Below are 57671 nucleotides of genomic sequence, written 5' to 3'. Positions count from 1 at the left end.
GGGTGAGGGGTTGTTTGTGGATTAGTGGTGTGAAGAGGTCTTCACGCCGCCTTCCGGTACGGGCACATACGGGGTCTCTTTATCCGTACGACCGTCGGCGTTACGCACTTTCATCCAGGTTTTAATGCCGTAGAAGATGATGCTGTAGACCACTACCAGGAACAGAATGCTCAGACCCGCGTTGGTGTAGTTGTTCACCACGATATGGTTCATGTTGGCAATCTGCTGCGCGGTCAGGTCACCGCCGCCTGCGGCAATCTTCTCTTTATACTGGTTAGCCATAAAGAAGAAGCCTTCCAGCTGCGGGTTGGTGCTGAACAGTTTCAGGCCCAGCGCCCAGGTGGTGCAGAGCAGCAGCCACAGGGCAGGCACCACGGTCACCCAGATGTATTTGGTGCGCTTCATCTTCACCAGCACCACGGTGCCGAGCACCAGGGCAACGGCCGCCAGCATCTGGTTAGAGATACCGAACAGCGGCCACAGGCTCTTCACGCCGCCCAGCGGATCGACCACGCCCTGATACAGCAGGTAGCCCCACAGACCGACGCAGCCCGCCGTACCCAGAATACCGGCCACCAGCGAGTCGGTTTTCTTCAGGAACGGCACGAAGTTACCCAGCAAGTCCTGCAGCATAAAGCGGCCTGCACGCGTACCGGCGTCCAGCGCGGTAAGAATGAACAGCGCTTCGAACAGAATACCGAAGTGGTACCAGAAGCCCATGTCTGCCCACGGCAGCACTTTGTGGAACACGTGGGCGATACCTACCGCCAGGGTTGGTGCGCCACCGGCACGGTTCAGAACCGACGGTTCGCCGATGTCTTTCGCGGTCTGCATGATCTGCTCAGGGGAGATCACAAAGCCCCAGGAGCTGACGGTTGCTGCCGCGTGGGCGCTGGCATCTTTCAACTGCGCCATGATCAGCGCCGCGTTATCACCGCCCATCTCATGCAGGTTTGGCATGGTAATGCCCAGGCCTGCTGGTGGGGTGTTCATCGCGAAATAGAGACCTGGCTCGATGATAGATGCCGCCACCAGCGCCATGATCGCCACGAAGGACTCCATCAGCATTGCGCCATAACCGATCAGACGGGCGTCGTTCTCGTTCGCCAGCAGCTTCGGTGTGGTACCGGACGCAATCAGGGCATGGAAGCCAGAGACCGCGCCACAGGCGATAGTAATAAACAGGAACGGGAACAGGGCGCCTTTCCACAGCGGACCGGTACCGTCAACGTACTGGGTCACCGCAGGCATTTTCAGCTCTGGGTTGATGATCACAATGCCGATCGCCAGCCCGACGATCACGCCGATTTTCAGGAAGGTAGCCAGGTAGTCACGTGGCGCCAGAATCAGCCATACCGGCAGCAGGGCAGAGACAAAGGCATAACCAACCAGCACGAAGGTGATGGTGGTGTCTTTGAAGGTCAGCGCCGGGCCCCAGTACGGGTCGTGAGCAATCACGCCGCCGAAGTAAATGGAGGCCACCAGCAGCACAATACCGATTACGGAGACTTCACCCACGCGGCCCGGACGCAGGAATCGCATGTAGATCCCCATGAACAGCGCAATCGGCACAGTGGAGCAGACGGTGAACACGCCCCACGGGCTTTCCGCCAGTGCTTTCACCACGATCAGGGCCAGCACCGCCAGGATGATGATCATAATCAGGAAGCAGCCGAACAGGGCGATGGTGCCTGGCACGCGGCCCATCTCTTCTTTGATCATCTCACCCAGAGACGCGCCGTTACGGCGGGAAGAGATAAACAGCACCATAAAGTCCTGCACCGCACCCGCCAGCACCACGCCCGCCAGCAGCCACAGCGTACCCGGCAGATAGCCCATCTGCGCCGCCAACACCGGGCCGACCAGCGGGCCAGCGCCTGCGATGGCGGCAAAGTGGTGACCAAACAGCACGTAGCGGTTGGTTGGCACGTAGTTCAGACCGTCATTGTTAATGACCGCCGGGGTGGCACGCGTCGGGTCGAGCTTCATGACCTTCTGCGCGATATAGAGACTGTAGTAGCGGTACGCCACCAGATAGACCGACACCGAGGCCACGACGATCCACAGGGCACTGATGTGCTCGCCGCGGCGCAGGGCGACCACGGCAAGACAACAGGCACCGAGGATCCCGAGCAGCAGCCAGGGAACGTGCTTAAGTAGTTTTTTAATGTCCATAATAAAACCTGGTTTTTTAGATGAAAAAGGATCAGGGTTCGCTGTGAGAGAAAGTGAGTAATGCTGAGGCGATCTTGCCAGAGCCTTACGCGCGTAAAGGACAGTAAATCGGTGAGTGGTTATATGGCGGGATGAGCGGTCAAAGAAGCGGGCGAGTGGTTGAGGCTCGCCAGCAGGGGGTAAAATTGTGTGAAGGGGATCACGCTGTCAGGTGCGAGTCACTCCGCGCTCGCCAGATAGTTTTCTAACGTGCCGACAAATCTCTGCTTAATCCAGTCCGGTTCCAGCACCTGAATATTGGGCAGCCAGTAGAAGAGCAGCGGCAGGATTTGGTTCTCATGGGCGGCATGGCAGCGCAGGGTGATGCCCTGCTTATCTTCCGCCAGAATTTCCTGGCCGGGCAGCAGATCGCGGCGTTTGAAATAGTGCGCAATGTGGGTGGGAATAAATACCTCGACTTCGAACGTCTCTTCGCTAACCCAGGGATCGCGATTTTTTTCCAGCAGTTCGAGGATGTCATTATCCGGCGTGAAGGTTTCGCTGCGAATATCCAGCCACTGCACCAGGCTTAAAGAAAACGATTTCAAACGCTTTTCTTCGGTGGCTTGTAAATACCATATGTTCTTTTTGTTAATTACTTTATAGGGGTTAATCTGTCGCGATTTTCCTTTATACAGGATATGGCAAACCTGCTGGCCCTTAATCGCCTTTTCAAAGCCTGCTAACAGGCTGTGAATATCTTTTGGCCCTGTACGCTCGGCATCGTTGCCGAAGATCATGATATGGTTATCTTCGACCCGCGACTCCAGCTTGTCCCAGAAGTCGCGGCCTGTTGCCGGGAAAAAGTCGTCCACATTCAAAAAGTTAGCAATGACATGATGTAACCCCGGTTCTGCATGGCCCGGGCGGGCATGGATAAGCCGGTACTGCCCGTCTCCGCAGCGCTCCACAATGGGCGAAAGTGCATTAAGATCGCGATAAACCGTGCGCTCAGTAATATTAAATTTATGCATCAATGCCTGGCGGCTCACCACGCCGTGTAAATGAAGCTCCAGCAGAATATCTACCAACCTTTCAGCCGAGCGACTCCTGGTCGGAATTGTCATATTAGCTTTCCTGTTATTTTAGCCAGTGCTGTGAATTATGCCGGTGCGACTGACAAAATATGTCAGTGCAAAATTCGGCATCAAAATTTGTCTTAGGTTATAACGGCCAGGAAGGGGATAAACATTAGTGATTTTTACAACGGAGGGATAAAAGCGCGGTGTGGATCGGATCCGCCGGGGTAATTTCCCCGGCGTGGGGATGAATTAACGTTCGAGTTCGGAATCGGCAAGCGGTGTCGGCAGAGGGACTTCGGTCGGGATGTTGAGCCAGTCAGACTTGCCGTAAAAGACGGCGTTGATCTGCGTTTGATAGAGCAGGTGGGTACGAAAACGCTGGAACAGCTTTTTATCGGGCGCGAAATCCGCCTGCCAGAACTGGTTCAGCGGCCCCTGCCAGGTTAATCCTTCGATGTCGTACAGCGCTTTGCCCATCACCTTGAGCGGCTTGTTATGGATCAGCGCCGATAGCCCTGCGGTGCTGTTAACGGTGATCACCCCGCGGGTGTGGGTCAGCAGGGCGGGCAGGGAGAGATCGTGGATATAAATCACCCGGCCAGGAATGCCGTACTTTTCAGTCAGCGTGTTAATCAGGGTGCCGTAATAGCGGTGACCACGATCCATCGGGTGATGCTTGAACACCAGATGGTGCTCTTTTGACGCATGGCGGGCAAAGGAGCGGATCACGGTTTCGATATAGTCACGCACGTCTTTATACGGGCTGTGGTGGATAATCTGGCTGTCGTTATAGACCTGCAAAATCGCCAGGTAGTATTCGTTATCCAGCGTGCCGGTGATATGGCTCAGCATGTGGCGCTGCTTCCAGCGATACCACAGCTTACGGCGACCGGCGCGGAACCAGCAGCGCATCTCGTACCACGGCGAGAACGACTTGTGGTGGCGATAGCCCCGGTAGCGATGGCGGCCAAACCAGCCTGCCGCGTAGTAGAGCATGGCATGGGAGGCGCGGTTAAAGGCGCTGGGTTTCCACGGCGTCGGGGTTTTCACCTCCGGCAGCGGTTGCTCGCGATAATACTTCGCATCGATGGGCATCGAAGAGAAGGCGTTCACCCCCCCTTTTTCCAGGGTGATGTAGTACGGGCGGAAATAGCCCTCTTCAAACGCGAGGAAATCGATGGATTTGCTGCGCGCCCACTTCTTCGCTTCGATGTGCATCGGGCGGCAATCGCCAAAACAGACGATGGTGTCGAAGGCGTAGGTTTTATGTAGTTCGCGCAGCCAGAAGGCAAAATTCTTCACGGAGCCGGTGTAGTGCAGCGCGGTCTCTTTCGCGGCATACCAGGCGTCTCCGGCATTAAAGCAGACCTGCTTCACTTCGCGGTGGCTGCTCTGCAACCAGCTCGCCAGACGTGAAAAGCAGGGACCCATCGGTCCTTGCAGTAAAAGATACCGACGGCCATTCAGCAGGTGGCGGATAGCTTGCTCTTCCATTGTTTTTCCCAGATCGGTTCCGTTGATGAGACATGTTTGTTAGCGACTTGATGACCGCTTTTCTTTAATAAATCGGGATAACTAGTTTTCTAGCGAAGCGTCTGAGCCAGATAGCTCAGTTTGAGTTGCCAGCGCTGCCAGCGGCTGGCCTTCTGCGAGGATGAGTTTCCCTGTACCGCCAGCTGGCGGATCAGCTGTTCAGGGCTCATCCACAGGCCGCTCTGCCAGTCGATGTAGCGCGGATAGGCGACCAGCGTCAGATAGACCAGCGCGGCCAGCGGCAGGGTGCGCTGACGGCGTTCAGCAGGATGGATATCTTCGGTCAGCCCCCAGCCGCTGTAGAACGGCTGGCCCCAGGTGGTGACCTTCACCCCCTGAACCAGCGCTTCAAACCCGCTGAGGGAGGTCATGGTGTGCAGCTCATCGACATGGGGATAGAGACTGGTCAGGCCGAGATCCAGCACCTGGCTGTCAACGCAGCGTGCCAGACATTCGGCTGAGATAGCCCCGGCCCGGTTGCCCGCCACCACGTCGGGGTGCGGTTTAAACAGGATATGCGCGTCCGGCCGGGCGGTGCGCACCGCCCACAGCAGCTGCTCGTTGCTGCGGATCACCGGGCTGCCGGTCAGGATCGAGGCATCGCCATCCACCTGGCCCACCACCAGCACCAGCGCACGCCCGTCGCCTGGCGGCGTGAAGGGCTGCACCGTACCAACGTTATATTTGCTGACCCCATGCTGGCGGAGCAGATCCACCAGCGCGGCACCGCGTTCCAGCTCCTGCTCGCTGAGCGGCTGGTGATTAAGCAATTGTTCCAGCCCGCTCGGACGGCGGCTGTCAAAATAGATCCCCACCGGGTCGATGGAGAGCGAGGAAGGACGGCACAGATTCGAACCCAGCCCGCGGGAGCGGATAAAACCATCTTCCACGCGGATCGGGTTCGCCAGTTCAGGGTAGCGGCTGCCCCAGACCAGCACCTGCTCGTCGTCTGCCAACTGGGCAGGCGGGGTGCGCACAAAGTGCAGCTCCGTGGCCAGCGGCTGGCAGAAGGCGCGCATAAAGGCGCGTTTCCACAGCGAGAAGCCCACCATATAGAGACGGCGATAGCGCGGGGCGGGGGTCAACTGACCCGCAATAATCTGCAGCACCTGCTCCACTTCGCAGCGCTGGCCCAGAACCGGGTCCAGATAGCGGGGATAGAGGATCAGCGCCGCTGCCACCAGCTGCGGCAGGCTCACCTGCGCCTGGCGGCGTTCACAGGTTTTGCTGTCGTGGGTCAGCCCCCAGCCAGCGTAAAACGGCATGCCGAAGCAGTGGACCGCTTTGCCCAGCAGCAGGGCTTCAAACCCCATCTGCGAGGAGACGGTATAGACCGCCTCCACTTCATTCAGCAGGGCGTGGGGATGGCAGTGATCGGTGACCCGCTCCACGTCGTCCAGCTGCATCTGCGCCAGCACGCCGCGCTTCTTGCCCAACCGGGTGTCCGGGTGGGTGCGCAGCAGCAGGCGGGCGCCAGGGTGGTTACGCCGCGCCGCCGCGACCATCGCCTCAAAATCCTCAGTGGCTGCGAGCGCGCCGGGAATGGAGAGATCTCCCGCCACCTGGTCAATCAGCAGCACCTTAGGGCGAGGATCGTTGTGCAGGCGGGCTGCCAGCGCATCGGGTAACCCGCTGTCTGCGGCGTAACAGTTGTACTTGGTGATGCCCAGGCGCAGCAGTTCGCGGGTCAGCGCTTCCGCCCGCGCCACCATTCTGGCATCGCAGGGCGTAGCGATCAGCTGCTCAAGGCGGCTGGGCTGGCGAGCGTCATAGTAAATTCCCACAGGATCGGCGATCAGGGAGACGGCCTTGCCCCCTCTGGCGGGGTGGCCAATATACCCGATAAAGCCATCTTCCAGCTGCCAGTACGGCAGCCCACGTTCATGGGCTTTCTGTTTGATCTGTCGGGTATTGGCTTTCTGGCCCCAGCCGACCAGGACATCGTCCTGCGCCAGCTGCATGCTGGCCTTGAAGGCGTGTAACGGGCGACCAAGCATCGGCTCGATCTGTGCTTTTCGGGCCAGGATCCCGGCTGAACCTGTGTAAAATTTCATTCGCGCTCTGTGCATCAGAAAACGCCCCGCTTCACTGCGGGGCGTGGGACTCAGAAGTACTCTGCGTCAGGGAAGGATTTGGCAACGCTGTCTTTGGCAGAGGTGAGGATTTCGGTATCGATGGTAGGCCAGGTAATGCCGATGGTCTCATCGTTCCAGCGGATACCGCGGTCGCTCTCTGGCGCATAGTAGTTGGTGGTTTTGTACAGGAATTCTGCGGTGTCGCTCAGGGTCATAAAGCCGTGGGCGAAACCTTCCGGGATCCACAGCTGGCGCTTGTTTTCGCCAGACAGGTGCACGCCCACCCACTGACCAAAGGTCGGGGAGCTTTTACGGATATCCACCGCCACATCGAACACTTCACCGGCCACGCAACGCACCAGTTTGCCCTGTGCATGCGGTGCCAGCTGGTAGTGCAGGCCACGTAATACGCCCTTAGAGGACTTGGAGTGGTTGTCCTGGACGAAGTTTACGCTGCGGCCAATAGCCGCTTCGAACTGCTGGTGGTTGAAGCTTTCGAAGAAGAAACCACGGTCATCGCCAAACACTTTTGGCTCAAAGATGAAGACGTCGGGAATGGCGGTCTGAATTACGTTCATGATTACGGCCTGATTCATAAATGGGGCTTAACGCCCCAGGAGTTAATGATGACTACTTGAGCATTTTCAGCAGATATTGCCCGTAAGCATTCTTCGCCAGCGGCGCGGCTAATTTGCGCACCTGGTCGGCATCGATAAACTTCAGACGGTAGGCAATCTCTTCAGGACAGGCCACTTTCAGCCCCTGACGGGTTTCGATGGTCTGGATGAAGTTGCTGGCCTCAATCAGGCTCTCATGGGTGCCGGTATCAAGCCAGGCATAACCACGGCCCATCATGGCGACGGACAGATCGCCTTGCTCAAGGTAGATACGGTTCACGTCGGTGATTTCCAGCTCGCCGCGCGGCGACGGCTTCAGGCTTTTGGCAATCTCAACCACGCGGTTGTCATAGAAGTAGAGGCCGGTTACCGCATAGTTGCTCTTCGGTTCCAGTGGCTTCTCTTCCAGAGAGATTGCGGTGCCTTCATGGTCAAACTCCACCACGCCATAACGCTCAGGATCGTGTACATGATAGGCAAAGACGGTGGCGCCCGCAGGTTTGGCTGCGGCGGCTTCCAGTTGTTTCTGCAGATCGTGGCCGTAGAAGATGTTATCGCCCAGCACCAGCGCACAATCGTCGCCGCCGATAAACTCTTCGCCGAGGATAAAGGCCTGGGCCAGACCGTCCGGGCTTGGCTGCACTTTATACTGCAGATTCAGGCCCCACTGGCTGCCGTCACCCAGCAGTTGCTCGAAGCGCGGCGTATCCTGCGGGGTGCTGATGATCAGGATATCGCGGATACCAGCCAGCATCAGGGTGCTCAGCGGGTAGTAGATCATCGGTTTGTCGTAGATTGGCAGCAGCTGTTTGCTCACCGCCATGGTGACCGGATAGAGACGAGTCCCTGACCCACCGGCCAGAATAATACCTTTACGCTTGTTCATAATCCTTCAATTCTTCTGTTTTGCTGTAGAGGGGCGCAACGCCCTCACTACCATCTGTTTGATTGCTGTAAAGGGAAGCTAAAAAAGCCGCTCCCTGACAAAGGTCCGTGTCGCTAAAACAAGGCACGCATAGCATACCTTGATGTGTTTACTTTCCAAGAATTTCAGCCAGCATGCGATCAACGCCGATCGTCCAGTCCGGCAGCGTCATCCCGAAGGTGCGCTGGAACTTGCTGGTATCGAGGCGTGAGTTATGTGGACGCTTAGCCGGTGTCGGGAAGGCGCTGGTCGGAACCGCATTCACCTGAGTGACAGCCAGCTCAACGCCCGCCGCGCGAGCGGTCGCGAATACCCGCTGGGCATAGTCGAACCAGGTGGTGGTGCCTGAGGCGATCAGGTGATAAAGCCCGGCAACGTCGGGTTTATCCTGCGCGATACGGATCGCATGGGCTGTGCAGTCGGCCAGCAGCTCTGCGCCGGTCGGTGCACCAAACTGATCGTTGATGACCGACATTTCGCTACGCTCTTTACCAAAACGCAGCATGGTTTTGGCGAAGTTGGCGCCACGGGCAGCATAGACCCAGCTGGTGCGGAAGATCAGATGACGGGAGCAGAGCGCGGCAGCCTGTTCGCCCGCGAGCTTGGTTTCGCCGTAGACGTTCAGCGGCGCGGTCTGGTCTGTCTCTACCCAGGGTTTTTCACCGCTGCCGTTGAAGACGTAGTCGGTGGAGTAGTGCACCAGCCAGGCGCCCAGCGCCTCGGCTTCTTTGGCGATGGCGGCAACGCTGGTGGCGTTGAGCAGCTCGGCGAAGTCGCGTTCGCTCTCGGCTTTATCCACCGCGGTATGCGCGGCGGCGTTGACGATCACGTCCGGCTTTAGCAGACGCACGGTCTCGGCCACGCCTTCCGGGTTGCTGAAGTCACCGCAGTAATCGGTAGAGTCAAAATCCACCGCCGTGATACGACCCAGCGGCAGCAGCGCGCGCTGCAGTTCCCAGCCTACCTGGCCATTTTTGCCGAACAGCAGAATATGCATCAGTTACGCTCCTGATAGTTCTTCGCGATCCAGTCCTGATAGCTGCCGCTTTTCACGTTGTTGACCCACTGCTGGTTATCCAGATACCACTGCACGGTTTTACGGATGCCGGACTCGAAGGTCTCCTGCGGCTGCCAGTTCAGCTCGTGGCTCATTTTGCTGGCATCGATGGCGTAGCGGCGGTCGTGGCCCGGGCGGTCAGTCACGTAGGTGATCTGGTCGCGGTAAGAACCGGTTTTCGGCACCATCTCGTCGAGCAGGTCGCAGATGGTGTGTACCACGTCCAGGTTCTGCTTCTCGTTGTGGCCGCCGATGTTGTAGGTCTCGCCCACCACGCCGGTGGTCACTACGGTGTAGAGCGCACGGGCATGATCTTCAACGTAGAGCCAGTCGCGGATCTGATCGCCTTTGCCGTAAATCGGCAGCGCTTTGCCATCCAGCGCATTGAGGATCACCAGCGGGATCAGCTTCTCAGGGAAGTGATACGGGCCGTAGTTGTTAGAGCAGTTGGTGACGATGGTCGGCAGGCCATAGGTACGACGCCATGCGCGCACCAGGTGATCGCTGGAGGCTTTTGACGCGGAGTACGGGCTGCTTGGCGCGTACGGGGTGGTTTCGGTAAACAGCGGTAACGCTGTACCTGCGCTCACTTCATCCGGGTGTGGCAGATCGCCATACACTTCGTCGGTGGAGATGTGATGGAAACGGAACGCCTGCTTGCGGGCTTCATCCAGCTCGCTCCAGTATGCGCGGGCCGCTTCGAGCAGCGTATAGGTGCCGACGATATTGGTTTCGATAAAATCGGCCGGGCCGGTAATGGAGCGATCCACGTGGCTTTCAGCGGCCAGATGCATCACCGCATCCGGCTGGTGGGTGGCGAAGACCCGATCCAGTTCCGCGCGATTACAGATATCCACCTGCTCAAAGGCGTAGCGGTCACTTGCGGCTACGTCAGCCAGCGATTCGAGGTTGCCCGCATAGGTGAGCTTATCAAGGTTGATCACCGCATCCTGGGTATCACGGATGATATGGCGAACAACAGCAGAACCGATAAAACCGGCTCCACCGGTTACAAGGATTTTCATAAGCGTTTTTACTTTTTCTATTGGATGAAATGTTCACCAGAACACAGCCTCTGCTATCCGTTCAGGCCGTGTTTTAGCGGCAGGCACATGGGGAAACAAGGCCTGATGCAGGTTGGGAATACGGTATTCCCGTGCTGTTCTGTTTTAACTCATTAACGAGTACGTGTATTCCTTCGCATTATTCGCCAGCGTTTGACGTTTTTGCCCGGAATTTACCAGCAGCGATAAAGTGTCGATCCATTTTTGCGGATCGTTGTTCAGCAGCACGCCATTGATATTTTGCTCGATAAAGTCGCTGTACGGGGCGCAATTACTGTAGACCCCCACCGCGCCCATGCGCACGAAATCATAAAATTTTACCGGCCCGCGCGCCATATTAAATTCTGATTCCAGTAACGGGGCCAGGCCAATATCAACCCGGTGATGTTGCGTGTAGTCCAGATAGTTCTGCCAGCTCATCGGGTGTAATACCGTCACGCGCGGCAGGTCGCGGTACAGTTTATAGATTTCGTGCTCGCCAAAAATTTCGAAACTGGCCTGCGGGCACTGGTTCAACACGCCTTCGACCACTTCCCGCAGCCAGTACTTTTCTGCCTGGTGCGAGCTGGAGCCGTGATAGGCAATCTTGACCGGTCGGGTTACGGCCAGCAGCCGCGGTGTCGGCTGGGCGGGCACCACATCAGGGTTAAGGTGCGCATATTTATTGGCCAGATAGGGCGTCGAGACCCAGATGGTATCGCAATGGGTGGTGATCCAGCGGTGCTGGGCCGCAGAACGTCGGATGATTTTCGTCCGGTAGGCTTTGGGTAACGCCGTTAAGGCTGACGGATCGAACAGATCGTCATCCATAAAATAGACCACCTGGGAGAGGTCATCCATGTTGCGCGCAATTTCGCGTTGCCACTGCGAGGAGATAAAACGAATGACCACGATGGCGGCCCCTTTATCCACTTCGATAGCCGACGTGGTTAAGGTATCCACCAGCTGACAGACAGCGCCGGGAAAACGGCTTCTTATCGCCGCTTCAAAATAGGCCAGCGTCGGTGAGTTCCCCTCATGCAGGATCAGCAATGAACGGCACTCGGGCCAGCTGTCAGGCTGCGTCTCGCTGCTTTGCTTATTCAACTTCAGATACGGTTTAAAGAGTGCCTTTCTGATCAGTTCGTCCATGGCAGCACCACATTAGGAGTATGACTTAACGAGAAATCGGGACGGTCATAGCTCAGGTTGGGATTGTATGCGGGATCGTGCTGGAGCCGCTGCGCCCAGCGTTTTTTCATGTAGCGCAGTTCTCCCTGGGAACGCGCCAGCTGTTCTGGCGTGACATCTTTGCCGCGGGAGACCGACTCATGATGGTACAGCTCGGCAAAGGGGGTCCAGACGATCCGCCAGCCTGCCTCACCCACCCGCAGACAATAATCCACGTCGTTGAAGGCGACCGGCAGATTGACCTCATCTAAGCCGTTCAGAGATAAAAAGAGCTGGCGAGGAGTAAGCAGGCAGGCCGCCGTCACGGCCGACAGCTCCTGGGCGCTCACCGCCCTGCGCTGGTAGCCGGGTTCATCGGCGGCCAGCCCACTGTGAAAGTGATCGGCGCACCCACCCGGCCCGACGGCGTCGCCCGCATGCTGCACCCGGCCATCGCCATAAAAGAGCCTCGCCCCGACAATTCCCACGCCCGGACGCAGCAGGTGAGAGACCATCTCATCCAGCCACAGGGGGTTGATCACCTCGGTGTCGTTATTCAGCAGGCAGATAAGCTCGCCCGTGGCCTCGCGCACCCCGGCATTGTTGATGGCGGAGTAGTTGAACGGATGATCCCAGGCGATAACCCGGACCCCGTAATCACGGGTAATACGGGCAAAATAAGCCAGTGTCTCAGGATCGTCGCTCTGGTTATCCATCACCATGATTTCGATATTCGGATAACGGGTGTGCTGCACCAGGCTTTCAATGCACGGCCTGAGATGCGCCAGACCATTGCGGGTGGGAATAATCACCGACACCCGTGGCAGCTCTGCCGGAAGCGGCCAGCGCCAGCGGCAGATCCCGTGTGGGGCAGACTCCAGCGTTACCCCGACGGGCAGGTCCTGCAGCAGGCTTGCCAGCGTTTCGTAGCCATCCTGCTGCGGGAGCGTGTCCGGGACATGCATCAGCAGGGCAGGGATGTGGGCGATATCCTGCGGTGTAAGCTGGTGGGCCAGCTGCAACCATCCGCGGTAACTGTCTGCCCCATCCTGCGGGATAGCGGCGGTGCCCTGTTCCCGCCAGAGGCCGCACCAGCCGATATAGTTCTGACTGTGCAGCAGCGTTTCGTTCCAGTCTGGCTTGAAGGCTGGCGAGTGGCGCTTGCCTTTCTCATCCAGCAGATCGTGATCGCCATAGATCCATTTTGCATCCGGGGTCTGGCGCAGCTGGTGTGCCAGCCACACTAACGCAGCCGGGGCGAGTTCAGCGCCCACGGGAATGGCCCATTGCCATTCACCCGCAGGCCTGCCTGCGGCAGGGGGCTGTTCCAGCACGGTGATATGGGTTGTCGGATAACAGAGCGCCGCGATACTGGCCAGCGTGCGCTGGCGTGCCGCCTCATCGCCGCCGTTCACCAGATGCAGACAGACGCGGGGCAGATTGCCCCAGCGGGTCAGCAGACGATCAATCAACCTGCGCTCACCGGGCTGGACGATGTCAAAATTCGCCAGCCAGTGTTCGTAGGCGTGCAGCGGCCTGTCGTCGCGGATCTTGCCCACCAGGTCGTAAGCCTGCTGTAAATCGGTAAACCACAGATGCCATGACAGCCCCAGACGTTTGCGCTTTTGCGCATTCAGACGCTGATAAAAAGGCCACACCCGGCGTAAACGACGCCAGAGGCTCTTGCCCGCAGACACCTGCGCAAAGCGGGTAATGTTCAGCTCACACTCTGCCCCTTCACTACTGGCGAGCAGCCCCACCTGGCAGGCACCCACCGGCAGCCAGACCAGCTCCTGCAGGGTGCCGCGACGGGTAATGGGGAGAACCTGTTCATGCCAGGTCCCTTCGCTGCACTGCCAGCGCAGGCGGGTTTCACCCCGCGGCTGGCGGGCACGCAGGGTGCCCTGGATCAGGAACCAGCCCGCACGGGTTAAAGAGGTGTCTGGCAGCAGCGCCAGAGGGTGCCAGTGATAATCGCTATGCATTAGAGGATTCACTACCCGGAAGTGGGGAAGGCCACTTCTGACTCCTGTCGAATAAGGGGAAAATGTCTTTTAGCCGATTAACTTTTTAACGCGGGTCGCCAACCAGGAGTCGCTCTTCTGGGGACTCTCTTCTTCTGGCAAGGCATCCAGCTGCGCCTGCAACGCTGCCATTTCTGCTTTGACTTTCGGGGCCAGCGCGGCCGCCAGAAGGCAGGTTTCGTCATTGCGATCGTGCGCTTTGAAATAGGCTTTGTGTTTTACGCGGTTTGCCGAGGCTGCACTGCCGCGCAAGTGTTTACCGAGTAAGAACTCTTCCAGCGATTTAACCGCGTAATGGTTGACCCGTACTCCGTTCCAGACCACTTCTGCACTGACACCAGGGCCATGTTTAGGGTGTAAAACAAGGTCGTTGCCCAGCGCATCGATATAGCGGCCATAGCGCAGGTTGGCATGATGTGGATTATGAAAATGGTTCACGCGCTCGGGCTTCACCACGCTTTTGAAGTTGTGGTGAACATTAAATTTTATAGGTGCATGGCGAGTGAAACGTTCGGTGACCAGACCATCCTCGGCAAAGAGTTCGCCACTGGAGCCAAAAATGGCCCAGTTAAGGGCAATGGCGCTGACGCTTTCATCAGTAAACTGTGAGGCGAAGAAATCTACGACATTTAAATCGGGCGATAAGGGCAATAAAAATTCATCGGCATCGATAAAGGCAAGCAGATCAATATCACGGGAACAGCTACGTAAAATACGTTCGTAGGCCGGGAGCTGCGGTTTTTGATTTACTAAATCCGGTTGATCGATAACCGTCACAATCCCCAGGCGCGCCAGGGAAGAGAGCAACTCGTGGCTTCCGTCACGACTGCCATTATCTGCAATTACAAATCCCTTCACGCCTAACACCCGGTGATACGCTATCCACTCAAGCAGGCCTGCAAATTCATCTTTAACGATGGCGGCAATATAGAGGTTCACATTTTTATCCAACCGATTATCGGAATGCTGTGCCAGCTACCAGCGAAACGCTGGTAGCTGGCGCAAAGGAAAACTTATCAGGCAGGGGAGAAGTTCAACTCCGTTAGCCATGTAATCAAGCCATCAGACTCCAGCCCGATGGAGATTTGAGACGAAAAAGGCACATTAACACTGAAGCCGCAGCTTAAGCGGGGATGATTATCCGCGGGTTCTTGCAGGATGGCAGCTATTACATCAGGGCGTTTGACATTGAACGGATAGCTATAGGTAGCGTAATCGTTCTTGATGGCAAGATGTGGAGAGCGTTCGCCCTCTGCCAGTAACCAGCCGCGAACTTCAATGCGGCCATGGTTCAGCGTTAAAGGCCCATGCTTGGACGTTTTATCAACGTTCCAGCGCAACTTCGCATTGGAGGTAATCAATGGTGTTGCAGAAAGCGTGTAACGGTTTGTCATTCGGTTTAAACACTCAAGTTATTATTAGTATTAGGTTGGATGAACTACTTACACAGTAAGCGACCAAATTATAGAAAACTTTAGTAATTCATAAGGCCGGATTAACGCTCCGTTACTCGCTTAATCATACGGAACAGCAGTCTGTGCTCCACTGGGCAAGGAAATGAATGCAACCCAGAGGTTGTAGGGACAGTGCATTTTTGAAATCTAACTATAGATCAGTCAGATCCAAAAAGATCCCTTGTGTAGACTTTATCCGCTACGTCACTTAACTCGCTCGCCATCCTGTTGCAAAGTATTACATCGCTAGTGGCTTTAAATTCTTCTAATTCGCGAATGACGCGGGAGTTAAAGAAACTCTCTGCTTTGATGGTGGGTTCAAAGACCACCACCTCGATCCCCTTCGCCTTAATGCGCTTCATGATCCCCTGAATGGCGGATGAGCGGAAGTTATCGGAACCCGCTTTCATGACCAGACGGTGGATCCCAACAACCTTAGGCTTGCGGGCGATCACGCTGTCGGCAATAAAATCCTTACGGGTCGTATTAGCATCGACAATTGCGCGAATCAGGTTGTTCGGCACTTCCTGATAGTTCGCCAGCAGCTGTTTGGTATCTTTCGGCAGGCAATAGCCGCCATAGCCAAACGAAGGGTTGTTGTAGTGCGTACCAATACGCGGATCCAGACCGATACCTTCGATAATCTGACGGCTGTCCAACCCATGAGACTGAGCATAGGTGTCCAGCTCGTTGAAATACGCAACACGCATAGCGAGATAGGTATTAGCAAACAGCTTTATGGCTTCGGCTTCGGTACTGCCGGTTAACAGCACCTGTACATCCTGTTTAATGGCACCTTCTTTCAGCAGATCGGCAAAACGCTGCGCCCGCTCGCTGCACTCACCCACGACGATACGTGACGGATGAAGATTGTCATACAGCGCACGGCCTTCACGCAGGAACTCGGGAGAGAAAATCAGATTATCCGTACCAAACTCCTGACGCATGCGCTCGGTAAAGCCCACCGGAATGGTGGACTTAATGACCATAACGGCATGCGGATTAATACTCATCACATCGCGGATAACGGCTTCGACGGTATTCGTGTTGAAGTAATTGGTCTCAGGATCGTAATCAGTCGGGGTAGCGATAATGACAAATTCTGCACTTTCATAGGCTTCGAATTTATCCAGCGTGGCCCGCAGATTAAGTGGCTTGTTGGCTAAGTAATCTTCAAGCTCTTTATCAGCAATAGGGGAAAGACGCTGGTTAATCTGCTCGACTTTTTCAGCTACGACGTCAAGGGCAATAACCTGATGATGCTGAGCCAGAAGAACGGCATTCGAAAGACCAACATAGCCGGTTCCGGCGATAGTAATATTCATTGCATACCGTTATTAAAATAGGTGATTTTTTTTAAAATTACTATGTAATTACTTGTTTTATCTGGATTTTAATAAATTTTTATAATTATAAACTTGGTCTTAATTACCAAATTTTAAGTATGAGGACGTTATTGTTGATAGTATAGGTACTTATGTATACCCCTATGTTTAATTAAATCTATCTATAAAATATTCTATGTCTGACTTATATTTTTCATTGGTTTTTTGCTCATCGAGAAATTCCCAAAATAAACTATAAATATTGTCATATCTTATTTTTGTTTCGTTTTTAACTTCTAGGTATGCATTGCATATATGTTCATTCTCTAACAATTTATTTATTAACGAATTTATGTCGATATTTTTGGGGAAATATGATGATGAATCTATGCTGTTTTTAGAATCTATAGCTGTTGAAAATTCTTTCAAAAAAGGTAGTAAAGATTCAGTAAATGCCGAATTATCAGTTACGTTAGGATGATCACCTCTATTACGTGAATATTTCCATATGAACTCAGGTATTGTTCTATTAAAGAAATGGAGTATAGCAGCATGCGTATTGCTTGGATTATCACTAATAGAAAGGCTGTCGTATTTCTTAGATTTTAAATGAGGCTGCCCACTTGCTGTTCTATAAGAAAAAGGAAAGTTATCAATAGTTATTGGATGGTGAGGGAGTGATGAGGAAAAGAAATGCGGCCTAATAACACTTTTTATATGACCATTTGTGCTCTTTTCAAATTTTTTGATACGTTGAGTAATTGCAGTGTTGATCCAGTCGCCATGATTAGTCGGGATGCTAAATATCCAGTTAAGAGCAATAGCATGAACATCTTTTTTCCTGTGCCAATCAAAAAAGTCATGAAGTGAAGAAAATATAGAATCATTAAATACGAGGTATTCATCAAGGTCAACAAAAAGGCTCCACTCATAATCAAGGATTTCTTTGTTAATGGTTAACGCATGCGTATAAGCTTTATTTTGTGCACTGCACCCTGCATTTACCTGATTCTCAATGTATCGAATTTCTTCAGCATTGTGGAGAGCTTTTAATAATTTATCTGAACCATCATCATTTCCATTAGAGTAGATGAAAATGGCGTCTGCTCCTAGATGTTTATAATATGCAATCCATTCCAGTAAATACACCCCTTCATTTTTGGCAGTTGCTACGACGCAGAATTTATTTTTAGGCTTAATTTGTTTTCTAATATAGCAATTCAAATGCATCCACTTATTTTTCGAAAGTGAAAATAAGTTTTTTCGATCAGCAATAAAATCCATTTCATTGCTTATAAAATACTTGCGCACTCCTTTGTTTGTTATTTGATTAACGGACTCAATGAAAAAAATGTCATTGGAAATTCCTGCAAGGATTTCGAGTTCATTCATATTCGCTAGATAATGCTGCGATAACAGGTCGAGATCACAAGTTGTCATTAGCTCTAAAATTTTCTCTAAAAGAGATTTTTTATCTTGAATGTTAGAAGCTATAACATTTTTAAAAAAATCACAGTTATTATCTATATTGAAATATACATCTTTAATGATTGTGATTTCATCAAGAAAATTATCACTTTCTTTAGCTATTTCGATGAGGTCAAAAGTTTCCCAACCAAGAGCTTTTATTCTATCAGCAATGATGACTTTTTCTTTACTGTCGCCTAATGGAGGCACGCTATATATAAGTCTATTTGATCGGCTTGTTAAATAACATTGATTGTTAGGCAACAAACTAACCTTGACAAAATCGATAAATGTATTCCCGGTATGAAGAAAGCCTTTGCCAGAAGTTTTGTCTATTACAAGTCGGACATTCCCTTCGAGTTCTTTTTGGGAGATAAGTTCATTATTATTATAAAGCAGGAAGGAGTTTTCATCTTTCCTGCCCAAAATATATATATCCATATTTATACTCATAAAAAAATATTAATGCCTGATATTTTAAATTATGTAATGCTTACGCATTTTTTATTTTAAAATTGCAAAAAAATTAGATTATTTAGCAAAGCTAAAATTAATAGAGCCGGAAGCAATAATGTAATTGCTTCCGTGATAGATTGTTAATGAGCTAATTTCAGTTTCGACATTAATATCACATAATAGAGTGAAGCCACATAACTCATCATTACACAAATCAATCTTGTTCAAAACATCTGGACGAGGTTTGAATTTTATATTTTTTACCTCAATCTCAATGCATTCATTAATTAACACTCTGAAGCAATTAGGTTTTTCCCCTCCTTCACTTAATGCCCAGCCATTAATTTCAATGAGGTTTTTATTATGATTTTGAATTGAGTCGATATTTCCAATATGATGATTGTTTGGGGTGTAATACAGAGAAGGATACCGGGTAAAGTTAGAGTCTTTAATATCATATTTATTTCGTAGATTTTCTTGATGGTATTCCATCAAATGTATCCATGATTTATTTATTGGAGAGTATTCGGCATTAATATCATGAGCATAAAAATATGATAAATCTAAATTCGCACTTGATGAAGCTCTACCCTTTTTCATTTTTTTAGAAACATACTCAGACTTGGATTTAATCATGTAATGATTAATTTTTATATTTTCCCAAGTAACAGATTCACTCATTCCCGATAATGGACTAATATGTTCTTGTCCAATAGTGTTTATATATTTATGAGAGCTTTTTATTCTAAACTCATGCGGCGTGTTGCCCGTTGAAACAAAAGCATCTAGTTTTAATAGTGACTTGTAATGTCTATTAATATTACTGTCTTTTTTAAATCTGAATTCGAAATTATCCAGGACGCTATGCTCAGGATTCATAATTATGTTTGATGAGCCGTACGTCGCCCAGTTTATTGTGATTCCACCTATTTCGGTATCATTTTTAATTATTTTCTCTAATGCAGCCTGTATAGATTTTAAGTCTTCATTTAAAGTGATAAATTCGTCTGCATCAATAAATAATGCCCATTCGACTCCATCATTCTTTGCTAACTCAGCCATTTTTTCATATGCTGGAAGTTGTGGTTTTATACCGGGTAATGTAGGCCATGATAAACGCGTTATTAACCCATCATGATGTAACGAGTTGAGAAGTTCTGAGGTTCCATCAGAGCTGATATTATCTGCTATGTAAAAATCAGTTATGCCAATCATTCTATGATGCGATAACCATTCTAATATATATGGTTTTTCATTTTTAAATATTGCACAGATTGCAACTCTAACACTATTTTCTGATGTTATAGGACTCATAAATATCTAGCCTCGAATTTTTTATTCTTTATATAAATTAAAAGAGCTAGAAGGAAAAATCTTCTCTGTCTTTTGTTAAATTAATACTATAGAAGGGGTCCTGATTTAAATAATCCCCCCATTTGGTCTGCATAAAATTAACTTCTTGAGCGAAGCGAGCAATTTTCTCTGGAGAATCTTCTGCCCCGCGGCTTATTGACTCATAATGATATAATTCTGCATATGGAGTCCATAGGTTACGATAACCAGCCTCACGTACCTTAAGGCAAAAATCCACATCGTTAAACGCAACCTTGAGATTTTCTTCATCAAGGCCAGCAACTAAGTCAAAGATCTCTTTACGAATTAGCAAACAAGCTGCAGTAACTGCGGAGAGTGATTGAGTAAGCACAAGTCGACTAAAATAACCGGGATGATGACGAGGGAAGTGTTTATGTGAATGCCCACCGACACCACCAATTCCAAGAATAACGCCGCCATGCTGTACAGTATCATTGCTGTAATAGAGCTTCGCACCAACACAACCAATTTCAGGTCGCAGGCATTGACTCACCATTTCAGTTAACCAATCAGGATTAATCACTTCAACATCATTATTGACAAGGCCAATAACAGTGCCTTTGGCATGACGCGCACCAAAGTTGTTAATTGCTGAGTAATTAAACGGGAAGTCATACGCGAGCACTTTAACGCGTCGATCTTCTTGCTGGATCTGGGCGAAAAACTCCAACGTGTCGGCTTCTACGCTGCCATTATCCAGGATCAGGATCTCGTAGTTGGTATAGGTGCTTTTCTCAAGAATACTGCGAACAGCGGTTTCGGTCAGTAACGTCGATCGCGGGTAGGGATCAGCAAGCTAACCAGTGGGGCGGGTTCCGGTATCGGATAACGTACCCGGTAAGTATTTGGCACCAATCCCGCATCAACTTCTACGCCCGGTTGCTGGGCTGCAAAATAGTCACGCAATGCTTTGATTCCCGCATCGGTAGTATAGCTTTTTTCGCCAGATGCCAGCGCAGTGGAGCCTTCGATGGTACGCCAGTGGTAGAGCACGCGAGGAATATGCACAATTTGCTCAGCTTGCACATGAGGCAAGCAGCGCAGCAGCAAATCTTGATCCTGGCTACCTTCTACACCCAGACGGAACCCACCGATTTGTTGAAGCAAATTGCGGCGATATACCCCGAGGTGAGAAACATAGTTTTGTGAGAAGAACAGATCCGGGTTCCAGTCGCTTTTGAAATGGGGATCAAAGCGCTCGCCACGACCGTTGAGCTTGTCTTCATCGCTGTAAAGAATCTGAGTTTCTGGCTGCGCACAAATGGCTTGCGCCATAAACAGCAGAGCATGTTCCGGCAGGGCATCATCGTGATCCAGTAAGGCCACAAAATCGCCTTTGGCAATTTCCAGTGCGCTGTTAGAGGCTGCCGAAATATGACCATTCTGTTGGCGGTAGACCACGTTAATACGAGGATCTTTAGCTTCATACTCACGCAGCACACGTTGAACATGTTCTTTTGGCGATTTGTCATCTGCGATGCACAGTTCCCAGTGCGGGTAGCTTTGCGCGATCACAGAGTCTAAACAGGCGCGTAAGTAGATTTCTGCCGGGTTATATACCGGCATCACTACCGAAATGACGGGAGGTTTAGCCATAGCCGCCATTATCGCGTTAACTTCCGTTTGGTTGGGCAGTGAAGGTGTTTCGACGGTTTCGATCCACTCTTCATAGTCTACGGAAGGCAAGGTAAAGCTAAAGGTCTCGTTATAGAGTGCGACCAGACGATCCATTGACAGAGTACCGCTTTCAGCGGCAATCGATTCCTTGATCTTCGCCAAATCCATTTGACGATAACTTTGGTGCTCCTGCTGAATACGTGCCAGTAATGCAGGTTCTATTTGGGTATCGTTGATAGATGTAATTTCGAACTGTCTAACAGAGAATAAATCTTCTTGTTCCAGTGGATCAAAACGCAGTGCAACCAGCGGAGATTCCAGATAAAAAAGACGGCTAGCCGTTACTGCTTTTTTATAGGGTAGGGTAACGGTTTCAAATTCATTGAATCCTTTCCCTGTATCCAGATAGAACTTGGCTAACCCTTGTTTTCCTGAACAGTCCAGAGTCAGGTTAAACTGATACCACCCTTTTTCTGTGTGTGGCAGATGCTTTAAATCAAGAATAAAGTACGGATCATTCCCTTCTGATTTCCATCCATGCAAACGGTTAGGGTCTACGGAAAGTTGGTTCAATGTGATCCAGGGTAAATTCACTGCTGATTCAACTGGGCTTAATACTGATGCTGTCGTCCAGTCAGCACAGGGTTTTCTTCCCAGTAGTGAGCCATAACGTTTGAAATGCTCTCTTGCCGATAATCCTGTCTGGCTGACATCCTGATAGGTCTGCAAATACCATTGCTCATCAAAATGCGTGAGCAGCGCTTCCTTGTTAAGTTCAACTGTCATGGTTATTTTCTCATGTTGTCTGGCAGGCAATGACGTTGTTCTGCCTTTCCGTGCAGGATGTAATGAAGTAATGGGTTGATAGCGCCTTGCGCCACGTCTGCGTAAGTTTGCAGATACCAGCGCGTATCAAATAATGCGCTTGGGCTATACCCCTTATTCGCGCCAATCTGGATAAAGTGCTCGATGGCCGACAGACCGCTGTCTGCAACTTCTGGGTAACGGTGCAAATACCATAATTCATCGAACAGGCCAGACGCAGCGATACGTTCTGCATTGCTCATTGAGACAGATGGTGTGGCTGTTGGGCTTTCTTTAAAGGTACGGCCCAGCGCACGCACAGGTGCGGTCAATTTCCATGAAACGGTCTGCTTCAAATTCTGCGCACGATCTTTTGCTTTCTGAAGTTGCAGCTCTTTTTGTTGGAGTTCATGAGTTAACTGCTCGGTATGGCGAGTCATAATTGCCAGTTCACGGAAACGCTCACCGATATTGGCTTCAAGTGCTTCGTTTTGTTTAACCAGTTCAGTTGCACGGTTCTCAAGTTGGGTTTGATCAGTGCGCCATGTTTGCTGTTGCAGGAGGTATTCTTCAGCCATTTTTGCCAGAGCTTGTTCACGCTCTTCCAGTTTTTGGGTAAGGACCGTGATTTCAATAACCTGCTTATTCAGCTTTTGATCCAGTGCATCTAACTGCTGTTGATGCTCTTCAGTCAGTTTCTTATGTTCGTTTGTGGATGTCTGTTCACGCTCTTCCAGCCATTGTGTCAGCGTGGCGATCTCAGTAAAACGTTCACTCAGGCTTTGATTCAACTGACTCAATTGTTGCTGAGATTCAGCTTGTTCTGCGTGATGCCGCTGAAGCAATACCGCGAGTTCATCACGGACCAACTCAAGTTCACTATTTTGTTTATCGATTGTCTGAGTGCTTTCTGCGAGGCTATGGCCCAAGTGAGTAATTTCACCAGCACGAGCATCTAAGGTGCTCACCAATTCCTGCTCACGCGTCTGCCAGATTTGCTGTTCCGCTTCAAACTGCTCCAGCAAAGTGCGACTTGCTGCGAGATCAGTAGTCAGGGCATCGCACTTAATTTGTAGCTCATCATGGGCTTCAGTCAGTGTTTGTTTCTGTTGTTGCCATTGATTGGTTTCGGTCTCCAGGGTTTTACTGAGTTCATCCCGTTGCTGATGTGCTGCAGTCAATGCGGTAGTTAGCTCATTAATCTTCTGTTGCCAGTGGTTAGCTTCGGTCGCCAGAGTCTGACTGAGTTCGTCCTGCAGCTGGTGCGCATTAGTCAACGCGGTGGTCAGCTCATCGATATGCTGCTGTAAAGCGCTGAGTTGTTGTGAATACTCATTAAGCACTACGTTGTTTTTATTGAGTGCGAGAGTCAACTGCGCGGCACGCTGGGTCTCTTCATTAAGCAGCAGTGATTGTTCATGCAGTTGCTGTTGCAGGGCACTCTGCTGTTCCTGCGCTTCTGTTTGTTGCTCCAGTAGTGACTGCTTTTCTTGCGCAATGAGGTCACGCTCTGCAGCCGTCTGGGTAAATCGCTCCTGAGTTTCTGCAAGCATAGTTTCCAGTTTTTGCTGGCTCGCCAGATTCTCGTCACGCTGTTGCTCGCATACGTTAAGGGTCGTTTGCAGTTCGACGGCGTGTTGAGAGGACTTCGCCAGCTCCGCAGTTAATGCACTCACCTGCTGCTTCTGGAGAACAAGCTCGGCGGATTGATCGGCGTGTTGTGCAAGTTTACTTTCCAGCTCTTTTATCGCGTGGTGCTGGGCCGTAATCTTTTCTGCAAGGCGACCCCTTTCCAGGGCTTGTTGCTCCATAACATCCTGAGCTTCTGCCTGCTGGTTTGCTTGCAACGCGACCATCTGGCGCTTTATTTCACCGTTTTCCCAGCTATAACCGCAGGCTTTACCCAGACGGGAGAAGACTTCCTGTACTTGTCGCGTTGCAGATGCATTCCCTGAAAGATCGTACAGGCTCATCATCTCTGATGATTGCTCGCTACCTACACCAATCACGCCCAAGCCGTGACCGTGTGCGAATTCAAAGTGAGGATACTGTTGCTTAAGTTCATCCAGCAGCTGGAATACTCCAAAGCCGCGTTCGCGCACGTTGGTGTCATGCATGATGACAACGGCTCTGTCAGACAGCTTTGGCAGCCAGCTTTCAAAATCATGACGCACCGCTTCAAGGGTATGCAGGCCATCAATATGCAATAAATCAATGCTGCCTTGCGGGAAGTGCTCTAACGCCTGATCGAATGTGCTGCGCACGAGGGTGGAAAAGTCAGAGTAATGTTGCTGGTTGTGTTCGGAAACCTGACGATAAACCTCTTCGCCATACTGGCCTGCATGCTCATCGCCACCCCAGGTATCTACTGCATAGCATTGGGTTTCGAGATCTAACTTCGTTATTGCCTGACAGAAAGAAAAATAGGAGCTGCCGTAATGGGTACCCAATTCAACAATTTTGCGAGGTCGCAGGGTATCGACCAACCAGAAAGCAAAAGGAATATGTTCTAACCAGGCGGATTGTGCAATGTAAGACGGACGCCAGAAAATAGGGCGTTTAAAAATGAAATCCAGCTCGGTATTGGTTTGTTTCACTGATGCTTGCTTGCGGTTTGCCTGTGAACGGCTGCTTTGCTGAGTGCCCATGGGGATATCTCTTCAATATAAAATTATTAATTAGCGTGATCGGTAGGGTGACCACTTTATGATTAGGTAGTGAGAGGCCAGAGTCGCATAGGGACTCTGGTCCTGGTTTTAGCGCATGAAATTATTAATCCTGATGCTCACGCAGGGTCGCAAGACCCATTACGATCAATCCGTATAACAGGCATAGCAGTACACCGATGGTGGCAAGGTTATAGAGGCGGCGTGGGTATTCAGCATCTTCGGCCAGGGTTGGCTGACTAATCACCAGCAGGTGCTTAAGTTTGCGGTAAGCCTCGATTCTGGCTTGTTCCAGGCTGATCAGACCGGTTTTGTAAAGGTCTGCCGCGAGCGTGGCCTGAGTTTGTACATCCATATAGCTGGCGGTCACTTCGTTCATCGAATTTTTATCCGCGCCGGTAAGTCTGGATTGTTCCTGAGCCAGTTGCTCGGTCAAAGCATCAACTCGGGCTTGAACAGAAACAACAGCAGGTGCGGTAGCTTTCATGTAGCTTTGCAGTTGTTTTAATTGTGCCTGTTGCTGGGCCAGTTGGCCTTCAATCTGGCTTACGACACCCATGCGGGCCGTGCTGGTCGATTCTGGACTAATAAGGTGATGGGTATTTTGAAACTCCAGTACTTTGGCTTTTTCGGCCTGTAATCGCTGGTAGGCGTGATCGACTTCTTTTTCTACAAAGGCCAGTTGTTCGAGCGCGACCTGGTGTCCCAGTTTATTGATAAATCCATCGGATTCTTTCAGCATCACACCTACCACTTTCTGACCATAGGCAGGATCAAACGCCTGTAATTCAATCGTCAGCACACCGGAAATATCATCCATGCGTAATGTAAGATGTTCGCGGTAATACTTCAGAAATTCCTCGCGGCTGACATTGCCAGGCAGGCGAGAGAAGTAATCGACTTTATGGCTCTGGTAATGGGCTTTCAGTCCCAGTTCTTTATCCAGCTTGTTAAGCAGATCAGCGGACTTGAGATAGTCTTGAATGAGAAGCATATCCTGATGATTATTTCCTCCTAGTCCCAGCATGGAAAGAGCATCGGGCAGCATTTTGATTTGATCTGCTTGCTTGACCACTAATTCTGCCCGGCTCACATAACGATCGGAGGCAATGAATCCGAAATAGATAACAGCGATAGCAAAGCAAGCCACTACCCACTGAAAACTGCCGAGTTTGAGACTTTTTTTCCATGAGCGGTGGGCAAGTCTATAACCGCTGGAATCAATAATAAAATGTTTTGGTTTGGTTTTTAATTTGTGCAGCTTGCGCATCAAACCGGAAGATTTGTTAGAGCGGGTTGGCTGGATCATGTTTTTTGGCTTGTTATAGTTTCTGATAAATACTGATGGCATCTTCGATATTGTCAAACATTTCAAGCGTGCTGTTTCGCAGCACAATTCCCATATCGCATTGTTGACGTAAATTCTTCATGTCGTGCGATACCATTATGAGACTGGCGGTCTCACGTTTTTGGCTAAAAACATCAATACATTTTTGCTTAAAACGCGCATCGCCTACAGATGTTATTTCATCAGTCAGATAGATTTCAAAATCAAAAGCCATGCTGACAGCAAATGAAAATTTGGATTTCATTCCGCTGGAATAAGCTTTAATCGGTAATTCGAAATGTTGGCCGATTTCCGAGAAATCCTTCACCCATTCTTCGATTGCACGAGTGTCGTGAACACCGTGAATACGGCAGACAAAGCGAGTATTTTCACGACCAGTCATACTGCCTTGGAATCCACCGCCAAGGGCGAGTGGCCAAGATACACGACAGTGGCGAGTAATTTTTCCCTTGCTCGGTGTATCCATTCCGCCCAACATGCGCAGCAGGGTTGACTTCCCCGCGCCGTTGGCTCCTAAAATACCGATATTTCGATCTCGTGGTAACGTGATGCTCACATCCCGTAGCACATAATTGCGACCAAATTTGGTGGGGTAATATTTCGATACGTTATCCAGAATAATCATAGTAATTCACTTAACTGGCAATCAATCGGCGATGGCTCAGACGATAGCAACTCATCGAGAAGGTGAGTAGCACCAAGGTTAAACTAGATAAATATGCCCAACTTGCATCTGGACTTACATAGCCTGCAATCCAGCCACACCGAATTAGCTCAACGGCATGCACTAAAGGATTCCATAAAAACCAATGTTGGTATTGTGATGGTATACTCGCAAGAGGGTACATTACACATGAGACAAACATTAGTGGCATCATTAACAAATCTAGGAATTTATTGGCTTCTTTAAATAGATTGCCTAATACACAAAAAACAATTCCTAATGAAAATGAAAAAGTCATTAATAAAGAATAGACAAGTATAACTTGCAGGGGATCATTGGGAATAGAATCAAAACCAAACCATAGTAATCCTAAAACCAGTATACAACCTACCACTAAGCCAATTATCGCTTCAAGAATAAATCGAGCAATAAAGGTTGCGAAGGGCGTGACTTGTCGGTAACAAAATAATCCCAAATTTGCATTGACTGCAGATTTCATTTGGCTGACCACTTTGTTGAAAAACATAAACGGCAAATAACCCGCAGTTATAAAAATCTGTACTGGAACGCCACCAAAACCACTCTGGCTACGCATCCCAAAAACAGCACTGAACAAACCAATCATCAACAACGGATCCAGCAGCGCCCAGGCATATCCCAGCCGGTAACTCCCAAATCGTGTTTTCAGTTCACGGATAAGCAGGCCAAACGTTACATCGCGCAGCACCTGGAACGAGCTGCGGGGCGTTTGATTGAGAACAGGTTTAAGCATGAGAAGGCCGATATAACAGAACGGGCCAGCTTTTCAGCAAGCCCGTTTTGAGGGTTAATTCAGGACCACGTTGGCCGCGACGGCAACCTGATAGATGACCTGGGTAATGTCTTTGATGGACTGCATCATTTTGCTGTCCACTTTCGGCATGACCAGAATCTGATCGCCCGGCATCACATCACCACCGTCTTTAAACTCCATCAGCCCGTTGGCATGTACCACCGCAATACGCTTGTCGTTTGCACGGTCGGTAAAGCCACCTGCCCAGGCCACATAGTCTTCCAGACTGGCGCTTTTGTTGAAGACCACCGCCTGCGGCATCATCACTTCGCCACCCACCTGAATCAGGTCGGTCTTGTTCGGGATCACAATCTGGTCGCCCTGTTCCAGCAGGATGTTGGCAATCACGCCTTTATCCGACACCACTACTTTACCCAGCGGCTGGATCTTGCGGGCTTTTTCCACGAAGCGCATCACCAGTTCGGCTTCTTTGGTGCGAATAGAGGCCTCACCGTCGGAACTGGCTGGCGCGGTGAACACGCTGCGCTCCAGGCGGTTGAGGGAGTCTTCCAGCATCTCTTTCTGCCGCGCGGCCACGCTCTTACGCATGATGTAGATCGAGCCGTAATCTGCCATGTTCGGGTCAATCGGAATATGGTTCAGCAGATCGTGCAGACGGGTCTCTTTACGCACGGTGAAGTAAGACGGGCCACGGTAGCTGCCCATCACCTGCACGTCGTAAACCTGAGCATGCATATCGTCGTTAAACAGCACTTTATCGCCGTCGCTCAGCTGAATGCGGTCGAAATCCTTGTACGGCATATAGACCGAGAATGGGCCGCTGGAACGATCGCCAATCACGCCCACGTGACTCACCTTGGCGAGCGGCAGGGCGTAATCGATAAGCTCAGAGCCGAGCGCGGTGCTGTTTTTCAACTCGAAGCGGAACGGGTTACGCACCTTACCAGCCACGTTGATCATCGGCCCCTGCGGTTCCACCAGGATCACATCCTGATCTTTCAGCGACAGCTTTGGCATTTTGCCCTGCTGCATAAACTCGTACAGGTCGATCTGCTGAATAACCCGGTTCTGACGTAAAACTTTAATATGACGGTAGCTGCCGCGATCGGAGTCGATGCCCCCTGCGCGTTTCAGAAAATATAAAACGCTATCGGAAGATTGTCCGGCATATTGCCCTGGACGGATCACCGGGCCAGTGACAAATACGCTGACCGGGGTCGCGGTAAGTAAATTTACGTAAACATTAACGTTGTTGGTAAATACTTCGCTGATGTGGCTGGTCACTAAGCTATTGACTTTACTTGCCGCCACATTTTTTACATTAATTGGTCCGACATCAGGGATAAAAATATTGCCCTGATTGTCAACCGTGACCACGTTGGAAAAATTGACAGCACCCCAGATCCAAATATTCAGCTTGTCGCCGGGAGCGATCAGATAATTATCGTTTAAGCCGTCGCTGCGCTCGGTTTCATAGCCACCGGCAAACAGGTTAGCGCCGTAAGGTGGGGGCAGGCCGGATTCGGACTGGGGCAGTAATTTACGCACATCGGACTCGCCCGGCAGGAGCATGCCCTGGCGGTTTTGCTGTGCAAAGGTCCCTGTGGTGGAGGAGGTGTTCGCCTGGCCGCTCATCGCTTGTTCACCGCCGAGCTGCAGTCGGCCATCACCGGTATCTGCGGGGGTGTTCATCCCAAATGCCTGCGCATCTTCTTTAGAAGGTGCAGCAAAGGCAGCGCAAGAGGCGCAGGCCAGCAACAGAATGGCACTCAATTGCCGAAGTTTCGTTATCTTCACAACTTTTCTCTTCTAAATTATTGCACGGCAAGCAGATTGCTGGCGGATGCCTGTTCCAGTTGCGGCACCAGATACCAGGTGTCACCGCTCTTGCAGGTCACGCCATGCTGCGATTGGTTGTAGTTACGATTACGCAGCAGTTCAATGCATTCCAGACCCAGGGCAGAGACATAACGTTGGCCCAGGATATAGGTATTGCCATTGGCGCTAAGTGCAGCGCCCTGCGGCAGGGTGTTCAGGGGTTGTTGCAGGTTGGCTGACATGGTCTGGAGTGTGGTAGAAGCGGCCGGATTGACAAGCGGTCGGGAGGCTTCAACCTGCTTCGGAGAATATGCACAGCCACTCAGCATGAGGGCGAGCGAAATCACCAGAAAGCGAGTTGCGTTCTTCATAGATCAATATTTTCCAACAATTTAGTAACTGGAATGCGATATAAGATGTCGACGGTGATCAGCTGTTTTTAATAAGAAAAACAGTTGAGATGTCATGCAAGTGCAGGAAAAGCAAAAAACGCAGAAGTAGAGCAAGGGATACCAAAAAAAGGGTAGGCTACCGCACGGAAAATGACCATTCCGGTTAAAATGTGAGCATGTTTAATTGTAATAACTCAAGGGTACTATTCAGCAAACAACTAGTTAGAACTTTATTATTCACGAAAATGTTTGCGCCCAGAAGGTTACATAATTAGGAGTAATCTGTCATTTGAAATTCATTCAAATTGGGCATCAAACACGGAAAAATAACAAAAGCCTATTAACTTTGGTGGGGGCGAGAAATTTCTTATTGGGCTATGTGAGCTTTTGTGAGTGACTATTTCTAAGGTAAACTAAATGGGCTAAAAAATAGCCAGTCGCGAATGCGGCTGGCTGGAGGAAGGGCATTAAACGGTTATTTCTTGTTCAATCAAAACCGGATGAAATCTGCGCTTAAAGTAAATCAGCCCGTGTCCCTCCTGGCTCAGGTGAATATGTTTGATCGCCACCAGGTAGACCAGATGGGTGCCGATGGTCTGCACCTGGCTTATCTCACCTTCCAGGCTGGCCAGCGCCTCTTTTAACACTGGCTGGGCCAACAGGCCTTTTTGCCAGCAGGAGAGGGTAAACCGCTCTTCCATGGCCATACCGGTCATGCCAGCAAAATGGCGCGCCATTAACTCCTGCTCGTGATTAAGCACGTTGATACACAGCTTGCCGTTGCCCTGGAAAACCGGGTTCATGGCGCTGTTGGCGTTCAGGCACACCATCACCGACGGTGGAGTATCAGTTACCGAGCAGACCGCAGTAGCGGTAATACCGCAGCGTCCGGCGTCGCCGTCGGTAGTGATCACATTGACCGCCGCAGAGAGGCTGGCCATCGCGTCGCGAAAACGCAGGCGTTGTTCATCAGGTTGCATTTTGACCTCCCGCTGCGTTATTTCAGCAGCTTGTCCAGCAGGTTGATATCGGTGTTGTTATGCAGATGTGGAACCGTCCAGCCGTTCTGGTCGTACTCAGACAGGCAGCGGTCAACCATCGCCATCATCTTATCCATGTTGCCGGAGGTCTGCGCCTGGCGCAGGCACTGCAGGCGGATTTCGTCCTGGCTACCGGAGTAGTTAATCTCATACAGCTCGTGACGGCCGCCGAACTCGCTGCCGATGGCATCCCACATCAGCTTCAGGATCTTGATGCGTTCCACGTGATCCATGCCGTTGGAGCCGCGCACGTATTTCGCCAGGTATTTGTCGATCTGCGGGTTGTTCAGATCCCGGGCGCTGGACGGCAGGTAGATCAGGCCGCTGGTGACGTTGCGCTCGATGATGTTTTTGATCTTCGCGTATGCCATCGGGGCCATCACACGGTAGGTCTGTAGCGCCGCGTGGTCCGGCAGGTACGCGCCATTTACCCATGGCGTCGCTTCCGAACACATCGAGTCGCTCAACGCCCAGAACATATTGCGCCAGGCCACCACTTCCCCGAGGTCGGCCTGCACCCCGCGAAACTCAGCGGTGCCGGTACATTCCAGCGATTTTTTCAGCAGGGCAGTGATGAAGTCGAGCTTCACCGCCAGACGCACGCACGCCTGCAGCGGATACATGCGGGCGAAACCGCCTTCCATGGTCCAGCGACGGCAGCGGTCGAAATCGCGGTAAATAAGGACGTTCTCCCACGGGATCAACACGTTATCCATTACCAGGATGGCATCGTTCTCGTCGAAGCGGCTGGTGAGCGGGTAGTCGTAAGGCGAGCCGGTCGCGCCTGCCACCAGTTCATAGGAGGCGCGGGAGATCAGCTTCACCCCTTCGGCATCCATCGGGGCGACAAACATCAGGGCGAAGTCCGGGTTATCGCCCATCACCTGCGCTGAACCAAAGCCAATCATGTTGTAGTGGGTTAGCGCCGAGTTGGTGGCGACCACTTTTGCGCCGCTGACGATGATCCCGGCGTCGGTCTCTTTTTCCAGCTTGATGTAGACATCTTTCACCTCATCGGCCGGTTTATGGCGGTCGATCGGTGGGTTGACGATGGCGTGGTTAAAGTACAGGCCGCTCTCCTGAATGCGGGTGTACCAGTTGCGGGCGTTCTGCTCGAACTGACCATAAAACGCCGGGTTGGCACCCAGCGCACAGCCAAAGGCCGCTTTGTAATCCGGGGTGCGCCCCATCCAGCCATAGCTCAGGCGTGACCACTCGGCGATGGCATCGCGCTGCTGACGCAGGTCATTGGCACTTTTCGCCACGCGGAAGAACTTATGGGTGTAGCCGCCGTTGCCGGTATCGGTGTTCCAGCACAGGGCATCCTGCATGTCCGGCTTGTGCAGCGCGTCGTACAGTTGCGCGACCGAGGCCGCCGCATTACGAAACGCCGGATGGGTGGTCACATCCTTCACGCGCTCGCCGTAGATGTAGATCTCCCGGCCATCCTGCAGGCTCTTCAGGTACTCTTCGCCGGTTAACGGGCGGGTAGTGCTAGCGCGGAAATCTTCAGGTTTCATAGGGACCTCGTATCGGAATGGTTTTGTTAAATTTATGTTTTGTTTTTGTTGTTTAATTGAAGCGTGAGAGAGGCGGGAGGTGAAGGGACGAATGGGTCAACGACGGGTACTTTTCAGGCGGGTGTGAGATTTGTGATCGGAGTGGGGTTTGTATAAAATGGCTGCACTATAACTGCTTATATTTTATGGATTATGGCAGGAGCATAACGATGGAACGTGTAATAAAAATACTGCCAGATATGATTGCGTTGGTGATCGGTGGTTTGCTCGCTATCGTTATCTGCGAGCTAATACAGAGGTTATTTAGATTTAAACGGTTTGCCACCGTCTGGATACTGACATTCGTTCCCTTTGGGCTGCTGACGCCGCCAGTTTTACGTGTATTGTTATTTCCATACACAGGGGTGATGAGTGGAATAAGCTATATCGCGACGGCCGTAGCGACCTTTGTGGCGATGATTTTTTATGTCGGCACGTTTTGCTGGGCTGCTCTGGTGGATACGCCAGACAAAAGGCGATTCATTTATTGCCTGATCGCCTTTTACATAGTAGGTGTAACGTTTCTGTTTTACATTACCAGTGATGTTAATGGCCCCATTATTGGGTAATTACGCTTCCCATGGTAGTTCGTAAGTGCCGCTTATTTTTTCCCAATTTACGTCTGAAAACACCACAAAGTCGCCACCTTTTCCAGTAGCTTCACGATATTTCAGGAAATCAGAATTGTGGACTGCTGATACCTTGCGTATCCGTTTTTTGAAGTAAATTTTTTGCCCCGCAATTGTTGAGATAGCCGAATCAGCCCGGCGTAATATCCCTTCATCAGTCCAGTATCCTAACGGCTGATCCCATGCTCCATTGTTATTGAAATCATAAAAATCTTTGACGTAAATACCTGCCCACTGGGCTTCGAGATAACGCTTACCATCGGTATGTTGGAATGCAGTACCAATGACCGCAACCTTTAATGAATATGTACCGAGAGCACCATATATGTCGTCCAGTGTATCGAACATATGTGTGACGAAATTTCCGCCTACTAATTCAAAGTTATTCTGATATTTCTGTTCCAGTTCTCGTGCAGACATTGATGGCCTGCCTATTAGATTCCGGCGGCCAAATGTATAAGCACCAGAGCCACTCCACCCAAGCGCTTTCAAACGATGTGCAGTTATTTTCATTGCGGCCGGTGAGCATGCTTTTGCCATCAGCGTACGCATGGAACTAACCGCAGACGGGTATTGCATTAACCATGTCATCGTAATTATGGAGTCGTCACAATGCTGATCGGGGATATAAAGGCCCTGTGGTAATTCGCTTCCCTCCTTCCTGGTGTCAGGGCATTTCCACCCTGGAGAATTAAGCCAACGGTCCATCATCTGAGCAGATTTTTTCCAGCCAATTTTCCGCATCACCTTGGGGATGTAGCTTATACGAATTGGCTGTAATTCGACCTCGCTTTGAGAGTTCATTCTGTTCGGTTTGGTTCTAGCATCCTCCATCAGAAAATAAAGATCTTTCTCCACACCCGATATGCGCATTGCCATAAATCATCCCTTTATTTTAGCAGTGGTTTTGGTGCTCGCATCGCCACATAAATCTTTTTACTATTTCCAGTAGTTACTTTTGTATTAGTACCGGAGCCGCAGTATTCTTTTTTTAAGGCCGTACCCATTTCCAGCACAGCGTCCTGTTTGAAAATGACATATCCGAGTGGCCCTTTTCCTGAATTGCAGATAGAGAATTGATGCGAATAGTCGCCATTGCTTTGCTGGTTTGCCAGTGCAGCTTTTTTTGCATCTTGGGACAGTAAATGATCATTATCCCCCGTATTGCGGAGATCGTAGCAGATAATAGAGATGTCGAGACGGTGAATGGCGAAAGCACCACACGAAGCCCTGTGACCTTCCAGAACTCGATACCTGCCGTCAACAGAGTAGCGGGGGATACCTTCAATGAATTTTGACCAGCACATACATTGTGGGCACCAGAATTTATGGCCTACCAGCACAGCCCGGTGAGTATTGTTATAGGTATCGTTCTTGCAACCATCATGAAGTGTGCCTCCGTGACTGGTGGTATCACCTGTCCATATGGTGCGTTTAGTTATCATACCGCTCATATGATAATCCCTTTCGCTTTTAGATCTTCATCTTCCTCTTCATCCATAACGCAGCACATACCTGTGTTATTTTCGAAGATGACTAAGGCCATCGAAGTTTGCCCAGCATTAGTAATGACATCACCATTACTTATTAACGTACCACTCGCGGCAGCGGACAGCATTTTTACGTTAACTTCCGTGGTCATTCGCGTGGTGGGGGCTGACATAACGAAGGCTGTAGTGTCATCAGGATAGGTAACAATGTCCTTTTGGAGCACGGTATTTTTGTCGTAACTGATAAGGCTTGATATGCCAGTGATGATGCCATTATTTGGGGTTTTAGCATCGGTCACGGCATATAAAAGGGCCTCTTTAGTACCTAATTTATTAATGTTTTCATTCATTAAACCTTTCCTTACTTTAAACCGGGAAAGTCATATTCCTTGGTGAACTGTATATCCATGCAATTTAAATGGGAATGAGTGCTCATTTTTTTCAGAATATAACTACAAATTGTTAGTAGGTATTCAAAATGAGGTTTGAGTGTGCATAAAAAACCAATTTTCTCGAAAGAGGTTTAGGGGAACAGATAGTACGTCCTGTAACGTTGCGCTTCTGGAAGCATGCTCGCAAAGTTTAAGTTAACATCATGAAAAACAAAGTTTTGTCTTCTTTTTACCTTCACCGAGTAGTAAGGTGCTTGTGTTACGGAGATAACCGCAGCCGGGCGTGAGAACCTGAAAAATATGAAAGAATGCGGTTTGAATACCGTATCAGTCTGCATGCCGTTAGAATTACGGCGACGCTGACTCAGGCACTACTGAACAATACGCTGCCACCACTGGTGGCGAAATCCATAACGGGGTTACTGCATGACGTGGTGTATCTGTTGCCGAACTTTGTGAAGGAACCGTACCTGATCGTGCATTGATTCTATGTGGTCTTTTTGCCGGGTGGCGCAGCGCTTACCCGGCTTACAATATTTCCCCTCTCCTTTAAGGGGAGAGGGTTAGGGTGAAGGAAAACTTACGACACCGGCACCTTCTGCGCCCGATACCTGCTCGGCGAGCACCCCACCAGTCGGTTAAAAAATCGGGCAAAATAGGCCGGATCTTTAAACCCCAGCTGCCAGGCAATTTCACTGACCGTGTTGTCGGAGAAGAGCAGCAGCCGCCTGGCCTCGCGAAGCTGGCGGTCGAAGATCAGCCGTTTTGGCGGGCGGTTGGCAAAGCGGCGGCAAATATCGGTCAGACGCGATTCGGTGAGGTGCAGCTCGCTGGCGTAATCCGGCACTGTCCAGTGCTGGTGGAAGTGGCCATCGACCATCTGGTTGAAGCGCTGGAACAGTTTCAGCTCGCCGCGCATGCCGTTCGCGGCGTGATCGTCAAGCCTGGCGTTACGCAGCAGCAGGGTAAACACGGCCTGCGCCAGCAGCACCAGAGTATGTTCCCGCCCGGCAAGCTGGGCGGTGGATTCACGTTCAATCAGCCGCCAGTAATAAGAGAGCGCCGCCAGCTCGTCCGGTTTGTCGGCGAGCGACAGGCAGATCCCCGGCAGCCCGAAGGTCTCCCGGGTGCCGGGGTAAAGTACCTCAAGCAGCGGCCAGATCAGATCCTCATGCACCGTCAGCACATGACCGTCGCTGTCCGATTCGGTAAAGAATGCGTGCGGCACCGACGGCGGGGTGAGAACAAACAGCGGCGCCTGCACTGAGTAGCGGTGATCGTCCAGCTGCAGTTCGATCTGCCCGGTATCGAGAAAGTGCATCTGAAAATAGTGGTCGTGGCGATGGGCCTGCATATCGCGGCCAAAAAAGGCCGCCATCCGGCCAAAGGACTGATAATGCACATCGTCCGTCCCCAGACTCTCGTCGTACTCTTTACTGATATCGATATTGGCAATCGGGCTCTGGCACATAACCGCTCCTCAGTGGATCTTCTGCGCCGCCATCCCCGGCGCACTTTCACGGCTCTCCTGCCGCGTCATCGGGATCCGCGTCAGCACCAGCGCACCCAATACCAGCAGCCCGGCCACAAACCACAGCCCGGAGCTGAAACTGCCGGTTGCGTCGCGCAGAATGCCGATCAACAGTGGGCTAACGGCGGATCCAACGTTACCGATGGCGTTGATCACCGCCAGCGCCACCGCCCGGGATTGCAGGCTAATAACCTGATCCGGCGTGGTCCAGAAGATCGCCATGGCGGTAAACGATCCGGTTGAGGCCATGATGATGCCAAGCAGCTGGATCAGACTGTGATCGGTCGCGGACGCCAGCAGCCATCCCGCCGCCGCAAACAGATACGGCAGGATGGTGTGCTTTTTTCGCTCTTTCAGCCTGTCCGAGCGGCGGCTCCACCACAGCATCCCGAGAATGGTGCAAAACTGCGGGATCGCCGCCAGCAGGCCAATCACGATATTGCTGCTGCCGGTGTTGAAGCTTTGCAGGATCTGCGGCGTCCAGATGTTAATGGCGCTCAGGGTGTTGGTCAGGCAGAAATAGGCCAGGGTATAGAGCAGCACCGCCGGGGTCAGCACTTCGCGTAGCGTCGAGCGCGGCGTAGCGGCGTGCGCCACGGCGTTCTCCTGCTCACGGGCGATCATCGATTTCAGGGTCTGCTTCTCTTCGTCGTCCAGCCAGGTGGCCTGATCCGGCGTGTCGTTCAGGAAGAACCAGGTCACCACGCCCAGTACTACCGACGGCAGCCCCTCCAGCAGGAACAGCCATTGCCAGCCCTTCAGGTTCCACAGCCCGTCCAGCGCCAGGATATAACCCGAGAGGATCGAGCCGAGCATCATGGTCACCGGCATGGCGATCATAAAGAGCGCGTTGGCGCGGGCGCGATGATAAGCGGGGAACCACCAGGTGAGATAGACCAGGATCCCCGGCAGGAAACCGGCTTCGGCAATACCCACCAACATGCGCAGGATGTAGAGCGTCTGCGGGCTGGTGGCAAACATGGTGCAGGTTGAGGCGATGCCCCACACCACCATGATCCCGGCGATCCAGCGCCGCGCGCCGATCTTCGCCAGCATGATGTTGCTGGGGATCCCGCACAGCACATAGGTGACGTAAAACAGCGTGGCGGCCAGGCCAAACATCGTCGAGGTGAGGCCCAGATCTTTGCCCATCGTCAGCCCGGCAAAGCCGATATTGATGCGGTCAAGAAACGAGAAGACAAACAGAATAAAGAGAAACACGATCAAACGACGAAACAGCTTATTAATAACGCGATGTTCAACGGCTTTATTATCTTGCAGGGTAGAGATCGTCATAGTGCGCTCCACATCATACGTTAGAGCCTGGCTCATCAGGCGAGTTAACTTGCCAGTTTGTACCTGGGCAGTGCTCGCAATCCTTTCGTACTGTGTGTACGTTCCGGTTGCTGCGCGCTGTTCGGGTTCAAACTGGCTGCGAAAATTTCGTCTGATAAGACAGTCTCTTAGTAGACGGATTTATTGTTGTCAGAGCTAACGGGTTTATCGATAAAACGTGCTGCCAGCGCCTCGGCGCCGCGGGCGAGCAGGGTGGTATCCACGCCGACGGCGACAAACAGCGCGCCGCGTTCCAGATAGCGTCGGGCCAGCTGTTCGTTCGCCATCAGGATGCCGGGGGCTTTCCCCGCGCTCAGGATCTGCGCGATGGCTTGTTCGATGGCGGCCTGCACCTCCGGGTGCTGGGGATTACCGGCAAAGCCCATGTCGGCGCTGAGATCCGCCGGACCGATAAACACGCCGTCCACCCCGTCCACATCCAGGATCTGCGGCAGGTTTTTCAGCGCCTCGCGGGTCTCAATCTGCACCAGCACGCACATGGCGTCGTTGGCCTGATGCAGGTAATCAGGAATACGGTTCCAGCGTGATGCCCGCGCCAGCGCGCTGCCGACGCCGCGAATACCCGCAGGCGGATAACGGGTCGAGCGTACTGCCAGCCGCGCTTCGTCGGCGTTTTGCACCATCGGGATCAGCAGGGTCTGTGCCCCCACATCCAGCAGCTGTTTGATCTGCACCGGATCGTTCCACGACGGACGAACCACCGGCTGGCTGGGGTAGGGGGCGATAGCCTGAAGCTGGGTTAATACTGTCTGCACACTGTTCGGCGCGTGCTCGCCATCGATCAGCAGCCAGTCGAAGCCTGCCCCGGCGAGCAGTTCGGCGCTGTAGCTGCTGGTCAGCCCCAGCCATAGGCCGATTTGCGGTGTGCCGGCTTTCAGCGCCGCTTTGAATGCATTTTGCATGGTGGTCTCCTAGACAAAGCGGCAGCTGATGCAGCCCATATTGCCGTAATCGACGTGGAAGGTGTCGCCCTTGCTGGCGGTTACCGGGCGGGTGAAGGAACCGCCGAGGATGATCTGTCCCGGCTCCAGCTGCACGTCATACGGTGCCAGCTTGTTCGCCAGCCACGCCACGCCGTTGGCCGGGTGGTTAAGAACGCCCGCGGCGACGCCGGTCTCTTCGATCACGCCGTTGCGGTAGAGCAGGGCGGAGATCCAGCGCAGATCCAGTTCGTCGGGGCGGATCGGGCGGCCACCGAGGATCACTCCGGCGTTGGCGGCGTTATCGGAGATGGTGTCGAACACTTTGCGCGGACGCTGGGTCTCGGGATCGATGTTGTGGCAGCGGGCGTCGATCAGCTCCAGGGCCGGGATCACGTAGTCCGTGGCGTTATAGACGTCGAACATCGTGCAGTTCGGGCCACGCAGCGGCTTCGCGAGCACAAAGGCCAGCTCCACTTCGATGCGCGGAACGATAAAACGGTCGGTCGGGATGTCGCTGCCGTCGTGGAAAAACATGTCGTCCAGCAGCGCGCCGTAGTCCGGCTCGCTGATCTGCGAGCTGGCCTGCATCGCTTTAGAGGTCAGGCCGATTTTGTGGCCTTTCAGGGTGCGGCCTTCGGCGATTTTCAGGCTCACCCATTCTCGCTGCACGGCGTAGGCATCGTCGAGGGTGATCGCCGGGTAATCGAGGGAGATCTGACGGATCTGCTCCCGGGTCTGTTCCGCCTGATGCAGGCGATGGGCAATCAGGGTATGGGTATGTTTATCGAGCATGGCGGTTTCCTGTTTTTGCCGGGTGAGGCGTCGTGTTTGTTTTCTCTCTCCTGGTGGGAGAGGGCCGGGGTGAGGGCATCCGGCAGCAGTGATTTCCCCTCACCCTAACCCTCTCCCCAGAGGGGAGAGGGGACAGACCGTGCGCGGTATGGTTTTCTCCTTATTCCCAAAGGAGGAGGGAGCAGACCGTGCTCGGTGTAGTTTTCTCCCTCTCTCTGTGGGAGAGGGCCGGGGTGAGGGCATCCGGCCGCAGCGATTTCCCCTCACCCTAACCCTCTCCCCAAAGGGGAGAGGGGACAGACCGTGCTCGGTGTGGTTTTCTCCCTCTCTCTGTGGGAGAGGGCCGGGGTGAGGGCATCCGGCCGCAGTGATTTCCCCTCACCCTAACCCTCTCCCCAAAGGGGAGAGGGGACAGACCGTGCGCGGTATGGTTTCTCCTTCTCCCCAAAAGGGAGAGGAGCTGACCGTACCGGTATTACTTAAACAAGGCGTGCACGTTGTTCTGTTTGTAATTGAGCGTCGGATGCAGCTCTTCAATTTCAAACGACAACGCCAGATAGCGCGCCGCCATCAGCCCGGCGAAATGGCTTTTGATCAACGTAAACAACATCTCACCCACCTGCTGGCGGCTCTCCAGGCTGCGCCCGGTGCCGATCTTCAGCGTCATATGCACAAAGGCGTAATCGTGCTTACCGTCGGCCATCTGCCAGGTGTCCACCCAGTGCGCGCGGCTGCGAATACCGCCCAGGGGGAAAATGCCGGTGGCGGCCAGCGCCTCGTTGACGGTGGCGAACAAACCCGGGAGATCGGCCTGCTCACGGATATTTTCGGTACATTCGACAATAAAGTGCGGCATGGGGCGTCCTTATGCGGGCAGAGGGAAGACGGCGTTAACCTGGCCGGTGCCGGAGCTGGGGAACAACTCGGTGAGAAACTCCACCTTGCCGTCGTATTTGTCCCAGCCGAGCACGCCCAGCAGCATCACCGTGTCGTGCATATTGCCTTCGCCGTAGCAGTAGTCGGCGTACTCCGGCAGCATGTTGCAAAACTCTTTGAACTGGCCTTCGCGCCACAGCTTCACTACCCGCTCGTCCATCTGGCGGTCGAACTCGCGGGTGTAGCTGTTCATCCCTTCTTCTGCCCGCTGGTCGTCAATGAAACGGTGCGACAGCGAACCGCTGGCCAGCACCGCCACGGTGCCGTCATATTTTTCGATGGCGCTGACAATGGCCTCTCCCAGCCTGCGGCTGTCGGCAAAGTCATGCACGGTGCAGAACGCCGAGATAGAGACCACTTTGAAATGCTTATCCGCATTCATGTAACGCATCGGCACCAGGGTGCCGTACTCCAGCTTCAGGCTCGGGATGTTGTGCGCTTTGGCGCGCACGCCCTTGGCCACGGCTTCGTCGGCGATCAACTGGCCCAGCTCGGGGTTGCCGTTGTAGTCATAGGTCATGTCGCGGATAAAGTGCGGCAGCTCGTTGCTGGTGTAGACCCCGGCAAAATGATCCGCGCAGTTGATGTGATAGGCGCTGTTCACCAGCCAGTGGGTGTCGAAGACAATAATGGTATCGACCCCCAGCTCACGGCAGCGTCTGCTGATCTCTTTATGCCCGTCGATGGCTCCCTGACGGCAGCCAAAGTTTTTGCCCGGTATCTCAGAGAGGTACATCGACGGCACGTGAGTAATTTTTGCGGCTAACGCTAGCTTGCCCATCTCACACCCCCCACTTCGGAATCGGGTGGTCGCCCATGGAGATACAGACGTTCTTCATCTCCGCGAACACCTCGAAGCTGTACTCGCCACCCTCGCGCCCGGTACCGGAAGCCTTCACGCCGCCAAACGGCTGGCGCAGGTCGCGCACGTTCTGGGTGTTGACGAACACCATGCCCGCTTCGATGTTGCGCGCCAGGCGCAGTACCTTACTGACGTCCTGGGTCCAGATATAAGACGCCAGGCCGTACTCCACATCGTTGGCCAGACGCAGCCCTTCCGCTTCGTCCTTGAACGGCAGCAGGCAGGCCACCGGCCCGAAGATCTCCTCCTGCGCCACGCGCATGCGGTTATCGACGTCCGCCAGCACGGTCGGGCGCAGGAAGTTGCCGCCGCGAAGGTGCGCAGGCAGATCGGTCGGTTTGTCCGGCCCGCCCGCCAGCAGGGTGGCGCCCTCTTCGATGCCGAGGCGGATATAGCCGGAGACTTTCTCCCAGTGCTGCTGGCTGATCAGCGCCCCGATCTGGGTGTTTGGATCGGTCGGGTCGCCTACACGCAGGCGGTTGGCGCGTTCGGCAAAACGTTTTACGAATTCCGGGTAGATGCTCTGCTGGATAAAGATGCGTGAGCCGGCGGTGCAGCGTTCGCCGTTGATCGAGAAAATGGTGAACAGGGCGGCATCCAGGGCGCGTTCGATGTCGGCGTCCTCAAACACCAGTACCGGCGATTTGCCGCCCAGCTCCATGGAGTATTTTTTCAGGCCAGCGGTCTGCATAATCCGGCGTCCGGTGGCGGTGCCGCCGGTAAAGGAGACGGCGCGCACGTCCTGATGGCGCACCAGCGCGTCACCTGCCGTGGCACCATAGCCCTGCACCACGTTCAGCACGCCTGCCGGAATACCCGCTTCCAGCGCCAGTTCGCCAAGACGATCGGCGGTCAGCGGCGACAGCTCAGACATCTTTAAGACCGCGGTGTTGCCCAGCGCCAGGCAGGGCGCGACCTTCCAGGTGGCGGTCATAAAGGGCACGTTCCACGGCGAGACCAGGGCACATACCCCTACCGGCTGCACCAGGGTGTAGTTGAGCATCTTGTCGTCGACCGGGTAGGTCTTGCCGTTCATCTGCTGGCACACTTCGGCGAAGAACTCGAAGTTGTGCGACGCACGCGGGATCAGCACGTTTTTGGTCTGGTGGATCGGCAGGCCGGTGTCGGCGGTCTCCATCGCGGCGATCTCCGGCACGTTCTGGTCGATCAGATCGCCCAGACGACGCATCAGGCGCGCGCGCTCTTTCATCGGCAGGTTGGCCCATTTCGGGAACGCCGCTTTCGCGGCCTCAACTGCCTGGCCGATCTCGGCTTCACCGCCCGAGGCTACTTCAGCCAGCACCTCACCAGTGGCGGGGTTAGTGGTGTGGAAGTACTCATTACCCGCCACGTTTTTGCCGTTGATCCAGTGGTTAATCTTTTTCATTTTGCCGTCTCCTCACTCACAATCCGGTTGACCAGACGGCCAACGCCTTCCACTTCCACGACTACTTCATCGCCCGGACGCACGTCAGCCAGCCCTTTTGGCGTGCCGGTGGCGATCATGTCGCCCGGCTGCAGGGTCATAAATTCACTCAAATACGCGATCAGGAACGGGATGCTGAAGATCAGATCGGCGGTGCTGCCCTGCTGGCGTAGCTCGCCATTTATCCAGGTGCGCAGAGTCAGGTTGTGCGGATCGGCAATCGCCGATTTATCCACGATCCACGGGCCAATCGGGGTCAGGCCATCACGGCTCTTCACCCGCAGGTTAGGGCGGTAGTAGTTTTCCAGGTAGTCGCGGATCGCGTAGTCATTACACACCGTGTAGCCCGCCACATACTCCATGGCGTCGGCTTCGGCGACGTTGCGCGCGGTTTTGCCGATCACCACCACCAGCTCGGCTTCGTAGTGCATGTATTCAACGTTGTCCGGGCGCACCGAGGACTGGTTATGTGCGTTAAAAGTGTTCGGCGCTTTGATAAACACCAGCGGCTCGGTGGGCGGTTTAAAGTCCAGCTCGCTGGCGTGATCGGCGTAGTTCAGCCCCAGGGCAAACAGCGTGCCACTGGTGGAGAGCGGCCAGGCGAAGGTGCGGTTCGTGGGTAGCTCGCGGGCGTTGATCACGCTGTTTTCCAGCGTCGGTAACCCTTCAGCCAGTACACGCACGCTGTCGCCCGGGTGCAGGGCCACGCGGGACTGCGGGGTGCCCAGCAGAATGGCGTCGCCCGGGTTGAGGGTGGCGAAGGCGCTCAGTTCGCTCAGCAGGGTGGCGGCGTTGCGTTGCAGGTCGGCGGTGTTCCAGCGATCCACTTCCTGGCCGTTGATCTCGGTGATGATGGTCAGGTTATCAATATTCGCGATCGACGCGCGCTCACCCACAGGGCAAAAACCGTCCCGGCATTTGGCTTTGATCGCCGGGCGGTAGAAGCTCTCTTCCGGCAGGCTTACCTCGTTCGCCAGCGCGTAACCGGCAATGTAGTCGGCGGCCTCTTCCGGGCTGACGTGAGTGGCGGTCTTGCCAACAATCAGCGCCACCGTCGCGCCGCTCATCACCTGTTCGCCTTCGGGATGCGGGATGGCATCGCCGGAGCGGATCAGGGTATTGCGCGGTTTGATAAACCAGACGGCGGTTTTTGGCGGCGTGTTGTAAGGGGGCTGATGAAATGCGTCGCGCCAGGCGTCGAGCTGGCTGCGGTGATTGAGTGCCACCGCGAAAACAGTACCTTTCATTCCTTTCTCCTCGGACCCGGCTGGCGGGTTTTGAGTTCATTAATATGTTAATGAATAGGTTTTAGACCCTCGCTGTGCGTTTGGCAAACAGAAGTAAATAATTTGTGATATCAATAACAATAAATTTACATGTATTTGTTTGTTTTTATATAAATCAATAAGTTAAAATTTTAATGTGATATCTGTTAGACTTTTTACCCGCGCCGCTGGCACCGTAAAGCCGCGTGAGGCATTGATTGTTTCGTTATTAATGATATTGAGGTGGGAGCGCCATGCACGATTCGTTAACTATCGCACTACTCCAGGCGCGGGAAACCGCGATGACCTTTTTTCGCCCGATTATCAAGCAGCACAATCTGACGGAGCAGCAGTGGCGGATCGTACGTGTGCTGGCAGAACATCCGTCGATGGATTTTCACGATCTGGCTTTTCGCACCTGCATTTTGCGCCCGAGCCTGACCGGGATCCTCACGCGCATGGAGCGCGACGGGCTGGTGCTGCGCTTAAAGCCGCTCAACGACCAGCGCAAGCTGTATGTGTCCCTCACCAAAGAGGGCAACGCGCTGTATGAGCTGGCTCAGGCGCAGGTGGAAGAGGCCTATCAGCGCATTGAAATGGAATATTCGCCCGAGAAGATGAAGCAGCTGACCGCGCTGCTGCAGGAGTTTATTGAACTTGGAAACCGGCACGTCATAACGCCGGAAGAAGAGGAGTAGCCACAAATTCCAGGATGATTTCCGTAAAGTTTTTGCTTCCCAGGCCGAAAATTCTGTACCTGTCTGGTGGAATGAGAAATCATGTTAAATCGTATCAAGATTGTTACCAGCTTATTGCTGGTTTTGGTTATTTTTGGCCTTTTACAACTCACATCCGGTGGTCTTTTCTTTAATGCCCTGAAGCATGACAAAGAAAACTTCACCGTCCTGCAAACCATTCGTCAGCAACAATCCACGCTTAACAGCAGCTGGGTAGCGTTGCTGCAAACCCGTAACACCCTGAACCGCGCGGGCATCCGCTACATGATGGATCAGAACAACATCGGTAGCGGCGCGACCGTGAACGATCTGATGCAGATTGCTTCTGCTTCCCTGAAGCAGGCGGAAAAAAGCTGGGCGGAATACGAAGCCCTGCCGCGTGACCCGCGTCAGAGCGAAGGTGCCGCGCTGGAAATCAAACGTAACTACGATATCTATCACGGTGCGCTGGCCGAGCTGATCCAACTGCTGGGTGCAGGCAAGATCAATGAATTCTTCGATCAGCCGACCCAGGGCTATCAGGACGGCTTTGAGAAGCAGTACGTTAACTATCTGCAGCAGAACGATCATCTGTATCAGACCGCCGTCGATGACAGCAACAGCTCCTACAGCCAGGCGATCTGGATCCTGTTAAGCGTGCTGATCCTGGTGCTGGTGGTGATTGTCGGCGTTTGGGTCGGTATCCGTCACGCCCTGATCTCCCCGCTGAACCGCCTGACTGACAGTATTCGCCATATCGCCAGCGGCGACCTGGTGAAGCGCATCGAGGTGGACGGTTCTAACGAGATGGGCCAGCTGGCCGATACGCTGCGTCATATGCAGGCTGAACTGATGCGTACCGTGGGTGACGTGCGTAATGGCGCCAATGCCATTTACAGCGGCGCGAGCGAAATCTCCATGGGCAACAACGATCTCTCCTCCCGTACCGAGCAGCAGGCGGCCTCGCTGGAAGAGACCGCAGCCAGCATGGAAGAGCTGACCGCGACCGTGAAGCAGAACGCCGAGAACGCCCGTCAGGCAAGCCATCTGGCGCTGAGCGCGTCCGAGACGGCGCAGAAGGGCGGCAAAGTGGTGGATAACGTGGTGCAGACCATGCGTGACATCGCCGGTAGCTCGCAGAAAATTGCTGACATCATCAGCGTGATCGACGGCATTGCCTTCCAGACCAACATCCTGGCACTGAACGCCGCGGTTGAAGCTGCACGTGCCGGTGAGCAGGGTCGTGGTTTTGCGGTTGTTGCCGGTGAAGTGCGTAACCTGGCACAGCGCAGCGCCCAGGCTGCACGCGAAATTAAGAGCCTGATTGAAGACTCCGTAGGTCGCGTTGAGCTGGGTTCTACTCTGGTAGAAAGCGCCGGTGAAACCATGGGCGAGATCGTCAGCGCGGTTACCCGCGTGACTGACATCATGGGCGAAATCGCTTCTGCTTCCGATGAGCAGAGCCGCGGTATCGACCAGGTGGGTCTGGCGGTCGCCGAGATGGATCGCGTAACGCAGCAGAACGCCTCCCTGGTGCAGGAATCTGCAGCCGCGGCGGCGGCACTGGAAGAGCAGGCGAGCCGCCTGACTCAGGCCGTGGCAGTGTTCCGTATTCAGCAGGATCAGCAGAAAGCCCGCGCAAACGCGGCGGTGAAAACCGCTGCAACGCCTGTGACGACGCGTAAAGCGGTCATTGCTGACAGCGGTGATAACTGGGAAACCTTCTGATGTAGCACAGCGCCCTGTTCAGGCAGGGCGCTGGAGATGGCCGGGTAGCGCTACGCTTACCCGGCCTTCAAAACCCTTCTCCATATGCCCGCATAAGCGCATCGCCGCTGGACAATTCTTGAGAACCTTACGAGTAGACCCGCGCGAACGTCGCGCCGCCTGACAATTTCTCAAAGCCTTACCAACAGTTCTCCGCAAGTGCAGCGTCGCCGGACAATTTTTGAGAACCTTACCAACATGCCCACGCGTATGCAGCGCCGCCGAATGATGCCGGGGAATCTTACCAACATGCTTCGTACGAACGCAGCGCCCGGGGTGAGTTTGGGCGCTGTTTTTGAGTCAATCAGCCTTCAGCGTTAACCACTTTAAGCTCCACCATGCCGATCCCCAACTGGCGCGGGGAGTGGCCGAGGATATTCCCCTCGTTAGTGGATTCCGGCGCAGGCGGGACAATCACCAGGGTACTGCTGCGCGACGGATTGTCGAAGTGCAGCGTGGTGGTGGTGACGTCCTTACCGAGCGTTAACGTCTGCTCTTTATCCCCAATCCGCACCGGTATCGGTTTATTGGCATTTTCCCCCCAGGCTTTAGCGGTGATCACCAGGTCAAACTTCGCTGGCAGGGGCTGGTTGTATTCGATCTTCACCTCATCCCCCAGCTGCGCGTTCGACCAGCGTCCCCAGGTTTCCGGGCGCGAAATACCGCTGAACTGCTTGACCTCTTCCGGGGCACCGGCCACGTTGAAGATGAAGCTATCCGCCTTGTAGCGAATATCGTTATCGGACACTCTCAACGTATCAACGTTGTGCTGATACCGGTCGGTGTTGATAACGGTCTCTTTAAAGACCGTTTTGCCCTTCCACTGCGCTTTATCGACACGCTGCACGGTCTGTTCGCCGCCCAGCTGACCCTGGGAAACACACCAGTCGGTGGAGAGAGCCAGCGGCTGCGACCACAGTTGGCCCATTTTGTAGCAGCGGTCGACCCAGACGAAGTTATCCCGCGGGGCGAAGTCGGCCAGCTGGTAGCGCAGCGGGGTCGAGTATTCGCTTTCCGGCATCGGTTCGACACGCTTATCGGAAACGCGCAACAGCAGCGGCAGACGGAAGTGGCTCCCGGAGAAGGCCATCATATTTTTCTGGCTGTCGATGGTGAAATCTTTCAGCTCTTTCGGGAAATTCCACAGGCGGATAACGTCCGGTTTCCACGCCAGCATTTTGTCCTTCATGTTGAGGAACACCTCTGACAGCGACTGCCCGGAGAGGCTGCTGCGGCCAAGGCCGATAAAGTTATCCCCGCCGAGAATATCCAGCACCGTTGCGCCGTTATCCATGGTGTTGCGCTTCACGGCCATTACTTCCTGCTGGGGTTTGTCGCCTCGCAGGATAAAGAACAGGTTGCTGCGATCCTGCTTGTTCAGCTCATCCCAGGCGCTATTTTTCATCGCCAGATGGTCGGAAGAGACCACGATCACCGTGTTTTTGAAGTACGGCGAGGCTTTGATTTTTTCGATCAGCGCCGCGATATGCTCCTGGCTACAGCCCACCGCGCTGAACGACTGATTCGGTTTGCCGTTAATCGCGTAGCTCTTGCGCTGGCAGGTGCGGGAGATAAAGCCGTCCGGGTGGTGGGTATCTACCGTCAGGGCAAACAGCGAGAAGCGCTTGCCAGACTGCGACAGCTCCTCGAATTTTTTCCAGGTTTCATCCAGCACCGTGTCGTCGTAAAAACCCCAGTCGTTGCGATAAGAAGGATCGGCAACGGTGGTTTTTAATTCTTCTGCGCCGTACAGATGGTCAAAGCCGTGGGATTGCAGGAAGACGTCTTTCCCGGCAAAACGCAGGTTGGCACCCTGCACGAAATAGTTCTGATAACCGGAGTTTTTCAGGATATCGCCAAGGCAGATATTTTTCGGGAAGAAGCTGGAGACCGAGGCCGAAGCGTTGCCTTCAAAGGGCGCAAACAGCGGGATGCCGCACTGGGAGGCGACCATCCCGGCGATGGTGTAGTCCGTGCCTGGCAGCTGCGCGGTGTGGCTGAAATCGATCCCTTCGTTCTTGATGGCTCCCAGTTCCGGGGCGAGATCAGGGAAGGCGTTGTTATCGAAATAGGTGCGCTCAAGACTTTCGCCGTAGATGTAGACGAGGTTCAGCTTCGGATTCGGAATCGTTTTACCCGGCTCTTTGTAATAGGCCGCAAAGTCGGGATCGCCGTCGCGCGACTGGGATTTCACCAGCTCGGTGATCTGATGAAACGCCGGGCTGGCATCCACCGAGGCGAGCGCGAGTACCAGCGCCAGCAGGCTGTAGCCGAGATGGTGCGGATGGTGACGGCGGCGGCGCAGGATCCAGCCCAGCAGAGCAAACACGCCTACCAACGCAACTACCACGCCAACGGCAGGAAGTATGTACTTACTAACCCCGGCGCCGGTCAGGCTGTTGGTCAGAGTATAGAGAACGGCATCGTTAATCCCGTCCCCGGTAAAATAGTCGCTGGCATAGAGGGTAATGTTTAAAACGACAAAAAGCCCCAGCACCAGAAGCGTGATGGCAAACCACCAGGTATTACGTCCCGCTTTACGGGCGTAAATCACTACAGAGGCAATAAACAGGGCAATAGAAATAAACTCTGACAACAGCTTATCCTCAACAAAGACAGCCGCTGATTAGCGGACTAACTGTATAATTTTTGGGTTATACAATGTAATGGCGATGCCATTTAGCTGCAATTGTAGTGTCACGGAAATGTGCTGTTGTTAGGATTTGGTTTAGAAAATGCAATGTTTGACGGGCGTCGCTTTATGCAGGGGAATACACGCCGCAACGCTTGTCGCGGCGCGAGAGGATCAGGAGATAAAGCTGAGTCCCTGTTTCAGGACAAAATCACAGGCCTGGGCTTTAACCTTTTTCGCCAGCGGCGTGTTGCCGATGGTTTCCAGATTCAGTTGCTGGCCGTTATTGGCGTTCAGCAGACCCTGAATTCCTTCCAGATAGTTAGTGTCCTGCTGCTGCTCTTCCGGGGTTTCCAGCCCTAATTTCCCCAGCACCTGATTTTTAATATTGGTGGCATCGGTCATCGAGGCCAGCTTCTCTTTGGCGCAGTATTCGAGGATCCCGGCCGCGTTATTCATGTTGCTGGCGCTGAGCGACTGGCTGCCGTTGCTGAGCAGGCCAGTAAGGGAGGAGAGGGAGAGACCGCCGTTCTGGGTGGTGGTAGTGCTGTTGCCCGCACCGAGCTGGCTGGCGGCGCTGTTAAGCGAATCCTGCCAGGAAGGTGCCGCCGCCTGTGCCGCACCGGTGACCAGCAGTGCGCTTACTGCGGCGCTGAGAAGAAAATGTGTTTTCATAAAAGGCTACTCTGTCGGTTGCCCGCCGGGGCGGAGTGGCAGGCAGTATAAACCCCCGCGGCACCGGAGTTCCCGGGAAAATATCCTAATACTCTTTACCGGTAACGCGGCTGCGATAGCTTTCCCAGTCAAAAATGACATACAGGCTGTTGCCGAGCTTCATGCGGTCCATCACTCGCTCGCCGAGCAGGCGGGTCATCTCATCCACGTTGTGGTTGGTGAGCATGCCGGTGGGGCGCTTCGAGGAGGAGCGACGATCCACGATCTGGTTGATAATCACCTTTTCATAGCGTGATTCGGTTTGTACGCCGATCTCATCGATGACCAGCAGATCGACATTGCTCAGATCGTTCAGCAACTGCTCTTCGCTGGTTTCCCGGTTGCTGAAGGTGTCTTTCATCGCCGACATAATGTCGGCCACGGTGATAATCAGAACCGATTTGCCCCGCAGCAGCAGCTCGTTGCAGATGGCCGCCGCAAGGTGGTTTTTACCGGTGCCCGGCTTGCCGCTGAAGATAAAGCTGGCGATGTTGCCGTCAAACTCTTCGACGTACTGGCGCGCCTGTTGCAGGGCTTTTAGCTGCCCCTGGCTCTCCACGTTGTAGTTGTCGAAGGAGCAGTTCTGGTGCAAGGGACGAATACCGGAGCGGTTAAAGGTGCGCTGCATCTTCATGGCGCGGTTCTCCCGGGCCAGCGCCGCGGCGCGGATTTCACCTTGCTCTTTCTGCCACGCCAGCAGCTCTTCACCGGTGGTAAAAGCCGGTTTGACGTTGGCCGGCATGATCTTTTGCAGACGCTTCATCAGTTCGCCGAACTCTTTCATTTGGCACCTCGGAATCCGTGGGGGATCTGTTTATCCGGTTCTGAAAAGGCATTCACGTCGCGTTTTGACTGTGCGCCGTTGCTGGCCCGGTTGATCTGTACGCTGCGGGCCAGCTTTTGCTGCCACTGAATATGATGGAAGACTTTCCCTTCCGCCTGCCAGTAAGCAGTGAAGGCGGCCAGCTCTTCCGGGGCGACGGGCTGGGTGAGGGCAATGCCCCACAGCGCCGCCTGGCGTTGAAAGTCGGGGTCGGGCTGCCAGCCGTTATACATGGCGAATTTGCCCATCGGCACCGCAATCGGGGCGCTGGTGGGTTCGTCGAAAAATTGATTATCCAGAGTGACATCGCTGGACGGGCGCGACAGGCGCGCTTCCAGCTCCAGCAGTTGAGCCAGACGCTGTGGCGTTATCGCATAAAAAGCCGGGGCGTTATCGGCAAAAATGGCGACGGTACCGCCTTCAGCATTGGCCAGCACGCCGCGGGGATCATGCATAAAGGCATCAATGCCAGTGACGCTGGTGGTCAGGATTCTGGAGGACATAATACTTCTCTACTGGATTACTGCGGACGTGATATGGGCTTATGGTAGCACAGAGAGGAGGGGGGCAGGCAGGGGTCTGATAGCCACTTCCTGCCCCCCTGAAAAATCAGGAGATAATGTTCAGCGTCACATCAATGTTGTTGCGGGTGGCGTTGGAGTACGGGCAGACAATGTGCGCCGCATCGACCAGTTTTTTCGCCTCGGCGGCGTCCATCCCCGGCAGGTGAATATTCAGTTTCGCTTCAATACCAAACCCGGTTGGCAGTGGGCCGATACCCACTTCCCCTTCGATAAAAGCGTCCTTCGGCATGGTGATTTTGTCGCGGTTAGCCACAAACTTCATGGCACCGAGGAAACAGGCCGAATAGCCCGCGGCAAACAGCTGTTCCGGGTTGGTCACTTCACCGCCCGCGCCGCCCATCTCTTTGGGAACGCCCAGTTTGACATCCAGCACTCCGTCAGACGAAGTGGCGCGGCCATCACGGCCTCCGGTGGCTTTGGCTCTGGCGGTATAGACAACTTTCTCTAAAGACATGTTGGGATCCTTATCTCTGGGTTGTGTGCAAGCTATGGACAGGTATAACGCAATGCAACCTGAACCGCCATCTTTCGGTAGTGCTGACGTTGGGCCTGTGCGTCAGCCCCGTCTTCAAACAGCAGGGTAAAGGTGTAGCTATTAGCCACATAATGAAAGCTGAAGCTGCTGATCAGGCGGTGCAGATCGCGGGCGTTTACCGTCAGGTTAAACAGCTGCTTCGCTTTGCCACGCTCAAGGATGGTTTCCAGCAGATCCAGCGCACTGCGGTTCACCTGCCGCAGCAGCGCCGACTGCTGCATATACCGTCCGCGCTGCATGTTCTCCATGCAGATAATGCGGATGTAGTCCGGGTGGTCAGCATGATAATCAAAGGTGGTTTCGACCAGCTGCACCAGCGCCTCGACCGGCGGCAGGGCATCCAGACTGAGCTGCTTTTCACTGGCGCGGATCTGGGTGTAGACATACTCCAGCACCAGCAGGTACAGGTTTTCTTTGGTTTTGAAGTGATACACCACCATGCGTTTAGTGGTGCCTGCTTTCTCGGCAATTTGCTCCATGCGCGCGCCGTTCAGTCCGTACTCGGCAAACAGCGAGAGGGCGCTGAGAAAAATTTTGTCTTTCAGGCGGGATCCGTCGCTGTTTTCTGCGTGTTCGCTGTCAGGGTGAGACACATCCGTTCCTTACTTAGCCACATGAGAACACAGGATTATCGCCACGGCAGCGGGAGAACACAACTCTCAGACCCGGGGGCGCTTGCGATAGAGCCACAGCCCGGGGATCGACAGCCCGATCGAAAGCGCGCCGACAATCGACGAGGCTTTCAGGAAGTTGGTCAGCAGCAGGATCATCTGCGCTTCGCTGTAGCCAAAATGGCTAATTTTCACCGCTGAAATCATGGCGGTATAGGCCGAAATGCCCGGAAACATCGGGATGACCGCCGCGACGGTAAAGACCTTCGGGTGGGCCAGATACCAGCGTGACCACTGGATCCCAATGCTGCCAACCAGCATCGAGGCCATAAAGGTTGACCATTCGATATTCAGCCCGGCGGTCATCATTGCCATCCGCGAGCCATGCCCAATCGCCCCCAGCAGCGCACACCACGGCAGGGCGCGGCGGGGAACGTTAAACACCATGGCAAAACCCACCGCCGGAATAGCCGACAGCAGCATGTCCTGGGCCAGTGCCCCTATAAATTCGATTACGCCCATCCGCGAAGATCCCACAACGTCATGGCCATCACCACCCCGATACAGGTGGCCAGGGTCAGCAAACTGGCGATCGCCCAGCGCGCCAGGCCGGTATTAATATGCCCTTTAAACATGTCGGCCACGGCATTAATCAGCGGAAATCCCGGCACCAACAACAACACGCTGGCGGCCATGGCGATGGTGGGCGTGGTGGCGAATGCCGGGATCCGCAGCAGTAAACCAGACACCGTGGTGGCGACAAAGGCGGTAATGCAGAAGTTAATTTGCGGGTGCAGATGCCGGTGGGTCAGCACCTGACGCACGTACATGGCGAGGGTGCTGGCAATTAACGTGATAAAGGCACCGTCCCAGCCGCCATTATTGAGCTTGCAGAAGCAGGCGCAGGAGAGGCCGACCATCATCACCACCAGCCAGCGCGGATAGCGCAGCGGCTTGATTTGGCTGAAGCGTTTTTCGATCCCCTGCGCATCCAGCAGCTTATGTTCCGCCATGATGACGATGTGCTGCACCTCGGTGACAACGTGCATGTTGATCCCGCGATCCTGGTTTTTGCGCGTGGAGGTCAGGCATTGGCCTGCTTTCAGGGTGGTCAGCACAATGGCATTCGACGAGATGGAACTCTCCACGCTGTCCATCCCCAGCGCCAGCCCCAGGCGTGTGGACAGCTCCTCGACCAGCGCGCTCTCTGCGCCATGTTGCAATAAAAAAAGGCCGCACTGAATACACTGTCGCGTGGCGGTGCGTTGTGATGACTGATCTGCCTGCATCTGTTGCCCTGAGGAGAGAGTGACGGTTGGATGGTCAGAAGGGTTACTTGTAGCACACAACCCGGTGAGGCTTACTCTGGGTTAGATCAAGGTTTAAGCCGATTAGCGACCTAAGGTTTTCGGAAATGCAGGGTGACTAATTATTATTTTCTATGGGTTTAATATATCTATATTTATAACTTTTATATTTAGAATAACTAATATCCTGTTTAGGATAATATTATGACCAGAGGCTTAACATTTCGTGCGGATTCTGCGACATTAATGCCGATTTTGGCGGTGTATAAATTTGTGATGCGGATTCTTTTCGCATTCTCATTTCGCTCAGCTAATGAAAAAGGAAAAACATTACATTTTTACGTCGCCCTGTAAAAGAAACGGGTATTTCAACTGGATGAAAGACGTGAAATGACTTTATGAATGGATTCGGAGCGCCAATGTCATCTATAAATTGTAAAAGCGCAATAATCATCAGTAAATCACCCATAATGCAAACCGGTCTCGGCAGCATTATGTCTCGTTATTTTCCAGACTGCGAACACGCGTTTAGCCGGTCTCAGGAGGAGCTGACGCTTCTTCAGTTACGCCGTGCCTTTGTTGTCATTGCGGATCTGTCTGGCGACCCGCGCAATGCGCGCAGCCTCTGTGAACAGTTTTACAAGCTACAAAACCAGTATCGGGATATTCACTGGATTTATCTGGTTCCGCGCGCCATTTATCCCTTCGCTGTCGAGCTCTTAATGCGGCCAGAAAGTACCTTACTTTCCGATATGGAGTCCATTGACGTTGTGGTTAATGCGATTCGTTCCGGGAGTGAACGCGCTGAACGAATTAGCCAGACGTTGTTAAAACCCGCGGCGGAAGAGTTTCATGACGCTCAGGATGACGTCATGTTGACCTTTTCAGAGCGCAAAGTACTGCGCCTGCTCGGCAAAGGATGGGGAATTAATCAGATCGCTACATTACTGAAGAAAAGTAATAAAACGGTAAGTGCGCAAAAGAATAGCGCCATGAGGCGACTCTCTTTAACCAGTAATGCCGAAATGTACGCGTGGATTAACAGCACCAAGGGAATGAAAGAGCTGAATTTATTCTCAGCCTATGGAGAGCAAGACGAATGGAAAAGAGTGCCGCGAAAAGACATATCGCTATCGTCGAAAAGTGCATGATGAGTGCTATGGGGCTGAAACACCTTTTTGCCAGCCCATCACTGAATGCTTACGAAGTACACCTTTTTAATAACATCGCCAGTTTTCAATCCACCCTTAATTCTGTTCCGTATTCAACGTTGATTTATTCTCTCTCCGATGAGCGTGAAGAGCGACGAAATTGTCTGCTGTGCATCAAGGAGTTGACTGCTACCCACGGCATGATTCAGCGCATTGTCCTGGCGTCAGACGAAAAAGAAGCAAGCCTGATAAACCAGCTTTCGCCGTCACGTTTGCACGGTATTCTTCTGAAATCTCATTCGCTGGCCACGTTGCAGGAGCAGCTCAGTAAAATGTTGAGCGAGACCCGGCGGGCGAATGACAGCAAGCTGCATCACTGGAATATTCATCGGGGACGGTTGCTAAGCCCATCCGAGCGCGCCATTTTGCAGTATATGTCGTGTGGCTATTCCCTCGCGCAAATTGCCACCCAGCTGGAGCGCAATATCAAAACCATTCGGGCGCATAAATTTAATGCCATGATGAAGCTCGGTGTGCACTCCGATGTGGGGTTACTGGATGCGGCAGATATTTTGACGCTGTTTCCCATACCCGACCACCGCGCGCTGCACTTCCTCTCTCCGCTCCATTCCTGACGCGTAATAACCTGTCTGCGCCAGAGTCACATCTGGCGCAGGGGTTACAGGCAAACGTCCACCCAGGTGGCTTTGGTTAGCTCGGCCATGCGTTCCGGTGAAATGCGCACCGCGCTATGAATGGCACCAGCAGCAGGCAGGACTTCGGCATACTGCCTGAGCGAAATATCGCAGTAGACCGCCAGCGGGTTTTCCAGCCCGAAAGGGCATACGCCACCGACGGGGTGCCCGGTTACCGTCACCACCTCATCGCTGCTCAGCATCCGGGCTTTTGCGCCAAAGGTCTGCTTCAGCTTTTTATTATCCAGGCGCGCATCACCTTTGGCGACGACCAGGATCACCTCATCTTTAATTTTCAGGGACAGCGTTTTCGCTATTTGCCCTGGCGCGACATTGTGCGCCTCGGCAGCCAGCGCAACGGTAGCGGTACTTTGACCCAGCTCGATAACTTCTACGTCGGGAGCATGGTCAGCAAAAAACTGACGCACAGACTGCAAACTCATTGTTTCCTCCAGAAAAATACGCTGTGTAATCTGTCATAAGAAATTATGCTCTGTAAATATTCCCTAAGTAACAAAATTCCAACATCAGCGATTTCTGGATCCTCTTCACAATCACGGAAACCGGTTACAGTAACCGGTTGCAGACCGGGAAGCGGAGATTAATACTGATTACGTCATTTCCCCTGTATCCAATAAATAATAAGAGTCGATTATGAAACCTATCCGTTTGAGCAGTACCGCTGGTAAGCGAACCAGCAAGGTGGTGAAAGTGGTATATGGAACACCGAGCGGCGTAACTGCGCCCGAAACGATCGTCTGACAGGAGAGCCGTTATGTCTGCCAACCATGCTGCGTTTAACCTGATATTCCGCTTTGTTGAAAACTATGTCAGCCCCATTTCCGGACGCATCTCTTCCCAGCGTCACGTAATGGCGATCCGCGACGGCTTTATCTCCGCCATGCCGTTTATGATTGTCGGCTCGTTCTTATTGGTGTTTGCCTATCCGCCGTTTTCACCGGATACCACCTGGGGCTTTGCCCGCGCCTGGCTTGATATGGCGAAACAGTTTGAAGGCCAGATTCTGACCCCGTTCGATATGACGATGGGGGTGATGTCTCTCTATATTTGCGCGGCTATCGCCTACAACCTCGGCAAGCACTACGTGAAGTCGCACCAGCTCGATCCTTTCATGTGCGCGATGCTGTCGCTGATGGCCTTCCTGCTGATTGCTGCGCCAAAAACCAAAGGTGCGCTGCCGGTGGATAGCCTCGGTGGGACGGGGATTTTTACCGCCATTCTGGTGGCGATCTACTGCGTGGAGATGATGCGTTTCCTGAAAGCGCACAACATCGGTATCCGCCTGCCCGATCAGGTGCCGCCGATGATCAAAAACTCCTTCGATCTGCTGATCCCGGTGCTGGTGGTGGTGTTAACCCTCTATCCGCTGAGCCTGTTCATCCAGTCAGAGTTTGGCATGCTGATCCCGCAGGCGATTATGGCCATCTTTAAACCGCTGGTGTCTGCTGCGGATTCGCTGCCGGCGATCCTGCTGGCGGTGCTGATCGGCCATCTGCTGTGGTTTGCGGGGATCCACGGGGCGGCGATTGTCTCCGGGATGCTGCAGATGTTCTGGCTGACCAACCTGGGGATGAACCAGACCGCGCTGGCGCAGAGCGCGCCGCTGCCGCACATCTTTATGGAGGCGTTCTGGACCTTCTTCATTGTGATTGGGGGTTCCGGGGCGACGATGGGGCTGGTGTTCTGCTACCTGCGCAGCCGCTCGGCGCACCTGCGGTCGATTGGCCGTTTGAGCGTGGTGCCAAGTATTTTCAACATCAACGAGCCGGTGATCTTTGGTACGCCGATCGTCATGAACCCGGTGTTCTTCATTCCATTCCTGCTGGCACCGATGGTGAATGCGGTACTGGCGTGGGCGGCGATGAAGCTGGATCTGATTGGCCGGGTGATTTCCGTAGTGCCGTGGACAGCGCCTGCGCCTGTGGGTGCCGCATGGGCGCTGGGCTGGGACTTCCGTGCGGCGGTACTCGTGCTGCTGTTAGCTCTCGTCTCTGCCATCATCTACTACCCGTTCTTTAAAGTGTACGAGAAGCAGTTGCTGGCGCAGGAAGCCGAA

The 57671-nt window shown here is 53.1% G+C and carries 52 protein-coding genes (1 of these 52 cut by a window edge); 7 read left to right on the top strand and 45 right to left on the bottom strand.

Annotation, left to right across the window (positions count from 1 at the left end):
• Window positions 1-21: 21 nt before the first annotated feature.
• The 25 genes from C3F35_RS08855 to hpaB all read right to left on the bottom strand — a co-directional run bounded on the left by C3F35_RS08855 (window position 22) and on the right by hpaB (window position 32418).
• Window positions 22-2175 (bottom strand): carbon starvation CstA family protein, encoded by a 2154-nt coding sequence (locus tag C3F35_RS08855; RefSeq protein WP_032616355.1) that lies wholly within the window; start codon window positions 2173-2175, stop codon window positions 22-24.
• 218 nt (window positions 2176-2393) lie between these two features.
• On the bottom strand, window positions 2394-3281 hold the full coding sequence (locus C3F35_RS08850) for a helix-turn-helix transcriptional regulator (RefSeq protein WP_103792672.1): 888 nt from the start codon (window positions 3279-3281) through the stop codon (window positions 2394-2396).
• Between the two features lie 204 nt (window positions 3282-3485).
• The gene (locus C3F35_RS08845) at window positions 3486-4730 is read right to left on the bottom strand and encodes a capsule biosynthesis protein (RefSeq protein ID WP_103792673.1); all 1245 of its coding nucleotides are present in this window, start codon (window positions 4728-4730) and stop codon (window positions 3486-3488) included.
• An 89-nt stretch (window positions 4731-4819) separates the two neighbouring features.
• Entirely contained in the window at window positions 4820-6823 is a 2004-nt protein-coding gene (locus tag C3F35_RS08840; RefSeq protein WP_103792674.1) for a capsular polysaccharide biosynthesis protein, read from the bottom strand.
• Between the two features lie 50 nt (window positions 6824-6873).
• Window positions 6874-7422 (bottom strand): dTDP-4-dehydrorhamnose 3,5-epimerase, encoded by a 549-nt coding sequence (gene rfbC / locus C3F35_RS08835; protein WP_059309150.1) that lies wholly within the window; start codon window positions 7420-7422, stop codon window positions 6874-6876.
• 52 nt (window positions 7423-7474) lie between these two features.
• The gene (gene rfbA, locus C3F35_RS08830; RefSeq protein ID WP_059308801.1) at window positions 7475-8347 is read right to left on the bottom strand and encodes a glucose-1-phosphate thymidylyltransferase RfbA; all 873 of its coding nucleotides are present in this window, start codon (window positions 8345-8347) and stop codon (window positions 7475-7477) included.
• A gap of 148 nt (window positions 8348-8495) precedes the next feature.
• A complete protein-coding gene (gene rfbD, locus C3F35_RS08825; RefSeq protein ID WP_059308800.1) occupies window positions 8496-9383 on the bottom strand; it encodes a dTDP-4-dehydrorhamnose reductase in 888 nt (295 codons plus the stop codon).
• Window positions 9383-10468: a dTDP-glucose 4,6-dehydratase gene (gene rfbB / locus C3F35_RS08820; protein ID WP_016236890.1), complete on the bottom strand. Its 1086-nt coding sequence runs from the start codon at window positions 10466-10468 to the stop codon at window positions 9383-9385. Before rfbB ends, rfbD begins: the two co-directional genes overlap by 1 nt.
• 144 nt (window positions 10469-10612) lie before the next feature.
• The gene (locus tag C3F35_RS08815; protein WP_077226522.1) at window positions 10613-11638 is read right to left on the bottom strand and encodes a glycosyl transferase group 1 family protein; all 1026 of its coding nucleotides are present in this window, start codon (window positions 11636-11638) and stop codon (window positions 10613-10615) included.
• Entirely contained in the window at window positions 11626-13641 is a 2016-nt protein-coding gene (locus tag C3F35_RS08810; protein ID WP_103792675.1) for a glycosyltransferase family 2 protein, read from the bottom strand. The genes C3F35_RS08815 and C3F35_RS08810 overlap by 13 nt, the downstream gene beginning before the upstream one ends.
• A 69-nt stretch (window positions 13642-13710) precedes the next feature.
• The gene (locus tag C3F35_RS08805) at window positions 13711-14619 is read right to left on the bottom strand and encodes a glycosyltransferase family 92 protein (protein ID WP_103792766.1); all 909 of its coding nucleotides are present in this window, start codon (window positions 14617-14619) and stop codon (window positions 13711-13713) included.
• Between the two features lie 77 nt (window positions 14620-14696).
• Window positions 14697-15074 (bottom strand): hypothetical protein, encoded by a 378-nt coding sequence (locus C3F35_RS08800; protein WP_103792676.1) that lies wholly within the window; start codon window positions 15072-15074, stop codon window positions 14697-14699.
• Window positions 15075-15292: 218 nt separating this feature from the next.
• The gene (locus tag C3F35_RS08795; RefSeq protein WP_103792677.1) at window positions 15293-16459 is read right to left on the bottom strand and encodes a nucleotide sugar dehydrogenase; all 1167 of its coding nucleotides are present in this window, start codon (window positions 16457-16459) and stop codon (window positions 15293-15295) included.
• 168 nt (window positions 16460-16627) lie between these two features.
• Window positions 16628-18367, bottom strand: coding sequence for a glycosyltransferase family 2 protein (locus C3F35_RS08790; protein WP_158251931.1), 1740 nt, complete (start codon window positions 18365-18367; stop codon window positions 16628-16630).
• A gap of 90 nt (window positions 18368-18457) precedes the next feature.
• Window positions 18458-19696 carry a glycosyltransferase family 2 protein gene (locus C3F35_RS08785; protein ID WP_103792679.1) on the bottom strand — a complete coding sequence of 413 codons (1239 nt, stop codon included), beginning with the start codon at window positions 19694-19696 and terminating at the stop codon, window positions 18458-18460.
• 46 nt (window positions 19697-19742) lie between these two features.
• Complete coding sequence (locus C3F35_RS27045) at window positions 19743-20456, bottom strand: glycosyltransferase (RefSeq protein ID WP_233211653.1); 714 nt, start codon at window positions 20454-20456, stop codon at window positions 19743-19745.
• A gap of 62 nt (window positions 20457-20518) precedes the next feature.
• Window positions 20519-22159 carry a glycosyltransferase family 2 protein gene (locus tag C3F35_RS08780; RefSeq protein WP_233211651.1) on the bottom strand — a complete coding sequence of 547 codons (1641 nt, stop codon included), beginning with the start codon at window positions 22157-22159 and terminating at the stop codon, window positions 20519-20521.
• 2 nt (window positions 22160-22161) lie between these two features.
• Window positions 22162-24825, bottom strand: coding sequence for a class I SAM-dependent methyltransferase (locus C3F35_RS08775; protein ID WP_103792680.1), 2664 nt, complete (start codon window positions 24823-24825; stop codon window positions 22162-22164).
• A 124-nt stretch (window positions 24826-24949) separates the two neighbouring features.
• Window positions 24950-26152, bottom strand: coding sequence for a sugar transporter (locus tag C3F35_RS08770; RefSeq protein WP_103792681.1), 1203 nt, complete (start codon window positions 26150-26152; stop codon window positions 24950-24952).
• Window positions 26153-26165: 13 nt separating this feature from the next.
• A complete protein-coding gene (locus C3F35_RS08765) occupies window positions 26166-26816 on the bottom strand; it encodes an ABC transporter ATP-binding protein (RefSeq protein WP_103792682.1) in 651 nt (216 codons plus the stop codon).
• A gap of 10 nt (window positions 26817-26826) precedes the next feature.
• Window positions 26827-27627 (bottom strand): ABC transporter permease, encoded by an 801-nt coding sequence (locus C3F35_RS08760; RefSeq protein WP_103792683.1) that lies wholly within the window; start codon window positions 27625-27627, stop codon window positions 26827-26829.
• Between the two features lie 54 nt (window positions 27628-27681).
• Window positions 27682-29445: a polysaccharide biosynthesis/export family protein gene (locus tag C3F35_RS08755; protein ID WP_103792684.1), complete on the bottom strand. Its 1764-nt coding sequence runs from the start codon at window positions 29443-29445 to the stop codon at window positions 27682-27684.
• Between the two features lie 17 nt (window positions 29446-29462).
• Window positions 29463-29837: a hypothetical protein gene (locus C3F35_RS08750; protein WP_032616361.1), complete on the bottom strand. Its 375-nt coding sequence runs from the start codon at window positions 29835-29837 to the stop codon at window positions 29463-29465.
• 488 nt (window positions 29838-30325) lie between these two features.
• Window positions 30326-30838: a 4-hydroxyphenylacetate 3-monooxygenase reductase subunit gene (locus tag C3F35_RS08745; RefSeq protein ID WP_077227103.1), complete on the bottom strand. Its 513-nt coding sequence runs from the start codon at window positions 30836-30838 to the stop codon at window positions 30326-30328.
• A 17-nt stretch (window positions 30839-30855) separates the two neighbouring features.
• A complete protein-coding gene (gene hpaB / locus C3F35_RS08740; RefSeq protein ID WP_059308786.1) occupies window positions 30856-32418 on the bottom strand; it encodes a 4-hydroxyphenylacetate 3-monooxygenase, oxygenase component in 1563 nt (520 codons plus the stop codon).
• A 209-nt stretch (window positions 32419-32627) separates the two neighbouring features.
• Between hpaB and C3F35_RS08735 the strand changes: the two genes are divergently transcribed.
• Window positions 32628-33026, top strand: a complete 399-nt coding sequence (locus tag C3F35_RS08735; RefSeq protein WP_103792685.1) for a hypothetical protein — start codon at window positions 32628-32630, stop codon at window positions 33024-33026.
• Here the strand turns inward: C3F35_RS08735 and C3F35_RS08730 are convergent, their stop codons facing one another.
• From C3F35_RS08730 to C3F35_RS08720, 3 genes are read right to left on the bottom strand one after another with little or no spacing between them, the layout of a single operon-like run.
• Complete coding sequence (locus C3F35_RS08730) at window positions 33027-33965, bottom strand: DUF6402 family protein (RefSeq protein ID WP_103792686.1); 939 nt, start codon at window positions 33963-33965, stop codon at window positions 33027-33029. It abuts the gene before it with no gap.
• Between the two features lie 11 nt (window positions 33966-33976).
• A complete protein-coding gene (locus tag C3F35_RS08725; protein ID WP_103792687.1) occupies window positions 33977-34540 on the bottom strand; it encodes a PAAR domain-containing protein in 564 nt (187 codons plus the stop codon).
• Window positions 34537-34926, bottom strand: a complete 390-nt coding sequence (locus C3F35_RS08720; protein ID WP_032616367.1) for a hypothetical protein — start codon at window positions 34924-34926, stop codon at window positions 34537-34539. Before C3F35_RS08720 ends, C3F35_RS08725 begins: the two co-directional genes overlap by 4 nt.
• Before the next feature lie 350 nt (window positions 34927-35276).
• Here C3F35_RS08720 and C3F35_RS26650 point away from each other — a divergent pair, with 350 nt between their 5' ends.
• Window positions 35277-35453 (top strand): hypothetical protein, encoded by a 177-nt coding sequence (locus C3F35_RS26650; RefSeq protein WP_156424713.1) that lies wholly within the window; start codon window positions 35277-35279, stop codon window positions 35451-35453.
• A 95-nt stretch (window positions 35454-35548) separates the two neighbouring features.
• Here C3F35_RS26650 and hpaA read toward each other — a convergent pair whose 3' ends face one another.
• From hpaA to hpaG, 8 genes are all read right to left on the bottom strand, one after another.
• Window positions 35549-36439 (bottom strand): 4-hydroxyphenylacetate catabolism regulatory protein HpaA, encoded by an 891-nt coding sequence (gene hpaA, locus C3F35_RS08715; protein ID WP_059308782.1) that lies wholly within the window; start codon window positions 36437-36439, stop codon window positions 35549-35551.
• 9 nt (window positions 36440-36448) lie between these two features.
• Window positions 36449-37795 (bottom strand): 4-hydroxyphenylacetate permease, encoded by a 1347-nt coding sequence (gene hpaX, locus C3F35_RS08710; RefSeq protein WP_103792688.1) that lies wholly within the window; start codon window positions 37793-37795, stop codon window positions 36449-36451.
• Between the two features lie 167 nt (window positions 37796-37962).
• Window positions 37963-38757, bottom strand: coding sequence for a 4-hydroxy-2-oxoheptanedioate aldolase (gene hpaI / locus C3F35_RS08700; RefSeq protein WP_103792690.1), 795 nt, complete (start codon window positions 38755-38757; stop codon window positions 37963-37965).
• A gap of 9 nt (window positions 38758-38766) precedes the next feature.
• Entirely contained in the window at window positions 38767-39570 is an 804-nt protein-coding gene (gene hpaH, locus C3F35_RS08695) for a 2-oxo-hept-4-ene-1,7-dioate hydratase (protein WP_032616372.1), read from the bottom strand.
• A gap of 475 nt (window positions 39571-40045) precedes the next feature.
• Window positions 40046-40426 (bottom strand): 5-carboxymethyl-2-hydroxymuconate Delta-isomerase, encoded by a 381-nt coding sequence (locus C3F35_RS08690; RefSeq protein ID WP_103792691.1) that lies wholly within the window; start codon window positions 40424-40426, stop codon window positions 40046-40048.
• 9 nt (window positions 40427-40435) lie between these two features.
• Complete coding sequence (gene hpaD / locus C3F35_RS08685) at window positions 40436-41287, bottom strand: 3,4-dihydroxyphenylacetate 2,3-dioxygenase (protein ID WP_032616380.1); 852 nt, start codon at window positions 41285-41287, stop codon at window positions 40436-40438.
• A 1-nt stretch (window position 41288) separates the two neighbouring features.
• A complete protein-coding gene (gene hpaE, locus C3F35_RS08680; RefSeq protein WP_059308780.1) occupies window positions 41289-42755 on the bottom strand; it encodes a 5-carboxymethyl-2-hydroxymuconate semialdehyde dehydrogenase in 1467 nt (488 codons plus the stop codon).
• Complete coding sequence (gene hpaG, locus C3F35_RS08675) at window positions 42752-44041, bottom strand: 4-hydroxyphenylacetate degradation bifunctional isomerase/decarboxylase (protein ID WP_103792692.1); 1290 nt, start codon at window positions 44039-44041, stop codon at window positions 42752-42754. Before hpaG ends, hpaE begins: the two co-directional genes overlap by 4 nt.
• 272 nt (window positions 44042-44313) lie before the next feature.
• Here hpaG and hpaR point away from each other — a divergent pair, with 272 nt between their 5' ends.
• Window positions 44314-44757 carry a homoprotocatechuate degradation operon regulator HpaR gene (hpaR, locus tag C3F35_RS08670; protein ID WP_103792693.1) on the top strand — a complete coding sequence of 148 codons (444 nt, stop codon included), beginning with the start codon at window positions 44314-44316 and terminating at the stop codon, window positions 44755-44757.
• A gap of 81 nt (window positions 44758-44838) precedes the next feature.
• Entirely contained in the window at window positions 44839-46503 is a 1665-nt protein-coding gene (gene tsr / locus C3F35_RS08665; RefSeq protein ID WP_103792694.1) for a methyl-accepting chemotaxis protein, read from the top strand.
• Between the two features lie 343 nt (window positions 46504-46846).
• Here the strand turns inward: tsr and opgB are convergent, their stop codons facing one another.
• From opgB to C3F35_RS08625, 8 genes are all read right to left on the bottom strand, one after another.
• Window positions 46847-49138, bottom strand: a complete 2292-nt coding sequence (gene opgB / locus C3F35_RS08660) for a phosphatidylglycerol--membrane-oligosaccharide glycerophosphotransferase (RefSeq protein ID WP_103792695.1) — start codon at window positions 49136-49138, stop codon at window positions 46847-46849.
• Between the two features lie 210 nt (window positions 49139-49348).
• Window positions 49349-49849 (bottom strand): DUF2501 domain-containing protein, encoded by a 501-nt coding sequence (locus tag C3F35_RS08655; protein WP_032616387.1) that lies wholly within the window; start codon window positions 49847-49849, stop codon window positions 49349-49351.
• A gap of 85 nt (window positions 49850-49934) precedes the next feature.
• A complete protein-coding gene (gene dnaC, locus C3F35_RS08650) occupies window positions 49935-50672 on the bottom strand; it encodes a DNA replication protein DnaC (protein WP_032616388.1) in 738 nt (245 codons plus the stop codon).
• Complete coding sequence (gene dnaT / locus C3F35_RS08645; protein WP_032616389.1) at window positions 50669-51214, bottom strand: primosomal protein DnaT; 546 nt, start codon at window positions 51212-51214, stop codon at window positions 50669-50671. Before dnaT ends, dnaC begins: the two co-directional genes overlap by 4 nt.
• Window positions 51215-51320: 106 nt before the next feature.
• Complete coding sequence (locus C3F35_RS08640) at window positions 51321-51749, bottom strand: organic hydroperoxide resistance protein (protein WP_032616390.1); 429 nt, start codon at window positions 51747-51749, stop codon at window positions 51321-51323.
• A 32-nt stretch (window positions 51750-51781) separates the two neighbouring features.
• Window positions 51782-52423, bottom strand: a complete 642-nt coding sequence (locus C3F35_RS08635) for a TetR family transcriptional regulator (protein WP_103792696.1) — start codon at window positions 52421-52423, stop codon at window positions 51782-51784.
• A gap of 66 nt (window positions 52424-52489) precedes the next feature.
• A complete protein-coding gene (locus tag C3F35_RS08630; RefSeq protein WP_032616392.1) occupies window positions 52490-52963 on the bottom strand; it encodes a threonine/serine exporter in 474 nt (157 codons plus the stop codon).
• On the bottom strand, window positions 52954-53730 hold the full coding sequence (locus C3F35_RS08625; RefSeq protein WP_103792697.1) for a threonine/serine ThrE exporter family protein: 777 nt from the start codon (window positions 53728-53730) through the stop codon (window positions 52954-52956). The genes C3F35_RS08630 and C3F35_RS08625 overlap by 10 nt, the downstream gene beginning before the upstream one ends.
• A 437-nt stretch (window positions 53731-54167) precedes the next feature.
• Between C3F35_RS08625 and C3F35_RS08620 the strand changes: the two genes are divergently transcribed.
• Both C3F35_RS08620 and bglJ read left to right on the top strand, forming a co-directional pair.
• Window positions 54168-54899 (top strand): helix-turn-helix transcriptional regulator, encoded by a 732-nt coding sequence (locus tag C3F35_RS08620; RefSeq protein WP_032616394.1) that lies wholly within the window; start codon window positions 54168-54170, stop codon window positions 54897-54899.
• On the top strand, window positions 54899-55534 hold the full coding sequence (gene bglJ, locus C3F35_RS08615; RefSeq protein ID WP_032616399.1) for a DNA-binding transcriptional activator BglJ: 636 nt from the start codon (window positions 54899-54901) through the stop codon (window positions 55532-55534). Before C3F35_RS08620 ends, bglJ begins: the two co-directional genes overlap by 1 nt.
• Window positions 55535-55578: 44 nt before the next feature.
• On the opposite strand, the gene C3F35_RS08610 is transcribed toward bglJ, so the two are convergent.
• The gene (locus C3F35_RS08610; RefSeq protein WP_032616395.1) at window positions 55579-56037 is read right to left on the bottom strand and encodes a YbaK/EbsC family protein; all 459 of its coding nucleotides are present in this window, start codon (window positions 56035-56037) and stop codon (window positions 55579-55581) included.
• 332 nt (window positions 56038-56369) lie between these two features.
• Between C3F35_RS08610 and C3F35_RS08605 the strand changes: the two genes are divergently transcribed.
• Window positions 56370-57671 carry the 5' portion of a PTS sugar transporter subunit IIC gene (locus C3F35_RS08605; protein WP_103792698.1) on the top strand. The gene runs 42 nt beyond the window's last position, so only the first 1302 of its 1344 coding nucleotides appear in the window; it begins with the start codon at window positions 56370-56372; its stop codon lies beyond the right edge, outside the window.

It is taken from the genome of Leclercia sp. LSNIH3, assembly GCF_002935105.1.
GTDB lineage: Bacteria > Pseudomonadota > Gammaproteobacteria > Enterobacterales > Enterobacteriaceae > Enterobacter > Enterobacter adecarboxylatus.
Note: the sequence above shows the minus strand (reverse complement) of the source record. Positions and strands in the feature narration are given on the sequence as shown.

Excerpts from the sequence above, each read along its gene's own strand:
- C3F35_RS08855 (WP_032616355.1), bottom strand. The coding sequence starts at position 2,175 with ATGGACATTAAAAAACTACTTAAGCACGTTCCCTGGCTGCTGCTCGGG.
- C3F35_RS08850 (WP_103792672.1), bottom strand. The coding sequence starts at position 3,281 with ATGACAATTCCGACCAGGAGTCGCTCGGCTGAAAGGTTGGTAGATATT.
- C3F35_RS08845 (WP_103792673.1), bottom strand. The coding sequence starts at position 4,730 with ATGGAAGAGCAAGCTATCCGCCACCTGCTGAATGGCCGTCGGTATCTT.
- C3F35_RS08840 (WP_103792674.1), bottom strand. The coding sequence starts at position 6,823 with ATGAAATTTTACACAGGTTCAGCCGGGATCCTGGCCCGAAAAGCACAG.
- rfbC (WP_059309150.1), bottom strand. The coding sequence starts at position 7,422 with ATGAACGTAATTCAGACCGCCATTCCCGACGTCTTCATCTTTGAGCCA.
- rfbA (WP_059308801.1), bottom strand. The coding sequence starts at position 8,347 with ATGAACAAGCGTAAAGGTATTATTCTGGCCGGTGGGTCAGGGACTCGT.
- rfbD (WP_059308800.1), bottom strand. The coding sequence starts at position 9,383 with ATGCATATTCTGCTGTTCGGCAAAAATGGCCAGGTAGGCTGGGAACTG.
- rfbB (WP_016236890.1), bottom strand. The coding sequence starts at position 10,468 with ATGAAAATCCTTGTAACCGGTGGAGCCGGTTTTATCGGTTCTGCTGTT.
- C3F35_RS08815 (WP_077226522.1), bottom strand. The coding sequence starts at position 11,638 with ATGGACGAACTGATCAGAAAGGCACTCTTTAAACCGTATCTGAAGTTG.
- C3F35_RS08810 (WP_103792675.1), bottom strand. The coding sequence starts at position 13,641 with ATGCATAGCGATTATCACTGGCACCCTCTGGCGCTGCTGCCAGACACC.
- C3F35_RS08800 (WP_103792676.1), bottom strand. The coding sequence starts at position 15,074 with ATGACAAACCGTTACACGCTTTCTGCAACACCATTGATTACCTCCAAT.
- C3F35_RS08795 (WP_103792677.1), bottom strand. The coding sequence starts at position 16,459 with ATGAATATTACTATCGCCGGAACCGGCTATGTTGGTCTTTCGAATGCC.
- C3F35_RS08790 (WP_158251931.1), bottom strand. The coding sequence starts at position 18,367 with ATGGATATATATATTTTGGGCAGGAAAGATGAAAACTCCTTCCTGCTT.
- C3F35_RS08785 (WP_103792679.1), bottom strand. The coding sequence starts at position 19,696 with ATGAGTCCTATAACATCAGAAAATAGTGTTAGAGTTGCAATCTGTGCA.
- C3F35_RS08780 (WP_233211651.1), bottom strand. The coding sequence starts at position 22,159 with ATGACAGTTGAACTTAACAAGGAAGCGCTGCTCACGCATTTTGATGAG.
- C3F35_RS08775 (WP_103792680.1), bottom strand. The coding sequence starts at position 24,825 with ATGGGCACTCAGCAAAGCAGCCGTTCACAGGCAAACCGCAAGCAAGCA.
- C3F35_RS08770 (WP_103792681.1), bottom strand. The coding sequence starts at position 26,152 with ATGATCCAGCCAACCCGCTCTAACAAATCTTCCGGTTTGATGCGCAAG.
- C3F35_RS08765 (WP_103792682.1), bottom strand. The coding sequence starts at position 26,816 with ATGATTATTCTGGATAACGTATCGAAATATTACCCCACCAAATTTGGT.
- C3F35_RS08760 (WP_103792683.1), bottom strand. The coding sequence starts at position 27,627 with ATGCTTAAACCTGTTCTCAATCAAACGCCCCGCAGCTCGTTCCAGGTG.
- C3F35_RS08750 (WP_032616361.1), bottom strand. The coding sequence starts at position 29,837 with ATGAAGAACGCAACTCGCTTTCTGGTGATTTCGCTCGCCCTCATGCTG.
- C3F35_RS08745 (WP_077227103.1), bottom strand. The coding sequence starts at position 30,838 with ATGCAACCTGATGAACAACGCCTGCGTTTTCGCGACGCGATGGCCAGC.
- hpaB (WP_059308786.1), bottom strand. The coding sequence starts at position 32,418 with ATGAAACCTGAAGATTTCCGCGCTAGCACTACCCGCCCGTTAACCGGC.
- C3F35_RS08735 (WP_103792685.1), top strand. The coding sequence starts at position 32,628 with ATGGAACGTGTAATAAAAATACTGCCAGATATGATTGCGTTGGTGATC.
- C3F35_RS08730 (WP_103792686.1), bottom strand. The coding sequence starts at position 33,965 with ATGGCAATGCGCATATCGGGTGTGGAGAAAGATCTTTATTTTCTGATG.
- C3F35_RS08725 (WP_103792687.1), bottom strand. The coding sequence starts at position 34,540 with ATGAGCGGTATGATAACTAAACGCACCATATGGACAGGTGATACCACC.
- C3F35_RS08720 (WP_032616367.1), bottom strand. The coding sequence starts at position 34,926 with ATGAATGAAAACATTAATAAATTAGGTACTAAAGAGGCCCTTTTATAT.
- C3F35_RS26650 (WP_156424713.1), top strand. The coding sequence starts at position 35,277 with ATGCGGTTTGAATACCGTATCAGTCTGCATGCCGTTAGAATTACGGCG.
- hpaA (WP_059308782.1), bottom strand. The coding sequence starts at position 36,439 with ATGTGCCAGAGCCCGATTGCCAATATCGATATCAGTAAAGAGTACGAC.
- hpaX (WP_103792688.1), bottom strand. The coding sequence starts at position 37,795 with ATGACGATCTCTACCCTGCAAGATAATAAAGCCGTTGAACATCGCGTT.
- hpaI (WP_103792690.1), bottom strand. The coding sequence starts at position 38,757 with ATGCAAAATGCATTCAAAGCGGCGCTGAAAGCCGGCACACCGCAAATC.
- hpaH (WP_032616372.1), bottom strand. The coding sequence starts at position 39,570 with ATGCTCGATAAACATACCCATACCCTGATTGCCCATCGCCTGCATCAG.
- C3F35_RS08690 (WP_103792691.1), bottom strand. The coding sequence starts at position 40,426 with ATGCCGCACTTTATTGTCGAATGTACCGAAAATATCCGTGAGCAGGCC.
- hpaD (WP_032616380.1), bottom strand. The coding sequence starts at position 41,287 with ATGGGCAAGCTAGCGTTAGCCGCAAAAATTACTCACGTGCCGTCGATG.
- hpaE (WP_059308780.1), bottom strand. The coding sequence starts at position 42,755 with ATGAAAAAGATTAACCACTGGATCAACGGCAAAAACGTGGCGGGTAAT.
- hpaG (WP_103792692.1), bottom strand. The coding sequence starts at position 44,041 with ATGAAAGGTACTGTTTTCGCGGTGGCACTCAATCACCGCAGCCAGCTC.
- hpaR (WP_103792693.1), top strand. The coding sequence starts at position 44,314 with ATGCACGATTCGTTAACTATCGCACTACTCCAGGCGCGGGAAACCGCG.
- tsr (WP_103792694.1), top strand. The coding sequence starts at position 44,839 with ATGTTAAATCGTATCAAGATTGTTACCAGCTTATTGCTGGTTTTGGTT.
- C3F35_RS08655 (WP_032616387.1), bottom strand. The coding sequence starts at position 49,849 with ATGAAAACACATTTTCTTCTCAGCGCCGCAGTAAGCGCACTGCTGGTC.
- dnaC (WP_032616388.1), bottom strand. The coding sequence starts at position 50,672 with ATGAAAGAGTTCGGCGAACTGATGAAGCGTCTGCAAAAGATCATGCCG.
- dnaT (WP_032616389.1), bottom strand. The coding sequence starts at position 51,214 with ATGTCCTCCAGAATCCTGACCACCAGCGTCACTGGCATTGATGCCTTT.
- C3F35_RS08640 (WP_032616390.1), bottom strand. The coding sequence starts at position 51,749 with ATGTCTTTAGAGAAAGTTGTCTATACCGCCAGAGCCAAAGCCACCGGA.
- C3F35_RS08630 (WP_032616392.1), bottom strand. The coding sequence starts at position 52,963 with ATGGGCGTAATCGAATTTATAGGGGCACTGGCCCAGGACATGCTGCTG.
- C3F35_RS08625 (WP_103792697.1), bottom strand. The coding sequence starts at position 53,730 with ATGCAGGCAGATCAGTCATCACAACGCACCGCCACGCGACAGTGTATT.
- C3F35_RS08620 (WP_032616394.1), top strand. The coding sequence starts at position 54,168 with ATGTCATCTATAAATTGTAAAAGCGCAATAATCATCAGTAAATCACCC.
- bglJ (WP_032616399.1), top strand. The coding sequence starts at position 54,899 with ATGAGTGCTATGGGGCTGAAACACCTTTTTGCCAGCCCATCACTGAAT.
- C3F35_RS08610 (WP_032616395.1), bottom strand. The coding sequence starts at position 56,037 with ATGAGTTTGCAGTCTGTGCGTCAGTTTTTTGCTGACCATGCTCCCGAC.